This is a genomic window from Paenibacillus sp. Marseille-Q4541 (genome assembly GCF_018310695.1).
GTDB lineage: Bacteria > Bacillota > Bacilli > Paenibacillales > Paenibacillaceae > Paenibacillus.
Map to the genome: position 1 here is coordinate 57,672 of NZ_JAGXCY010000015.1, position 45,969 is coordinate 103,640.

Sequence of the window (45,969 nt, forward strand, 5' to 3'; positions counted from 1 at the left end):
ACTATTTTGACGAAATTGAATATATCGACATTCTGGATTGCAACGGCGGGGATCACGGCTATCCTTTCGCAACCAACTTCAACCCGGAAATCAATATCCGCGAAGTGTCCGCTAATGGACGCTACTGGGAAAACGGACAATGGATCGAAACGAAACCGATGGAAATCAAACGTGAGTATAACTTCGCTGAAGTCGGCCAAAAGGACATGTACCTTCTGTATCATGAAGAGCTTGAATCCCTTGCGCAAAACATGCCTGGACTGAAACGTATCCGTTTCTTCATGACTTTCGGTCAAAGCTACATCATGCACTTAAAAGCACTTGAAAACGTAGGAATGACCTCCATCGAACCGATCGAATTTGAAGGAAAACAAATCATTCCGCTTCAATTCCTAAAGGCTGTGCTCCCGGACCCTGCTTCCCTCGGACCACGTACGGTGGGCAAGACGAACATCGGCTGTATCTTCAAAGGGAAAAAAGACGGCCAAGATAAGACTTACTATGTCTACAATGTGTGCGACCATCAAGAGTGTTATAAAGAAGTGGGCTCCCAAGCCATCTCCTATACAACCGGCGTGCCTGCCATGATCGGCGCGGCAATGGTCATGACCGGCAAATGGAATAAACCGGGCGTATTCAATATCGAAGAGTTCGATCCGGATCCATTCATGGAAGAGCTAAACAAATGGGGACTTCCATGGGTAGAAGACTTCAATCCGGTGCTGGTTGACGCATTGCCTGAGGAAGCAAAACAGACGGAGGTCGTTCGCTAATATGCGGTTTGAGGAATTGCCGACACCTTGTTTTGTAGTCGATGAAGCGCTCATCGAAAAAAACCTGAAAATTCTGAATGGCGTCATGCAGCGTACGGGAGCCAAGATTGTACTGGCACAAAAAGCTTTTTCCATGACCGCCATGTATCCCCTTATCGGACAATACTTGAGCGGCACGACAGCGAGTGGTTTATTCGAAGCACGGCTGGGTCACGAAGAAATGGGTAAAGAAAATCACGTCTTTGCCCCTGCCTATCGTGAAGATGAAATCGACGAGATTGTTTCCATTTGCGACCATATCATCTTTAATTCCTTCTCCCAGCTGGAAAAGTTTAAAGGGAAAGCCATTAAAGCCGGCAATAAGATAGGCCTTCGCATCAACCCGGAATGTTCAACGCAAGTAGGACATGAAATCTATGATCCCTGCTCACCTGGGTCCAGATTCGGTGTGAAACGGGAGGATTTCGAGACGGAACTACTGGAAGGCGTTACGGGACTGCACTTCCATACCCTTTGTCAACAGAACTCGGACGATTTAGAGACCACGCTGAATGCAGTCGAAGAAAAGTTCGGCCCATGGTTGCCGCAGATGGAATGGATCAATTTCGGTGGCGGTCACCATATCACAAGAGACGACTATGATATTCCAAGACTCGAAGCTTGCATTTCGCGAATGCAGGATAAATACGGCTTGGAAGTCTACCTTGAACCCGGAGAAGCCATCGCGCTCAATGCGGGCTATATGGTCACCTCCGTACTGGATATCCATAAGAACGGCATCGAGATTGCGATTGTGGACACGTCGGCAACCTGTCATATGCCGGATGTTCTAGAAATGCCGTATCGTCCGCCACTTGTTGGTTCGGGCGAAGCCGGGGAGAAGTCATTCACCTATCGGCTTGGGGGTCCGACATGCCTTACTGGCGATGTCATCGGAGACTATTCCTTCGATCAGCCCCTGAAGATCGGTGACAGATTGGTGTTCGAAGACATGGCGATTTACTCCATGGTCAAAACTAACACCTTCAACGGAATGCCGCTGCCAGCGATCGCCGTTCAGGAGAAAGACGGTAATTGCCGAATCGTGCGCGAGTTTGGCTATCAGGATTTTAAGATGAGACTAGCTTAATAAATAAAAAGCCTTAACCCTATATATCAGGGTTAAGGCTTTTTATTTATTTTTGCCGTCACTTATGTATGGTTCAGCGTGTTTGATTTTCAGCCACCCTGCCGTTAGCTTAGATAGTTTAGGTTATCTGAATAATTTCGCCATTTATTCGATAGAAAAAGCAGTCGATCATGACTGATCGACTCCATTCAACTATCGTTTCTCTTATCCTTTATAACTTTCTCTCCTCTTGGATATAAGTACGTATGAAATTGAGTGGGCTCCATGTATTAATACTAGAATTCCCCATAAGAGAGTTACTCCATTCAATTGGTTGCTTTTGTGAATTAAGACGAAATCTAAAAATGAGTTTAGGTTAAATAAAATCCACTCACCCATAGGGTTAAGTTTAAAGGCATGCCATGTATCGTAATCATCAAAGACAAAAAATAATAGCTGTGCAAGTGCAAAAATACATAAATGCATATACCAAGCAATAAGAGTTCTGCTCAATAGACAGGATGGTTTTCCATTTCCTACTGGCATTTTATTCCCCCAATCCTTTTTAATTTTACTAGAAACTGTACATTGCCCTCAGAAACAAATAAGGCCTATAAATCCTTTCTGGTAAACAGGTATTTGGTTAAGTAATAAGAAGCCACAAATACCAAAAAAATACCCATTAAAACAAGAAATAAAGTTTGATCTCCGTTCACCTCTTTCTTGCTCATCATATCTAAGAAGATCGCTACAGGTTGTGCGAGAATTATAATGGAGATCATAAATACTGCATTAATAATACCGGCTCCTTTTTTACTAAACGCATAAAAAAGAGGCATGTAGATTGAAATTAATACAAGTAGTAGTCCTATTGAAATTAGGATATCCATGATCCCATATTCCGGCTTATTTAGCTGTGGGAACATAAGCTCAACAAGCCAGTGAATTCCGTAAGACGTAAGAACTCCGAAAAGGGTATATAAGATGGTGGTAATGTATTTGGCCAGCACAATATGTCCACGGCTAATCGGCAGCGTTACCAAAAAATTATGGTTATAGTTTTTAATATCGGTCATCGTTGCGAGGAGTATTGAGCCAAAAGCCGTATAGATACCTACAAAATAAATAGACATTTCACTTTTGGGGATAAAAGTGACACTGAATACAACGAGATAAAGTAGGATCGTCCTTAGGGAGCTTTTTAAAACGATGAAATCTTTCCTAAGCAAGTTAAGCATTCATTCGTCCTCCCTTTGTAGTAAAATACATGATGTCCTCTAGAGTTGGTTTTTCTAAAAGAGCATAATCCCCAAATAATTGAGTCACCTGGTCGCTTGTATCTACTAATCCCTCAAAACCAAGTGGTGTCTCTCGAATCCCGATAAATTCATTTCGTATATCCGAATCAAGTAGCTGTAAATCACCCTTTACGATTGTATATCGTTCAAATATATTTTCTCTTGTATCATTGAATACAATTTTTCCGCGATTGATGAAAGTAATGTAATCAGCAATACGATCCAGATCCGTCACGATATGCGTGGAGAAGATAATTGAATTTTGCTCATCCTGCATCATATCTGCAAGCAAATACAACAGTTCCCTCCTGAATACCGGATCCAGTCCAGAAGTCGGCTCATCCATAATAAGTAACTCCGCTTCATGTGATAAAGCTAAAGCAAGAGAAAATTTAATTTTCATACCCTTGGATAAGTCCTCAATCTTCTTCTTGGGAGACAATTCAAATTGATCAAGATAGCTGTTAAACTTTTGATCGTTCCATTTCTTATAGAATGGTGCGATCATCTTCTTCGTATCCCCAATCGTAAGATGCTCATAATAGAAGCAATCATCCGATACAATACCTACACGTTGCTTAATTTCAACTTCATGATTTGGCATTTCAAGACCGAATATCTTTACATTCCCGGAATCTGGTCGAATCATGCCAAGCATCATCTTAATCAAGGTGCTTTTCCCAACTCCATTTGGACCTATAATCCCGGTAATATACCCCCTTTTTACCTCTAAGGAAACATTATCGACAGTAAATTGAGGGTAAGTCTTTGAAAGATTACTTAATTCTATTACATTCACTGTGTTTGTTCCTCCTCAAATAGCAAAGTCAGATGATCTATTAAATCTTGATGACTCATGCTTAATTCCTTACTTTCTTGAATAATCTCAATCATTTTTCCTTCAAGTCGCTTCATGCGCTGCTCCCGAATGAAATCTTTATTTGCACCAGATACGAAACATCCCTTACCAACAACGGAGTCGATTAGCTTCTCCTTTTCAAGCTCTTCATAAGCTCGCTTGGTTGTTATTACACTAACCTGCAAGTCCTTAGCAAGCTGTCTAATTGAGGGAAGGCTATCTCCTGCACTCAGTTCTCCACTTAGGATGCTCTGTCTAATTTGGTTCATAATTTGCACGTAAATCGGATCGCTTGATGCATTGGTAATTATAATTTTGATGTTCGCTCACCTCTTAACATAATAGTGTATATATATACTATATACACCTTGGACGGTTATGTGTCAATTCTACACGTAATTATTTTCAATTACTCCTAGTTTTGAATAACGTAGCAAGCAAAGTTTTTCTGCGTTCGATAACAATGCTATATTGCATAGAACAGTATTTTTGAAGTAATGTCTGCATTCTAATTGGATAAGTATTGTACGACGCTGACCATCAACCATCAAACCAAAGTCCATTGCATTCAGACGGACCGGACGTTAAGATTCTAGTAAATACATTTACTAGGAGAGTCACTCATGACGATTAGCGTTCCTTTGCCTTGGAGAGAAGTTCTTACAGACGAGGCCACTCACACCATTACTGGCGATGTCTGGATTATCGACGCATTCCCGATCCCGAAGCTGCAGACGGAGCGTAGAGTTTGGATTTATTTGCCGAGGAGCTATAACAAAGGGGATCGGAGCTACCCGGTCTTCTATATGCATGATGGACAGAATGTATTCAATCAAGCGACGTCCTGGGGAACTGAGTGGGGCGTCGACGAAACGTTGGAGCAGATGACGCTAGAGGATCCCGCGCTTGAGGCAATTGTGGTCGCTATTGATCATGGAGGCGACGAACGCAACAATGAATATAACTTCACAATTAACGCAGAATATGGCTTCGGTGGCAAAGGAGAGGCGTACGCCGAGTTCCTGGCGGAGACGCTCAAACCTTATATCGACAGCCACTACCGGACGCTTCCTGAACCGGAGCATACGATAATTGCCGGAAGCTCGTTCGGCGCCTATGTTTCGCTGTTTACCGCCATTCGCTATCCGGATTGTTTTGGCCGTGTGGGTGGGATTTCCTTCGTTATGTGGCACGACAACGGTGCGATCATTCAATTGATCCAGCAGTCTGTTCTTTCCCCAGGGTTGCGCGTCTACCTAAGCATCGGAGAACTAGAAACCGACAATCCTGACTTTAATCAGACTGCCTACGAGCACGTTGCACTGGCCCGCGAGACGATAATAGCATCAGGGGTCCCGGAGAGCCGCATTCGATTTGATGTTGTTACCGGCGGAACGCACCACGAATCCACGTGGAGCCCACTGTTCCCCGAGGTACACCGGTGGCTGCTCCAGCCATAAAGCCTATTTACACTTACAAGATTAATAAGACCCGCGCGAGGTGCGGGTCTTCTATTTTAATGGAAAAGAACTAATATTTTTTAATGATGACTGAATCAGATGGGATGATAAAACGGTTAAAATACCCTCAAGTTCCCCAAAAAGTCGAATATAGTCTCACAGAGAAAGTAGAAACCTTATTGCCCGTTTTGGAAGGGTTATATGAGCGGGAGTAAAGAACTTTAAATCCATTTTTTATCTCCTTTACACAACTGCCTTTCATTTTCTAAGATTACAGGTCATTAGGATTTCCTTATAACGAAGCATATAAAAAGGGAGCGAAATTCGCTCCCTTCACCTAATAAAATCATCTAACCTGTATAATATTCGATAGCCTTATCCATTCCATCCCTAACTAGGTACAGCTTAAGATACAGAAAAATTAATTCCAAACCTCATCTGCAATTTCTTTAACAAAACGAAGTTTCCGCCATTGCTGTTCTTCGGTTAGAATATTGCCTTCCTCCGTAGATGAAAAGCCACATTGCGGACTTAAGCATAGCTGTTCAAGCGGTACATAGGGAGCTGCTTCTGCTATGCGGGCTTTAATCTTTTCTTTATCTTCCAATTCACCGGATTTCGATGTTATTAATCCTAATACAATTTTTAAATTTTTGCGATTTACATATTTTAAAGGCTCAAAACCTCCTGATCGTTCATCATCGAATTCCAGGAACAACCCATCTACATGTAAACCACCAAAAATCGTTTCAGAAGCGTAATCATATCCCCCGCTTGCGAAGAAATTAGATTTATAATTACCACGGCAAATGTGCATGGTTATGACTAAATCTTCTGGTTTATGGGCAATCGATTCATTAATCATGTACTGCATTACCTTCATTTCCTCGGCTGGATCCAAATCTTTGGCACGCAGCTTGTTATGACCTTCTTCCGAGAACAAATCCGCCCAAGCTGTATCATCTAATTGTAAGTACCTACAACCTGCATCATAGAATGCTTGAATTGCTTTTTGGTAAGCTGCAATTGTATCTTTAAGGAATGTTTCTCGATCCTGATAAATCTCTTCATTATGATCCACTCGATAGACGAGCATATTGGGACTTGGAATCGTTTGCTTCGCAACCGCATCACCTGCATGCTCTTTAAGAAAATGAAAATGCTCTATAAACGGATGGGAAGAAAAATCAATTTTGCCGGTAATCCGAATGCCTTCCTTACGAGTCTCCATTTTATGAAAATTAAGTCCGTTCTCTTTTTCATAATACGATACGCCATCAAGTCCACCTAAAAAATCAAAATGCCACCAGCTTCTGCGGAATTCACCGTCAGTAACGCCCAATACGCCATTTTTCTTTTGCTTGTCAATAATGCGGATAATCTCTTCATTTTCTACGGAGGTTAACTGTTCAAACGTGATTGCGCCGGATTTATATTGTTCACGTGCCTGTATTAGATTTGTAGGGCGCAATAAGCTGCCTACATGATCATGATGAAATGGTATCATAGATGTCTCTCCTTGAGCTTTAATGTACAGAAAAGTATAGCACAATAAAATAGGAAGCAAATAATGCATAAAATCTATCACTTGCTATAGCTTTTAACTATAGCCAATCTTGCTCTAGTTGAACTCTTTTTTCTTCTTTTCGGGCAAAAGCTTATACTCCTCTGCGTCCCCAGCCAAATACTTTGACATGCACAATGGCTTTGGTTACCCAGTGCGAGAGCAAATACAACACGATAAACAGGATTAACAACGGCCTAAACAATAGTACTGCCACAACCCAGGTGAGTAACAGCTGCCAAGTCTTCATTTTCCGCACAAATTTGCCTGGCCATAAAAATATTTTGAATAGCATTTCGTTATGCTGAAGCGCCTCTAAAAATTCATCCTGGTACTGTTTGCCGTCCGGATTTAAACGAACGGCATTCCTCATATAAGCCTCCTTCAGCTTGTACTCTCCTCGTTCACCAGTCGCCCAGCCGAGATACAAAAATACTTGAGAAGATTCCGTATTATATTTGAGGGCGAGTTTTTCCAGTCTCTCAGAATCCTCAAAGTTTTTGAGCAATGCTTCTGTATAGCTTAACAAAGCCAAATAAAGCGGAGATTCTGGACGCAGTTCAAGTGCATGCGAAAGTGCTGTCTTCGCTTTGTTATGCCTGCCCAGCTTGTTAAACAAATGTGCTTGTAAAAAATAATAATGAGGCTCGTAGGGATCTATTCGTAAGGCTTCCTGCAGAGCTTCTTCGCAAGCCCGATCCTTATTCGTCTCGTAGTAAACGCTGACCCGCACGAACCAAGCTAGATCCTGCTCCGGCTCCCGGCTAAGCGCCTGGTTCGACCAATGCAGTGCCTTATCATATTCGTCCATTAAGAGATGAATATGCGAGATCAGTGCAAAGACATCCGGGTCCTCCGGCTCTTGGCTTAGTAGCTGCTGCTCAGCTTCCTTCAATGCTTCTTTATACCGCCTCCATTCTATTAGCTGCTGCGCCTTCGCATAAGCGGCGTAATCATGTACGTTCTCCACCTGCTCTGCCCCCCTGATATCACTATGACTTTACGCCATGTTTCTTAATGTAATCCAACACGATTTGGTAATCACGGTTTACATCACTGAATGTCGCATAATTCTTTGCTGTAGCAAACCAATCCAGCGTCGTTGCCTTCCGGCCTTTTGCCGATCTCTTTAAATCATCCTGAGTAATGGGCTGGATCTCACCCTTCTCAAATGTTCGCTCCATCGCTGATTCCACGGCATCTTTGACTAGCTGCTCCAAATCGGCTCCGGAATAAAGCTTCGTCTCCGCGGCAATTTTGGACAGGTTTAGCGAACCCAGCGGTTTGCCGGAAAGCTTCAGTTCTAGGATTGTTTGTCGCTCAGCCTCTTCAGGCGGCGGTACAAAAACAAGATGATTAAATCGCCCAGGACGTCTCAAAGCGGAATCAAGATACCAAGGCGTATTGGTTGCACCGATGACAAACACGTTATCGTTCTCCGCCTGCAGACCGTCAAGCTCCAACAATAATTGGTTAACGAGCATGCGGTCATGATGCTGGCGCATTTGATGACGGCTTCCTCCCAGCGCGTCGATTTCATCAATGAAAATAACGCACGGCTTGCTTTCCCGCGCTTTTTCGAATATATCGTGTAAGTTATGCTCGCTCTGGCCAGCATACATGGAAAGAATGGACTGAAGCTCAATATGTAAAAAATTAGCATCAATCTCGCCTGCTACTGCACGCGCTAAAAACGTTTTGCCGCATCCGGGAGGCCCGAACATCAGCAAGCTTCCTCCAGCGTGTTTGCCGTATGCGGCAAACACTTCCGGCTGCATCAGCGGCAATATGAAATTCATTCTGATTTTTTTCTTAACCTCTTCCAGGCCACCGACGTCGGCAAACGTCTCTTTTGGTTTCTCCGACTCAACAAGCGATTGATCCTCATTGCTGAAATGAATGAGCTTTAAATTTTTGCGTCTTTGCTCCGCTAGTTCATCATGGTCCGACATCCTACTCTCTCCCCCTGTAATGTTTTACTATTAAGTCTATCACATTTCCATAAATTAGGGGATAACTAAGCAAAAAAGACTACTCACAAGAGTAGCCTTTACGAACTCGTCCCACCTACTGTTAAAACGCTATGCACATGTCGTTACTGTAGGACGGGCATCCTTCTTTTATGAAGCGATCATCCGCAGTTATCATTACGCCAATGTAAGCTTTGTTACACGTCCATCGATAATCCATTCAGAAACATAAACTGAACCCTTTGAATCGACACAAACTCCATGAGGTGAGCTAAATTTATTGTCATTGTAGTAGGACTTAGGTAAATTTGGCCAGCCGGTCTGTTTGTAAGCCTGTTGATCTTCACCTAAATGACAGATCAATCGATCATTTTTATCGAAAATCGTAACCCTACTATTTAAGTCTGGGAAGAAGAGATCCTCTCCATGGAAATAAAAGCTGCAAGGCTGATCCATGTCATCAACGATGACTCTTTTGAAATTTCCCTCTAAGGTAAAGACTTGAATTCGATGATTGCCGCGATCGGCTACATAAACCTCTTCTATACCACTACGTATATCTATGGAAATGCCATGTGGACAGTTTAATTGTCCCAATTCTGTACCTTTTCCACCCCAGGAACGGATATAATCCCCTGCAGCCGTATAGTGATGAATCCAGCTTTGTCCATAGCCATCGGATACATAAATATCACCATTTGCCGAAACGGCTACATCTGTTGGGATATATTTAAGCTCTTCGTTGTAAATATCCGGACGTTCCGGTGTTCCCAATGTCAACAAGTGCTTCCCGTTTAGATCCGTTTTTACAACTTTACCGCGAGCGGTGTCTGTAAGAAAGAGGTATTCATTATTTTGTTCCTTATGAAGATAACATCCGTGAGCGCCACCCTCGAACTCCTCGCCCCAAGCCGTTTTAAATTCCCCGGACTCATCAAATTTAAAAATTGAGGGCTTGCCTGTATGAAAAACATAGACGTTATCCAGTTGATCTACGACAATTCCATGTGTATAGCCAAACTCTAAGTGATCAGGGAGCTTTGCCCAGCCTGGAACAAGATCATATCTGCGTGTCGTGTTTCCTAATTGTGGGGGCTTGCTTATTGTCATATTATAATCCCTCTATTCCGTAGTTAAGTCTCTCACTGTTTATTGGAATACAGTAAAGGAAAGAACTCATTATCAAACTTCTGACCGAATTGCGGACGTGGCCCGAGCAATCGAACATTATCGTGCCGAGCATTGCCCTCTATGTAGGATGTATCTCCAGGCATTAAATGAGCGACAACTGATAACCGAGGCTGATCTGTGAAATTCGTTGACGAGCCATGGAATGTAAGGGCATGGTGGAAACTCGCTTGACCAGCTTTTAGAATACAAGGCTCCTCTACCCAATCACGCGTTGCAAAACGCTGCTTCAGCTTTTCCATATCCTGTTCGAAGAAAGTATCACTTCCCTCGACAGCGCCCCACTTATGTGATCCCAAGATGGTCATCATACCGCCGTTATTCAGATCCGTGTCCTGCAATGCAATCCAAACGGTTACCATATTCGATGTACTGCTTGCGCGCCAAAAAGCGTAATCCTGATGCCAGCCTACATTTCCTAGCTTAGTTTCTTGTCCTGAAGTACCCGGCTTGTAGATTACTTGATCATGCCAAAGACGAATTTCATCCTCATTCAGCAGATTCGCAGCCATTTGACCTAAATTCGGATCGGTGACGACACGATGAACTTCATCGTTAACCCACCAGCCATTATCGAATTTACGAAGAGCATATGGATTGTCAGAAAGCTTGAAATCATGAAGAGGCAGACCAGCCCCATCGTAATCTTTCTTCCAAATGCGCTCATGCGCGCCTCGAAGACGCTCAATTGTCTCGTCATCTAGCAATTTCGGACTGATCCAATAACCGTCTTGATTAAACTTCTCTTTATCTGCTGTTGTAATGTTATAAGGTATAACTCCCATTATCGACACCTCATCTTTTCTGGTCAAAGTTGCTTACTAGGATTATTCTAAATCACAAGATGAGCATTTACTTTCCTAAACCTATCAAATAGGATTGGAAACATAATGGCAGAATTAATGCAATTGATCTATCGTTAACTTGTCCGACTGATTCAAGCACTTAACACTTTCCTATCCTAATTCCCATACTGTAGACTGTGCATGATATTAACCTATTCTTTAATGAAGTTACCTGAGAATTTTTTGGAAAGTAGGAGGAGAACGTGTACGAACAATATGTAAAGCACTGTTGGTGTTATAAATACCCAGTTAGTTTTATGAAGCCAACCCTTCAAATGTATGCACCATATTCAGTATCCCCAGCATATACAGGCCCAGTAAACACTCCTATGTATGCACCATCTGCAATATCTCCAGTGTATGCTGCCCGAGAAAATGCTCCGATGTATACACCATCCGCCAAAAAGGAAATTGATACACAGCTGCCTCTTTCAACAACAAGTCAAAAGAGACTTCGTGTCATGGATTTTTTTTTCAAAGATAAATCATTTAATTTCGAAACGTTGCGTGCAGCTGGATTCGCTGTTGACAATGGCGCCGATCTCAACGAAGTGTTCTTGACCGCTGCTGCAATCCCGGAGGGTGATGAAGAAGCATGGATGAGGGAGTGGAAAGCTAGCGCAGACCGTATTTATCAACGCGGCAAATATTCTATCGAGTATGGAGACAAGATCAGTGCTCGGGAGGCGTTCTTGCGCGCTTCAGCCTACTATCGCAGCGCTGAATTTTATCGTCGTAAGGATCCCCTAAACGATCCGCACGTTCTCGAGCTGTTCGGTCTTTCTCGCGAGGCGTTTGTGAAAGCGGGCAAACTACTGGATGGCCCCTTCGAGGAGATCTCCATCCCATACGGCAAAGATAAGCTCCCCGGATACCTGCTTCTCGTGGACGATAGCGGCAAACCCCGGCCGACTCTTATTTACACCAATGGATTTGACTCGACGACAGAGGAAGGCTACTACGTCATTGGCGCATCCGCGTTGCGGCGCGGTTTCAACGTGATTTTGTATGACGGCCCCGGTACGGGTCGCATGATCCGCGAGAAAAAAGTTCCCTTCCGTCCGGACTGGGAAGCAGTGCTCGGGCCTGTCATGGATTACGCTGAGACACGTCCTGAGGTCGATATGTCCAAAATTGTGCTGTTTGGGTATAGTATGGGCGGATATCTCTGCGCTCGAACTGCGGCCTTTGATCATCGTCCGGCAGCTATCGTGCTCGACGACGGTATGACGAGCTTTTTCGCGACGTATCCTCCACTTCCGGAATTCCTAGTTGAGTGGATCAAAGCCGGATACGATGAGCAGGCGATACCCGTACTTGAATGGATCAAGAAACATGACACCTACGCACGCTGGGCGCTGCAGAATGGTGTGTGGGTATTTGGTACTTCGAACGAACCAGAATACATCCGTAAGAGCGAGCAATTTTCTCTCACCACCGAAGACATGCACAAAATCAAATCCCGCACTCTTATTCTTGAGGGAGAAAACGACCTTGTGTTCAAAGGGCAGGCAAGTAAGCTTGCGTCCGAGCTAAAAGCTCCGCACAAGCATGTCGTGATGCGGAACGCTGATGGTGCCGGCGAGCACTGCCATATGGGTGCAATGCGTCTGCTTCATCAGACCATTTTCGACTGGCTCCACACGAACCTGTGAATCATTGGTTGAGAAATATAAATATAATCAAAGTACAAAGGTGGTTACTTGTCTGAACAAACTGGTAACCACCTTTGTATTTTGGCTGGAGAAGCTGGAACAGTAGCAAATGCTGTACTCCTCTTAAATGGCTGGGAGAGCATTACCTTAACCGGTAAGAGCAAGATACAGTTTTTTTCGGTGGCTCTGAATCTTCAAAGTATTCTAGACTAACTTTTTCGAGGATAAAAGAAAAGAAAAGCCTATATTATTTATCTATTTTTAGAAGCGTGTGGTCTTAAACATTTCAATTTTTCACTAAAGTTTAAATAGTTCACTATACTGGATTTGATTGACCATGATATGAATAATATTGCATCCGGGTTAAAGACATCAAAATATAAAATACAAGATTGGAGGATGAATGACATGGGAAAGCAGTTGATTAAACGAAGATTTACTGCAATGGTAACTGTTTCTGCACTGATTTTTTCACTTTGTACACCATTTCTCCAAGGAACTGCAAACGCTTCTTCTTATACTGCCGTCGTAAATCCGGATAAGCAGTATCAAACCTGGGAAGGCTGGGGCACTTCATTAGCTTGGTTTGCGAACCGGATCGGAGGCGCCGAGGATGCAACACGCAACTGGTATGCAGATCAATTATTTGATGTGAACCAAGGTTTAGGTTTTAATATTGTTCGTTATAATATCGGTGGCGGTGAAAATCCGAAGCATCATTTTTTGGAACTTCGAGCAGCCGTGCCAGGATTTAAGGCAAGCCCTACTGCTGACTATGACTGGAGCAGCGATGCGAATCAACGTTGGGTACTGCAAGCCGCCAAAGAAAGAAATCAACCACAAGAATTTATTGCCGAAGCCTTTGCAAACTCGCCTCCTTGGTGGATGACGAATAGCGGCAGTGTAACAGGCCCATTAGTACCATTGACGGATAACCTGAAAAGCGATATGTTCGATGATTTCGCGGATTATTTGACTACAGTAGTTAAACATTTTAAGGACAATGAGGGGATTACATTCAGAACCCTTTCTCCGATCAACGAACCAGACGGGTTCTGGGTGTACAGCAATCGTCAAGAGGGAGCCTTCTACTCGCAGTACAGCAGAGGAACGATTATCCAACACGTGCATGATGCATTAGTACAAAAAGGGCTGCCAACAACCCAAAGCTCCGCGGATTCGAACGCCGTTTTTCTAGCTAGAGACACGATCAATGCCTATACAGATATAACGAAGTCTATGATAAGTCAGTATAATGTCCATACGTATTACGGGAATGATACAGAACGAAAACAAGTTTTCTATGCTGCGGGTAACAAACCGATTTGGATGTCCGAGCACGGCGATGGCGAAGCGAACGGGATCGAAATGTCAAGATCTATTGTGTCGGACATCAAATATATGAAAAACTCCGCTTGGGTTTATTGGCAAGCTGTAGAGGATAATGCTGCTCCCGGGTGGGGGATGATTGAAACCGATCTAAACGACGCAAATAACAACGCTTTTACACCAAATGTGAAACAAAAGTTTTGGTCTATGGCCCAATGGAGCAAGTTCATTCGACCAGGGTATAAAATCATCGATATCGAAGATGGCGATTCAATTGCGGCATATGATGCAGCTTCACAAAAACTAGTCATCGTCACGGTTAACGATCGCAGCGCTTCAAACGATGTTACTTATGATCTGTCTAAATTCGGTGATATTAACGGGTCAGTAACGGCGTATCGCACAGTAGCTCCATCCAATGGTGTAACGGCGGAAAATTTTGCAAATATCAATGTAGCATTGAACAACAAGTCGTTCCAGAATACAGTACCTGCTTATTCTGTAACGACTTATGTAGTCGATGGTGTAAACCTTAAAAATCATACGTCCAGTGCAGCAGTTGATACATCTGCATACTACAAAATTGTGAATAAAAATTCCGGGAAAGTAATGGATGTCAAAGGTGCATATCTTGACGATAGCGCGAGTGTCATTCAATACACAGATAACGGCGGAACCAATCAACAATGGCAATTTGTAGATATGGGCAGAGGCATTTATAAAATCAAAAACCATAATAGCGGTAAAATGCTAGAAATTCAAGGTGAATCTACGTCAGACTCAGCGCAGGCCATCCAGTACCACGATACGGAATGGCGGGGTGTCAATCAAGAATGGAAGCTCATTGACGCAGGTGGAGGTTACTACAACATTGTGAATATCAATAGCGATAAAGTACTTGATGTTAAAGGTGAATCTACTTCCAATTCAGCTTCGATTATCCAATACACTGGGCGCGGTTCGTCTAATCAGCTCTGGAAATTGGTGAAAGTGAATTAATAAGGTTAAAAAGAGACGCTATCCGAATTATCGGGATAGCGTCTCTGAGTTAACAAAAAATGTAATCTATTGGTGGAGAGTGAATCCCTAGGTCAAATTAACTCTTCATCAATTATCCATGGATGCCCATCAATCGGAGAGAAGCCGTTACATCATCTCTTATTTGCCTGTCCTTCTCTTCTCAGCTTCTGGATAGCGGTCACCAACAATTTGGATCTTGCCAATCTCATCATTGATTACCTTCATCTCCCTTTCGGTGAAGACGATTTCAGTTGCTGCAACATTTTCTGAGATTCGATTGAAATTTGTTGTCCCTGGAATGGGTACAATAGAGGGTTTCTGAGCAAGAATCCATGCTAGTGCGATTTGCGCTGTGGTTACATTTTTCAACTCGGCCAGTTTATTCAAATAATCGATAATCACCTGATTCGCTTCCATCGCTTCCTTAGTAAACCGCGGAAGCTCGCCCCTGTTGTCGTTCTCGGTGAATGAAGCATTCTTGTCTAATTTCCCGGTAAGAAATCCACGACCAAGGGGACTATAAGCTACCAAACCAATTCCCAATTCATCCAGTACAGGAAAAATGTCTTTTTCGATCTCCCGCCACCAAATCGAGTATTCACTCTCCACTGCCGTCAATGGTTCAACGTAATGCGCACGGCGAATCGTTTCAGCGCTAGCCTCTGACAACCCCCAATGGAGGATCTTTCCGTCTTTTTTCAACTGTTGCATGGTCAACGCCACTTCTTCAATTGGAACCTTTGGATCTACACGATGGATGTAGTATAAATCGATATAATCTGTTTGTAATCTTTTTAAAGACCCTTCAACCGAACGGATAATTGATTCTGGCCGGCTGTCAAGTTCATTTGTTAAGCCATTGATCTTAAAACCGCCTTTCGTTGCAATCTGTACCTTATTCCTATGCCCTGCGAGCGCCTCACCAACAAGCTCCTCATTTGTGTAAGGCCCATATACTTCCGCTGTATCAAACATCGTGATGCCAGAATCAATAGCGGAGTGTACAACTGAAATCATTTCACCACGGTCTTTTGCTGGTCCCCGGTGGTAGTTTAACCCCATACATCCAAATCCAAGTTCAGACGTTTCCAAACCGTTGATTCCTAAAATTCTTTTCTTCATAACTTTCTCCTTTCCTAACCGAGTTTTTTATTAAGCCAGAAATTTGTGTAATGTCATTCCATTCAAAAGCACACGATACAATGCGTTATGGATCTTCAACTATTAAATAATCCATGCACTGAGGTCTGTCGCCAACAGGCTACCTCGCTATATTCTTATGGTAGTTTTAAGTGCGAAAAATTTCTAATACCTATATTGAATTTTTTATCATGCCTAATATGTATCGTATAGGTTTTTAGACCTTAGCTTGGGATAAGAACTTGTACCGTTAAAACAAAAAAAGCCGCTAATTAGCGACTTTTCATAGGACAATGTTGATGTCTCCCAATATTTATTCTTACTTTTGTTCTTGTGAAATTAGGTTTACATTACATGCCTTTTGATTTACTCCCAAACACCAACTTTCTCCACACAAACTCAAATGGTCCATATTTATATTGCTTCATAAGAATTGTTGAAATACATACTTGAATAATAAAGAACACGATACAATAAATAAATGGCTTTAGTAGAGTAAAATCTTTTATAATTGTACATCCGAACCCGAACTTCTACGAAGTAGAGCTTCGACATGCTTATGAAGAACAACAATCGAAAATGGCTTGGTGATATAGTCATCCGCTTGCTGATCAAAGCTCATAATCTATGTATATTCATCACTCATCGCTGTCAGCCTCAGGACAGGGACCTGGCTTGTTTTTCTAGTCTCATTTCAAATTTACTCCCATATCGTTATTAATCTACTTATTTTTAGTATATCCATGAAATTAACATACTTATGTGAAACTAGTATGAAATCGAGAACATAGCATCGCGCCACTTATAACGAAATATCATTATCACGGTAATAAAAAAAGTCCCTATGTCTATTGTAGACATAGGGACGATTGAACAACCGCGTTACCACCCAGATTGTACAAATGGTGGCCTTCGCTTGATCACGGGGCTCTTTTAACGTATATTGCATTATTTTCAGTCATCGTAATATCTCAGCAAGAGTTCATCTTTCTTGAGTCTTACTCCACCATTTTACTAGCAACAAATCCAAGGTCTACGATATCAATCTTGCCATCGCCATTAAAGTCCAAGTGCTTGATTTGTTCCCAATCCATGCTCTCGGAAGTTTTGCCGTAATTGGCCGCGATAATAGCAAGATCTCCGATACTCACCTTATCGTCATTGTTAACATCTCCCGGGATTCCCGGAGGTGATGTCTCTGACGTAATCTCAATATTGATTGAAGACGGGGCAGCCGTGGTTTCTTCTCCTATATCATTCCCCATTGTTGTATCGGTCACGGATATAGTTGCCGTAATTGGTTTCTCCACAGTTGTTGCTTTAAATGTCAGATCCAGCAGTTGCACATCCGAAGTTATGGCATTGTCCGCTCCTATACTCGCCATAATAAACCGTAGCTTGCCTGGTGTATCCTTTACAATCTCTACAAGACTTACACCATCTTTCACCGGCTTAGCGTCTATGAATTCGAACAAGCTCGGGTCATATTCCATCCTGATGTCGACTGCGTAAACACTTTGTATCACACTGTTTAATCCCAATTGAACGGCAAACTCCTTACCGGATTGAACGCTTTTAACAGAAGATAGTGTCGTTGTTGGTGTATCTGGCTCTAGTGTGATTGTGTCTTTGGTTGTGACCACAATCGAGCTGAATCCAGATTTGATGCCATTACTGTTAACCGCTCTGACTTTAATAGTATAGCTGGTATTAGCCGTCAATCCACTTAGGTTATAGCTCTTGGAATTAATCGTATCAAGTAAGCTGTTGTTCAAATACACCTCATAGCCTGTAATGTCCACATTACTAGTGGATGCATCCCAAGTTATCATGGCCGTTGTATCTTTCACATCAGAAGCCTTAAGATTCATAGGTGCTGTTGGTAGAGTCTGATCTGTGATGTCAATACTTACTGAATCACTCTTCGCAGATTCATTCCCCGATTTATCGATCGCTGTGACAGTTACCGTATAAGAGGTGCCGGCCATAAGATCCTGAACCATTAAGAACGTTGTACCCGTGCCGTTAACATAGGTGATCTTGTCGCTGTTACCATCATTTACGTATACTTTATAGCCAAGAACATCATCATCTGCAGGAGCCGTCCAGCGTACGATTACTGAGTTCTGCGTAACACCATTTTCATCGATGGTAACTCCCGTAGGTGCAGCAGGAGGTGTGGTGTCGCTGTCTGCTCTCTCATAGCCCGTAAGACGAATTTCTGCAGCAGAGGCGAATAGTTTCCCACTTTCAGCGCTTAGGGTTTCAACCCCGTAAAGGCGGATTGCCTTCGCAGCAACAGGAGCGAATTGAACATCCTGCCAACCTGTCATACTCCAATTCCCTGTTCCACCTGGCACATCAACGAACTCGGTACCGTTTGTGCTGTACTGAATTTTATATTTTTGGATGATACCGTTAGCTCCGCCACCTGTACGCGGCATATAACGTAGTCCATCAACCATGTAAGGCTTATCAGATAATGTAAGAGTAATATAGAGGTTCTCGCGTACATCGCCCTTCCACAATGAATGCCATACCGTATTTGGATTGTTGTCCAGAACTAGTCTAGCAGGCCCTTCATTCGCACCACCGTTAGCCTCCACACTACCTGCTGTAGCGGTATACTGTGTAACTGAAATATCCCGATCGCTTGAGCCTGCATGATGTGGTCCTGTAATGATATAAACAGCGGTATAGTTACCCTTAGCAAGTTTAATCATATCCCCAACGACAACGGTGTCTGTACCTCTAATCTCTTGCGTCCCATGGAACACGCTAACCTTAACTCCAGGACTATAGATGAGATTATCAAGCAACTTATCTACCGTTATTGTCTGATCTTGCGGTACACCGATTGTTTTGCCAGCAATATTTACGGTATATACCTTTGAACTTATTGATAATAGCTCTGGATCATGAACGATCAAGAGGGTATAACTCTTTTCAGTCTCTTCTTTCTTAAGCTTTAAGATATCATTCGTATGGATTTCTTCCGTTCCAGTAATCTCTTCCGTTCCGCGGTATACTTTCAAGTTAACACCTTCGTCATAGACGAGATTCGAAATAATTGTATCCACGGTCAGTGACTCGCTGTCGAGAATCGAAATGGTCTTGAGGTCTTGATTTACAGTATACACGGGAGAATCTACATTAAAGGAGACTGTACCCGACTCAAAAGCACCAATATCAGGAATTCCTGTAACTGAATTGCCGAAATAGTCTCTGCCTCCGTTATCCTTGATCGGTTTTCCAGCGTTTACAGCTGGGGAACCAGATTGCAACTGGTACCCGGTCAAGCTTGAAGTATCAACTGGACGACCTTCTCCTGTGCCTCCCGTGCCGGGGTCAACGAACAATGGATCTGCTGTAATCACTGCTCTATCATTGGAAGGTGTGTTCTTGAAGTTATAAAACAGATTGTTTTGCCAATCAATATTATGTTCACTAAAGTTAGCTTCTTCATGCGGTGTATCCCCAGGATAGTAAAAAATATTATTATAGAATTTAGCATCAGAGTTACCACCACTGCCGTACATAAATTTCTTGTAGCCATCCGCCTTCATGTAAACTGTATTATTATAAGCCATGGCACCAAAGGTTCCTGTTCGCCAATCGATTACTCCGTGCTCGGTATCATCATTCTGACTGATATTGTAGCGGAATATGCCATTAAATCCGTACAATCCAGGCGTATTGCACCACATAAACGTACCGCCCGCGTTATCGTGCACATAATTGTACTGTACTAAAGTGCCATCATTCAGCGCATCGATTTCAATACCCTGCCCATCGCCTGCTCGTTTGGTATCGTATACCTCATTGAACTGGAAAGTCGTATTGTCCGAATTCCAGTTGAACAGGCCTACAGCATAGGAGCCGCTGGAAGCAGCACGATATACTAGGTTATTTTCTATGACAGCATCTTTATTGTTATCTATAATAGCGCCATCACCATCGATATCGTAAATGAGATTGTTAGCTAAATAGAAGTCTTCATATGGCTTCCATGCGTACCCTGCTCTTCCCGGAGCATGGTTGCTTGGATATGGCCCCCATTTCGTATCCGTAGTTTCCGCTCTGCGCGCCCACACCGATACAAAATTTACACCTGAACGCCCTAAATCGTAAAGCTCACTGTTCGTAATACGAATATCATTAATTGAAGTAGGAATATGCTCTGAAGCTGGAGTATTCGGCTTTGCCTGTACCTCCATCAGGATCCCTCCGGACGATTTACCCTGGTTCGTATCCGGCCCATGGAATCCATGAATAACGAGGTTGTCAAAGTAAAAATGATTCAGATCTCCTGCGTCCTCCCCCGTAATGTTGATCCCTCTATGATACACCTGAGAATCTGGCTTATGGTTTGGTCCAGACAGCTCCAGATCGCGTACTTCCCAATAGGACTGATTATAGAATGAGATAACATTGTTAACCGTAACGGTTGTGCTGAACTCAGCACTCATTAATGTAGCTGACCAGTTCTTGTCGCTTGGCTCAAGTATTGGCCGCTCACCATCCTCTTCACCGTAGCTTGCAACTATTATCGGATAACCATCTACACCTGAACCTTTAGGCTTAAAAGCCCCCTTAAATCGATCACCTTTCTTAAAGTAGATATGGTCGCCTGGCATAAAATCAATCGTATTCAGCTTGTCGATTGTCAGGAACGCTTTGTCAGGACTACGTCCATCGTTGTTGTCAGAGCCTGAATTCGCGACATAGTAACTCACGCCTTCCGCTACACCAATGGTAAAACTAGCTGGAGTCTTTTCCCCTTGATAGATTGCCTCAATCGTAATTGTCTGCTCTGATGAGTTCGAAGGCAGACGATTGAAGTTAAAGGTAGCTTGAAGATTATCACTGTCGTAGGCGAAGTCTTTCGTATTTAACGTTTTGAACTCACCTTCGTTTATTTTGTATTTAAAGGTAAAATCGGACGTCACAGGAGCAACGGATGGCTTCCGATCCAATAGGGCTGTAAGCGTACCGTTAGAAGCGGATAAGCTCTTTACCTTCGCCGTTATCACTTCCTCCCCTGAAGCAGCAATAGGGAAATCAAGTGTCAGGGTCGTATTCGTTTGATACGTCACATACATCGTAATTGTCTGGTCTACGGGCCCGGCCTCAATCGGATCAAAATTCATTGTAAAGGTTGTTTTATCGTCACTTACACTCGACCCGGTAATCAACAATGGTGAAGTCACATCCGGGTTAATTGAAGAAGAGTATGAGACTTCAAAATCTTTTGCAGAGGGGGCAGGAGCAGTTGCATTGAATACAGACGTTATGGTCCCATTCTGAGCGCTTACCTGCTTGAGATCACTCTTAACTGTCAATTTAGCATTGTCGATATAAAAGTTGTTTCCTGCCTGATTGGATTCAAGCCATGCGAATAGACGTGCACGATCAGTGCCAATAGGCGTGAACTCTATCGAATACTGGGTCCAGTCATTTTTTGTCGCCTTAACCGTAAGCTGTCCGCTACCGTGATTTTTAACACCTATCTGCATGGAACCTTTAGATGCATCATCGGCCTTCACCCATACGGTGTATTCGTAGGTTAGCCCTGGTTGCAATCCTTTCACATCCTGCTCCAGAGAACCGCCAGCGGTTGCACTTTTGACAGCATAATTTCCATCATGAGCATTCCCTGCACCTTCTACCTTTACTGGGCCACGGTATGCATACCAATTGTTAAATGCCTCTTTTACGGAGCCGTCATTGGGAATCAAGTCCGCATCTTCAAAGCTGGAATTCTTAAGCAAATTCATCTCTTCTAAGGTGACGCTAGATGCCGCATAAAGTGAGTTTTGTGGAAACAAAGAAACGAATAGTGTAAACACAAGAGACATAGCCAAACTTCGTTTGAAAAAGTCATATCTTCTTTTCATTTTCATCCACTTCAGACCCTTCTACTATAAAATCTAGCAATGATTGTAAACGCTATCCAAAATATTGAGAGTACGCCAACTTCATCTCAATTCTCCGCAAATGTAACAGGGTTATTGTCACTTAATTGCTGCAGCAATTGTTTATAGTAGCCACTTTTCAAGAAATCACTGGTGATTGCAATCTTTTGCTGTGTAAAATCTGTTTTCACATCGGTTCGAGAAATAATCTTTCCTGTTCTTTGCAAATTACCAAATGTATAAGAAAATTCCTGACCCGCTTCACCTGACCTCAGAATATCCGCTAGTTCCGCGTCCGCATTATCAAGCGACTTTAACTGACTCCAATCGATCGTATGCTCTTCCGCACTTCCATTGTCTGTAATTGAATAGACGATCTGATCTGCGTGATTGTACAGCGCGATGTTCTCTTCAAAATAAGCACGCGACTTTGTTAACAGAGGCTTATCCGCATTTGCAGCTAGATAGTCAATGATTTTCACTTCCAGATTACTAGCAACGTATTGATAATAACTATAAATATCGAATTGTTCTGGACCATATATCGCTTTACCATTCTTCTTATCCACTTTCCGCTGGGCGTTCTCAATCTTCATCTGTTCCTGCAAATGTGTCAAAGAATAAGGTCCGTACAACCCTAGTTTATTCCCTAAATAAAACTGTGCGCTGACGCTCTGGGCTATCGCTTTCGTTCTCTGGTCCAATAGGTCGCTATTATCGATATCATCTACTTCACGTTTCGCTAATTGGTGATAGAATTTAACTTCCTCCTGTTCGATTACACGGGTAAAACCAGAGTAAGAAAAGATCTGTTCTGTGATGCCAGGCTGCTGCCTTTCCTCATCAGATTGATTAAGAAAACCAACCAGCATAACGACCGCCGCTAAAGAAAGTATGAATCCCATAATAGTCAACAAAGGGGATTTCCGTGTGGAAAGAGAACGAGTCTTACGCGACATCATGAACACTCCATTCTAATGTTGAGTTGAACCATATGTACTGTGTCGACCTCCTTTATATAGTTAAATAGATTATTTATACCTAAGTATGTTATGGGCATAGGACTTTTCTGTAAATCAATAATAATGCAACAATCACATAAAAATGCAATCATTCACCCACGTCCAGCTCTCTGTATTTGTTGATATAGTGGAGATGAATCGACAGTTTTTGCATATAACCCGTGATATAGTATTCGCGAAAGTATGGGCTATAAGAACAAATCTATGAAAAAAACGAGAGGAGTAAATCTATGTATTTCGATTTTTATTCCGTGAATGACTGGATCGAAACCTATCCGATGAGTGTGAAAACCGTTTATAAACTTTACACATTGCCTGACTATGACATCAATCATCGAATCATTGAAAGCAATAAATACATATTGTTTTACACACTTGATGGTGAAGGTAGTATTCAGGTGGATGGACAAGAGTTTCTCGTTCAATCTAACAGCCTTATTTTTGCAAACGCCACCAAATCACTGGCCTACCAATGCTCAGGCGACCAATGGAACTTCTGGTTGTTTGAGTTTAAGACAGAGCCGTTCTTATTAACCCCCAACTATGTATACCACACACCGTTCAAAATGGACTATTTCGATCTGTGCGATCAAATCCTTCTAAGTCTAAAAGAAGATCGGCAGCAACTTGCCTCTGCTTACTTCTACCTCTTCTACTCTATTCTCGCGAGCACGCTGGAGAATGGCGTGAATTCTTTTAATATAACCGTCATTAATAAAAGCCTGGAATATATGAAGGAAAACATCATGAATTTCTCTGTTCAATCACTCTCCCGCTATTTGAATATCCCGATACGTACATTGTTCTATATATTCAATAAGGAAGTCGGAACTTCGCCTAATCGATATTTTCAGGGGGTAAAGACGGAGCTAGGGAAGGAATACTTAGAAATTACCAGTATGAACATTTCAGAGATTTCTCACGTCTTAGGTTATTGTAGCTCAAGTCATTTTTCCACGGTGTTCAAGCAGTTTGTTGGTGTTAGCCCCGCTCAATACAGACGTGAGTTCGAGCTCCGGAATTTGGGGTGAGATTTGGCAGAACAAACAAAAAAAGCCGCTAACTAAGCGACTTCTAATAGGACTATATTTTTGTCCCGCGACACCTATAGAGACCCTCGTACAACTAGACATGCCTTTGAAGCTTAATGCTGCATTCTGACGTTGTTGCAGTGATATACTCCATATAATTCACAGAGCCGTTAAAGTTTAAATAAGCTTCATAACGCATGCGGATTGCAGGTAAAGTAATCAAATCCAGAACATGTTCCTTTGGAACCCACCTGCACTCGCTCGTTTCATCCGAAGTAGCTAACTCTCCACCTACAGCTTTGCATACGAAATCAAACATGACCTTCGTAGGAACATCAGTCACACCGTCATACCATTTATGGATCGCTGTATTCGAAACAACACTAATTACATGGCTAACCGTGGCGTCTATTCCACTTTCCTCTTTAATTTCACGAATCACGCCATCAATCAGGTTTTCTCCGACTTCAGTTATCCCACCAGGATACACCCAACCATCGTCATGGGCTTTTACTAATAGAATATTTCCATTTCCATCTTCTACAATTCCGCCTGCCGATACAATATGTGTCGGAAACGCCATTTCACGACCTCCTAAAAAGGAAAGATTGCATATTTATTACACAAGGTTCCTGTACTTTCCTGCTTTCGTGAAAATTATTTGCTTGAAAGTACTCGCGAAACGATTGAAATATCAGCAGTAACAGGTTCAATATCCTCGAGGTTAACTATATCCCTGCAAGTATCCTCATGGCAAAATGACAAGTGAATTGAACCTTTCGAAGTTGCGGAGTAAACGATACAAGAACTTGTGCCGTTAAAACAAAGAAAAGCCGCTAATTTAGCGACTTTTAATGAAGTACTATGACTTTGTCCCGCAACATTATCGTATGAATCCCATCATTGCATTCATATGTATATTTACTAACAACAAATTACAATGAATCACAGATTAGGTCAATTCGCTTTTACACACAGGTTAAAATAGGGTATACCAGGATCTAAACAACCCGGCTATAATGAGTACGATTCCAGGATCTATATAACCCTTTAAGCGCCTACTTGAATGATGCTCCCATCTTGTTAAAGCGATGTCTATCTCGCTCATCCCTTCACGTTTTTTCTTGCTTCGTTTGAGATATCGTTTCATATCAACATAAAGGGAATGCAATAGCCAGATGATGCTCAGCAAATATAAAGCCAGAGCGACATAATCATTCCACATGATTTCACTCAGATCCCCGCTAAGGATCCTCCGGAGCGTTACAACATATCCTGTTCCTACTTCTTGTTCCATATCCATGCTTCCTTATCTGTCTGTACTAAGTTGAGTGTCAATCATCTGTTTCTTCTAAAGTAAGTACCAATCTCGAAATAATCGACCTAGATTACCAAAAAAACCAGATAAAATTAATAAAGCGAAAAACCGTACTATCCGAGAATCTTCTTCGTTCTCTTGTCCTAACATCCGAATCCCTTTTCCACTTAGGTAAGCTCGCTCTCTTCTCCATCTATGGATCAGCTTCACAATCGGAATGATGAGGATGTTAATGATGAGGAAGAGCACACTTATCAAGAAAAATCCGAGTCCTACATAATGGTTCCACTTAAGTTCTTGACTTTGTCCATGGAATATATAGTAGATGATCTCTTGGTATCCTAGGGTACCTGTATCAGTTACTTGGTACGCTAGATCTTCGAGTCCAGGAAACACATTTACAAAGAGAATAACAATAGACAGAATGAGAAAAGATATCAGCCCTATGCCTAGCAACACAAGATCTATCCAGTAACTTCCCATAACTTCTTCCCGCTGATCTCGATTTACATAGAACAGCGCTTGTCTGCCTTGCGTTACTCTTCGATATAATTTCATCGTGCCTCTAATCATCCATAAGCAAATGATGGCTACCACACAAACAAGTAATAAGATACCAGTGACTAATGTAGTACCATTCAATATTTCAATCAATATGAATCGACCTCTGCTGACTGTTCTAGATGTAAATTATTGAACTCTTCTTAATTCAAAATATAATGGGACAACACACTTTGTACTTCGTAAATATTCGTACTTTTATTAAAGTTTTTCTGAATCGGCACCGTGCTACTGGAGATATAAATTTTAAGTTCTGCTTCCATGTCGAGGTGTCCCGCTGTCTCAATAGAATAATGTGAGATACTTTTATAGGGAATAGAGTGATACTCTACTTTCTTGCCTGTTATTCCTTGTTTATCCACAATAATGAGTCGTTTGTTCGTGAAAATAAACATATCTCTTACAAGTTTGTATGCACGTTCGATCTGTTCACTTGGAGCAAGCAATGGAGCGAACTCCTTCTGTATCTCAACTAAATTAACCTGTGAAGCATTACCTAATAAACCATCAAAAAAGCCCATTCTTCATCCCTCTTCCTTATCGTTTTGTTCCCATATTATATCGGATTTTTTTTGAAATAGGCAGTGAAAATCAGGAAATATAATTTACAAATATAAACAGTCTGTCCTTTTGTCGCGAAAAAAGGTACACACTCACCGATCTACTAGGAGGCGTGTACCTTTCATTTTATTTATAAATTCGGTTCGTCTAGCACAATGGTTTTGTTCATCTCAGTCCAAGCAGCAGGTCCGATAATGCCTAATCGCCACAACGCGATTCCTTTAAGATCATAACGCTTAGCAAGACCTATCTTGCTGTTAATACTGGCTGCGTCTTCACTCCCTCTGGAAATACCAAGGAGTAACTTGTCTTTACTTGTCTCCTTAAGCGCAAGACGAATCGCTTCATCTACTTTAGCAATGGGCTCTGGGCCGTTTTCATCTTCAAAAGCATAGGCCATAATGACAAGTTCATCAGCAAGGTTACCCAAGGTTTTATAATCGTATCCTTTATAAGAGCTATTTATCGGATGTAAAACAACGGTTAGGGTTAGTCCTTCAGTATGAGCACGTGTAGCAATGGCTTTGATGAAAGCATTGTAATCACTTTTTACTTTGGAGAAATCTCCGGTAAGTCCAAGTCCTTCGAAATCTAGTGTAATTCCTTTAAATCCTTTCTCAACTGCGGTTGTGACAATACCATCGATTGTCTTTGCTTGAAGCTGTTTATCCTCTAAATTCTTCGTAAGCTCCCTCTGCCCATCAAGGGCATATACCATGAATGACGGAGACACTCCAAGGAGAGCTGCATCTTCTATAATTCGTTCTCCAGTTACTTCTCCTGCCGGAGCCGGCCATTTGTATTCATCCCCTGTTGTGGTGAAATTCCCTTGACGATCTATTCGTCCCCAGCCAAAAGCAGCGGAATCTAAACTTGGAAGGTACTTTATTTCATCATAGGAACGAAGCGCATAAAATCCAAGCGTATACATTTCTTCTCTTGGAGACGTGATGGATACCGTTTTGGATGCTTGATTCCAGCCCACTTGGGCTCCAAACTGCTGGCTAAAAAAGCTAAGTGGAATCATCGTCGTACTACTGATCGTTCGCGGCGCAAGGGTAAGCGCAATGTTTTGACCATTCACCTTCGCTGTTTTGTTTCCCATCGTTAGTTCAACGGTCTTACTCCCTTGATCCGTCTGTTTAGTCGCAGTAATTTTCTTCAACTTCTGATTCCACTGTACCTCAATACCGAGTGCCTCAGAAATGGCTCGAAAAGGAACCATCGTCGTTCCACTAACCACTACAGGCTCTACCGGAAAAGGAAGTGGATACCCATCCAGTACAATCTGTACTTGTTTGACTGCTGCATAAGTTGATGGAAGACTAGTACCTCCCACGGTTCCTCCTAATAATATGGCGCAGCTTAATAGCATTTTTCCCCATGGTTTCATCTGTTTTCCCCATTCTTCTATAATAGTTAGACGATAAACTACTAATCTAGCAGCTCTCACTATTTTACTATAAAAAAAGGGGGTTGGGTTATTTTAGATAAGTTGGATAATAAAAACAAAAAAACCGTAATATACGGTTTTTTAGAAGTACATCTATGAACGAGCAGATTATAGATACAAAGCGTCTACATACTGCTTGTCTTCTTTTTCAAGAGGAGTATATCCTTCTTTTATCATCGTTCTAACTGTCGTTTCTTTTAACACCCATATCAAATATTTGTTCAGCAATGCCCAGAGTGCAAATCCTACAAGGAACGCAGGCAAGAACGAAGTGGACACCAGGATGGAGAAGAACATAATGATAATCTGTGCAAAGATAAAGTACAGAATTATGAGCGTTGGTGCAATCATTCGTGTTGGTTTTACTTTGCGATACACCTTAAACAAGTGAAAAGAACCGACCCAATTTAACGACCCCGTTGCTTTAATCGGTACTTCAAGTTCATTGTTTTCTTTTTCAAAAGTGAGCACATTTTTTTTGTTTTTCGTTTGTTTCAAGGACAAATCCACCTCTAGTTACTTATATAATGACATGCTATCTACAGAGTAGCACATTTAATCTTCATAATCGAATCGACACAAATCCATATTAGGCAGGCCGGGATTAGGAACGACATCTTTATCCAGTTTACCCAGAATACCTCCATCAATTCGATGACTTTCAAAATTAGATATTTAATTCTTTAACTGCATCTCTAAATATTCGTAAGGATTCTTTTCTTTGATTCAGATCGTATATGAATGACAAAGCCATAATTTCGTCAAAATGAATCTTTTCACGTAGTTGATAAATTTGATTCTGAATGGTCTCTTTAGAACCTATAATATGGCTCCGTTTGATCTGATCTAACATTTCCTGCTCCTGTAAGGTGAGCAATTTCTCATCGATTACCTTAGGTGACTCCATACGTAGCACCCGCCCGCGTTGCAAGTAAAATGTAAATCCGATGGATGTCCCGGCGATTGCCCAGGCTTCTTCATCCGTTGCTGCCGCGATGACACGGTGAGCGATGAGCGCATATGGATTACGAATTACTTCTGACGAACGAAACTCTCCACGATACCGATGTATTGCCTCTGCAGCTTTCTCTTCCTGGCCTGGAGAGAAATAAGCAAAGGCATATTGCAATCCCATGCTTGCCGCAATATTTGCACTTGATAAACCTGTTCCAAGCATCCATAATTCCGGAGGATTACTAACTCTCGGTGTAGTCATTAGCCCTCGTAAGGGATGATTAGCAGGTAATGTTCTACTCATATATTCTTGGAGTTCCTTTAATTGATCTTGAAAAGTGTCTGGCTCTGACTTCCTCTTGCCCTGAAGCGCTTGAGTAGAAGCAGGCGTACCTCCAGTTGCCCTGCCTACACCCAGATCCACACGGCCAGGTGCTAATGCAGAGAGAACTTTGAAATTTTCAGCAACTTTATATGGACTATAGTTCGGAAGCATGACTCCCCCGGAACCAATGCGAATTTGATTCGTTATTGCCGCAAGATAACCAAGTAGCACTTCGGGAGAAGAGCCTCCCATGGCATCTGTACTGTGATGCTCTGACACCCAATATCGGTAGAGTCCAAGGTTATCTGCATATTTGGCAAGCTCTATCGTTTCCTGGAAAGCAAGTTCTGGAGTTCCTTTTCGCTTAAGAGGAGTTTGATCGAGTACACTAGCACGCATCAATCCATCCCTCCTTCATTTTATTCACCAAGGTACAATTCTTAAGTGACATACTACACAAATTCAATTAAGTATTCAAACTTTTGAATCTTAATAGAAGTGTGGCTATCTAGTGGGTAATCTAGATTTTTCTTCATTAATAGGTTCAAGAAATCAAACAAAGCCGTCTCAAAATGAGAAGGCTTTGTTTGATAAGTAATTTTATTTTTCAAGGTGATAAGTGACGGTTGAGATGACAACATCCTTATGGCGGAACAGATACGCACGAAGCAGTAGACTGGTCTGATTATGAAGTACATACTGCCACCAATGTTTGGTAATAAACTGAGGTATCAAGATCGTAATGTGATCCGTCTCTGTTTTTTTCCATTCCACCGTATCAATAAATTTAATGAGAGGTTTCACAATACTTCGGTAACTGGATTTTAAAGTAATCAACCTTACACCCGGATTCCAATCCTCCCATTTCTCCTCCATCTTACGAATGCTTTCATCATCAAATCCGACGTATACTGCTACCACATTATCTGTTAACGACTTGGCGTAACTTAACGAATTACGAACGACACTCGTAACTCCTCCAATCGGAACAACAACCGTGCTGCCTTTCACTTGAATTTTGTCTTCCTGAATATTAATTCGAAGCTGATCAGCTACTTGATTATAATGGCGATGAATGCGCATGAAGACCCAAATAACTAGCGGTAAGAAAATGAATATCGACCACACTTGACTGAACTTCGTGAAAATAAAGATAAGCGTAATGCTGAGTGTCGTCAGCATCCCAATGGTGTTAATCAGAAGCTTAAATTGCCAGCCCGATGGCTTCAGTTTGATCCAGCGAATCATCATGCCTAGTTGCGACAATGTAAAAGGGATAAATACCCCGACCGCATACAGTGGTATCAAACCTTCTGTATTGCCGTGAAATGCAATAACAAGAATGGCAGATAGAATACCTAGAAAGATAATTCCATTGGAATAGCCTAAGCGATCCCCTCGTACGAGAAACATATGCGGCATAAATTTATCTTTTGCTAGCATAAAGGCTAGAAGCGGGAATGCAGAATAAGCAGTATTTGCTGCAAGGAATAGAATCAGTGCTGTAACCCCTTGAATGATGTAATAGATCGTACCTCTGCCAAATACAGAATTGGCAATTTGGGAGACAACGGTTTCTTTTTCACTTGGTGTAATCCCATACCAATATGCAAGTAAACTGATCCCGAGAAACATAAATCCAAGAATAGAACCCATCATAATTAATGTTTTTGCAGCGTTTTTTTCTGCTGGAGCCCTGAAGTTTGGAATGGCGTTAGATACCGCCTCTACTCCTGTTAGTGCGGAACAACCAGAGCTGAATGCTTTTAGCAAAAGAAAAAGACTGACATTATTAGCTGCTGTCCCCCACTCTACGGGAACTACTGGCTGAGCGCCACCCATCGCGTATTTAATAAATCCAGTGACGATTAGTACAACAATAGCTATAACAAATAAATAAACCGGCAACGCAAGGACAGATGCAGACTCCGTAATCCCTCTTAGATTCAGAATCGTTAACAGTACAATCATGATAAGTGCAATAACAACCCGGTAATCATGCAATACTGGAAAAGCAGATGTGATGGCGTCCGTTCCTGCAGAAGAACTAACTGCAACGGTCAGGATATAATCCACGAGCAGGGATCCCCCTGCGAGAAGACCGCTCGATACTCCGATATTATCCTTGGCTACAATATACGCGCCACCACCTGTTGGATAAGCATAAATCGTTTGTCTGTATGAAAATATTAGAATGACCAATAACCCGAGTACAGCAAGCGAAATAGGAATGGAATACCATGCGGCTGCAACGCCAACTGCCATCAAGACGATCAAAATTTGTTCTGTACCATACGCTACTGACGATAACGCATCGGAAGAAAGTACAGCGAGTGCCTTAAGTTTACTTAGCTTCTCTCCTTCTAATTCGCTGTTTTTCATTGGACGCCCAATGAGTAATCGTTTAATTCTGCTAACCATAGTGATCTCCTCTTTACTCCGTATCTTCTTCATGTTGCGTAATTCAATGTCCCAAATCATCTGAATTTCGTTTAATATCCCCTTAGCAGAAGAATCATACTCCCTCAGCCTTCTCGTGGTAAAGTGGCTCGAAAGTGTAAAGAATATAACGGTAGTCGAATTTGTTCACAATTTGTGGATCGGAGTTGCAAAATCTCATCGTAGCTTTCTTTCTCTCGTTCGCTTGTGATTTTGACACTAAAAATGAAGAATTTAAAAAATAAAAATGAGTAAAAGGGAACTTTATTTACGATAAATTCGTCTATGTTGACGTTGCGAATTTTACATCATGAGAAATGAAAGGATTGTTGAAGAATGAAGAAAATGATTTTGATGTTGATGACATTTACTCTGGTCATCGCTGGATGTGGATCGAAGAAAGTGGAAACCGTTAACGTTCCCGTAAGTGAGTTAATGGATGGTGTTGTAAAGCAAGCGGAGTTTAATAGTCAACAATTTATCTCAGAAAACATTAAGGAGAACACAGAGATAGCAGAAAATTTGAACATTGACCCCGCATCTATTGAAGAAGGACAATATTTTAAAGCAATGATTAGTGTTCGTGCAGACGAAATTATTATACTCAAAGCAGCAGATGAATCAAAAGTTGAGGAATTGAAATCAGCCCTGGAAAAAGAAGTATCCAACCAAGAACAAATTTGGAGTACCTATCTTCCGGATCAATATGAGAAGGTGCAAAATCACATTATTAAGCAGCAAGGTAACTATCTGATCCTCATTATTGCAGATGAGCCTGAAAAACTAGAGCAAACATTCGTAAGTATGCTGACTCCAGAAAGCAAATAAATGAAGGGCACGAGGAATGACTGGAGGAGATAGCCATGGTTTTTAGCTCCGTTGCCTTTTTGTTTTACTTTTTACCCATAGCTTTACTGCTTTATTATGTAGCGCCGCAGCGTTGGAAGAATGCGGCGCTTCTTCTTATTAGTTTGTTCTTTTACGCTTGGGGAGAACCCATATATATCCTTCTCCTTCTGTTTTCTTCTGTAGTGGATTATCTCAATGGGCTCCTTATGGAACGTTATGATCACCGTGAAAAAATACGCCGATTGATTCTCGTTTTTTCGCTGATTGTGAACATCGGTGTACTGTGTTTTTTCAAGTATGCTGAATTTCTAATCAATTCCCTAAATGGGCTATTGGGCACATGCTTTGCGGTACTTGATCTCCCGCTGCCGATCGGCATTTCTTTTTATACATTCCAGACGATGTCATATATGATTGATGTCTATCGCAGAAGTGTTCGTGCTCAACGAAGTTTTGTAGGCTTTGCCGCGTTTGTATCGATGTTTCCGCAGCTCGTAGCAGGACCTATTGTTCGCTATGACGATATTGATAAGCAGCTGGTCAGCCGCAAAGTAACTATGGATCTTTTTGCAAGTGGAGTTCGTCGATTTATTATTGGCCTTGCAAAAAAAGTACTGCTGGCAAATAACATTGGCATGCTGTGGGATGTAACGTTAGCAGGCAGCAGTGAGCTGACAATAACCGGTGCTTGGATCGGGATTTTGGCTTTTGCCTTCCAGATTTATTTTGACTTCAGCGGTTATTCAGACATGGCCATTGGACTTGGTAGAATGCTTGGTTTTGATTTTCCTGAGAATTTCCACTATCCTTATATCTCGAAAAGCGCATCTGAATTCTGGCGAAGATGGCATATTACGCTGGGTTCCTGGTTTCGGGATTATGTATATTTTCCACTTGGGGGGAGCCGAGTTGGTCAACTCAGACTGCTCTTGAACCTGTTTATCGTTTGGTTTTTAACCGGATTATGGCATGGAGCAAGTTGGAATTTTGTACTGTGGGGTCTCTATTTTGGATTATTGATTGCCTTGGAGAAACTATGGTTTGGTAAGTGGCTGGAAAAGGTTTGGCGTCCCTTTCGACATCTGTACTTGATGTTTGCTTTGCTCATAGGTTGGACTCTCTTTGCAATAGAAGATATGAGTGCACTCCAGCATTATCTAGGTGTTATGTTCGGATTTATACAAACGGAAGGGATAAACGGAACAAACCTGTATTATTTGAAAACGTATGGAATGTTGCTGCTGCTCCTAGCGTTTGCTTCTACACCCGTGGCTGCGAGACTTGCTGCAAAATTATACTCCCGAATGAATTCCACAGTAATGGCCATTCTGGAAGTCATTGTGTTAACGATACTTCTTATTGCATCTACAGCTTACATTATTGATGATTCATATAACCCATTTCTGTATTTCCGTTTCTAGGAGGTGAATACTGTGAACAATAAAAGAGCAATCATCGTGACAAGCGGTTTTCTTCTGTTTATTAGCGGCTTTGGCATCTGGAGTACGTTGCAGCCGGACCGAACTTTATCCGAATTTGAGAATCGGGTTTTAGCTACGTTTCCCACCTTTTCCTGGGATAAAGTATGGAGTGGACGCTATGCGGATCAGCTAGACGACTATCTAGTTGATCAGTTCGTGAACCGGGATAACTGGGTTGGACTAAAATCAGACATGGAACGCTTCTCTGGCAAAGCCGAGAATAATAATGTTTTTTTTGGAAACTCAGACTATCTGTTTGAACGGTTTACATATAACGGGGAGCAACTAGAGAAGAATATACAACAGATTGCACGTTTTGCTAAACGCCATCAAAACACTATGGATTCATTCTCTCTTCTGCTCGTACCCAATTCGCAAACACTGAACGGTGAGTATTTACCGTCATATGCTGCGTCAACGGATGAACCACAGTCACCTCTGATGGATCGAATTTTCAGTGAGCTAAGTGAAGTTATATCTCCGGTGGATATTAGAAATGTACTGAATCAAAAGAAAACTGCTGAACAAATCTATTATCGTACCGATCATCACTGGACAACTCACGGAGCATATTATGGGTATAAGACATTTGCTGAATCAATCGGGCTCCCTCCTATTCCTGAAGAAAAGCTGAAGAAGAATGAGATAAGCGATTCATTCTATGGAACCTTTTATACTAAAGCGAATCAGCGTAGCATCACTCCTGATGCACTAGAACTGCTTGAGACACCCCTTCCTGAATATGAGGTATGTATACAAGGGCAAGAGAAGTGCGAGCGGTCTTTCTATGACATGAATGCGCTGAATGAGAGGGATAAGTATAAGGTTTTCTTCGGAGGGAATTTCCCGCTTGTTACGATAACCGTTCCTTATGAGGATGAGCGAAAGGACCGCAGTATTGTCGTGTTTAAAGACTCTTATGCCAATGCAATGGTCCCTTTCCTTGCCCAGCATTACTCCACCGTTCATATGATCGATATGAGATTCTTCCGAATGGACGTAGATCAATATCTTGCTGAACATCAGTTTGATGATATGCTTATGCTCTATAGTGTGGCGACTGTTGCCCAAGATGATATTTTTAAATGGCTTAATTAATCCGTATCTGCGTATAGGTACAGGTGATATGAAACTTTTTCCTATGCGCTGTTTTTTATGTAATTATGTTAATCCTATATAGTTAGTTAACGTATTTAATATTATGTAAACTAAATTAGTCCTATCATTTTCAGTATCCTATGAAAAAGGGCTGCCTATTAGGCAGCCCTTTTCTTCACATTTATCATAATAAAAGAATATTAACCATCTATGAGTCCCTTTTCCACGAGGTAATTCCGTGCTACATCCTCTTCTAGGAGAGCATCAACATCAACTTGTGCGTTTAATTTCTGCATATCTTCTTCCTTCAAAACCCCACTGAGCTGATTTAGTACCTCTTCAAGCTCAGGATACTGTTCTAGTGTATCTTGGCGAATAAGGGTGGAAGCATCATATGGAGGGAAAAATTCTTTGTCATCTTGCAAAATAACAAGATCATGAACTTGAATCTGTGCATCTGTCGCATAAGCATTCGTTACATCCGTTTCTCCTGCTTCAATAGAGCGGTACATGATTCCATGATCCATCCCTTTTTTCTCCTTAAAGTCCATTCCATATAGGTTTTGGATACCTGGGTAACCATCATCTCGATCTAGAAATTCAAACTCAACACCTAGTACCATATCTTTTGATACTTTTGCCAGATCACTAAAGGTTTTGAGATTATGTTTATCTGCTGTCTCCTTCGTTACGGCAAGAGTGTACGTGTTGTTGATTCCGTATGGCTCAAGGAATTTCAGCTGATCTCCTTCAACCAGCTCGCGACTCTTAGCCAGAGTGTCTTCTGATGATCCTGTTTCCTGTTGATAGTAGTTCGCTACAATTGTTCCGGTATACTCCGGGTAGAGCTGAATTTCGTTATTTTTAAGAGCAGACCATACAACGTTAGAGCCCCCTAGATTTATCTGACGATTCACTTTGATATCTGTTTTATCCTCTATCAGCAGCGCGAGCATATGAGCAAGAACTACATTTTCTGTGAAGTTCTTAGAACCCACCGTTATCGTGTCTCCGTCTTTAGCTTGATTATTCGAACTCATGCAAGCCCCAAGAAGTAATGTTGTAGCTAGTACCATGGCTAATCCTGCACCTAATTTTAATTTCTTCAATAGTCAAGTCCTCCTATTAGTTAACTAGTTTCTTTCCGACCTAAGTAGACTGCATCAGACGAATCGTTTCGTTATACTTTCAATCCTTTGGGTGTAGTTGCTTTCTCAAGCAGACCAAGCAAGTAGTCAATAAGTAGTGCGAGAAGTGCTGCTGGGATGGCTCCGAGCAAGGTCAGTGCATCGAGGTTCCGCTGAATTCCGAGGAAAATAAACTCTCCTAAACCGCCAGCACCTACAAAAGCGGCAAGTGTTGCTGTACCTACATTAATGACCGCCGCCGTGCGAATGCCCGCCATCATCACACTAAGTGCTAAGGGAAGTTGAACACGGAACAGAATTTGACGATCGGTCATCCCCATACCTCTCGCAGCTTCAATAATTGCAGGATCAACGTCCGTAATCCCGGTGTACGTATTTCGAATAATAGGCAATAAAGAATATAAAAATAAGGCAACAATGGCTGTATTCATTCCAATTCCGAAAAAAGGAATCATAAAGCCCAGCATTGCGAGACTCGGAATCGTTTGTAATATTCCAGCTGTTCCAAGCGTGATCCCTTTTAGAACTTTAAATCGAGATATGATAATCCCAAGTGTAATCCCTACCGCTACAGCAATAAGCATAGAGATGACTACCAACTCAATATGAACAAAGAGCGAGTTCACAAAATCATCTTTTCTCATATTGAATTGGTAAATGAACTGCTGGAAAATAGATTGATCTCTCATGACAACTCCTCCTTCTCGTTACTCCACTGAGAAGCAAAAGCGGTCAGTAGACTGCTTCGAGTAACAACTCCTGTGATAACCCCGTTTTGCGTTACAACAGGAATGATTCCATAGGGCGCTTCATTGATTAAAGCCAGTGCATCTCTCGCCGTAGCCGAATCTTCAAGCACAAACGATACGGGGTGCATAATTTCTCCGATATTTGATGCTGTTGTCTGGCTAGACAAATCATAAGCGGATACAATTCCGAGTAATTTACCTTCCCTATCACTTACCAACAAAGTGTCGGTCTTGCGTTGTCTCATGAAAGTCATGGCTTTTGCTGGACTTCGTTCTGCTATGGAAGTGGAAGGATTCTCACGCATAACATCGGTAATTGGGATATATTCTGGATTTTGATAAATACGGTTTTTACCAATAAATCCTTCTACAAATTCATTTGCCGGGTTACTTAGAATCTGATCCGGGGTATCAATTTGTACCAGTTCACCGTCTTTTAGAATGGCTATCTTATCACCGAGTTTAAGTGCTTCTTCCATGTCATGAGTAACGAATACGATCGTCTTTTTAAGATTCTGCTGTAGTCGAAGTAATTCATCTTGTAGTTGTTCACGTGTGATGGGGTCGAGCGCACCAAAAGGTTCGTCCATTAAAATAATCTCTGGATCGGCTGCAAGTGCCCTAGCTACACCTACACGTTGCTGCTGTCCGCCTGACAATTGTTTTGGATAGCGTTTTGCAAATGCCTCTGGAGCAAGACCAACGAGACGAAGCATTTCAGTCACGCGCGATCTCTTCTTTTCAGGATCCCATTTCTTTAGTTCAGGGATGAGACCTACATTATCTTCAATTGTATAATGCGGGAACAAACCTGCTTGTTGTATGACATACCCCATATTTTTCCGTAATGTGACTGGATTCTCTTTCGAAATATCCTTCCCACCTACATAGATCTTTCCACCGGTATGAGGAACCAGACGGTTGATCATTTTCATAGTAGTGGTTTTCCCGCATCCACTTGGGCCAATGAGGACAAGGATCTCTCCTTCACCAATTTCAAAACTGATGTTTTTCACTGCTTCATAGCCGTTCGGATACTTCTTGCTGACATTCTCAAATTTAAGCATGTGTTTCTCCTACCCCCTGCCACTGTGCATGATGAAATTTAGTTGTGAGTAAATATAGAAAAGAAAGTACATTCGTCACTTCATTACGATAACATAGTTATTCAGCACTAACAACCTATATAACTAAATAAAGTTGTATGTATTATTTTTCCTGATTTGTTTTTACTCCGAATTGTATACAAAAAAAGCTGATCAGATAATGATCTGATCAGCTTGCGTTTTCCGAACGATTTTACACTTTTTGATTAATAAAACGATCCGTTCTTTCGTACATTTTTTCATCACCCACTGCGATTAACACGTCATTCTCACGCAGCACAACATGAGGACCTGGAGAGATAGATACGTCTGTCCCCCTGCGAAGGGCGATGATCGTTGCGCCTGTATTTTGCCAAAATAAAAGGTTCCCAATCGTATTCCCTACAATATGTGAATCTTCTTTTATCTTAATTTCCACCGGACGATAAGGCTTTAAATTCTGCAGCCGATCGGAGGCTTCGATAATCTCATGAAGAAGCGTTTCAAATCGCGTGTCAATCTTCTTTTTCTCTTCTAAAAGGGTTTGCAGATCCTGTTGAAGCGTATAAGCAGATTTTAGGTAATTATACTTTGTAATATACTCATGTGCTTTCTCTTCGGATAGAACAATAATCTCTTTCCCTTGGGATACAGACACAATATTTTCTTCCTTTAATAAGCCAATTGCCTTTCGTATCGTTTCCGGAGAAACATGATATTGACCTGCGAGCAAAGAACGTCCTGATAGCTTACTTTGCGCTTTAAATTCCCCACTCACGATCCTCTGGGCTATATCTAAAGCAATAGATTTATAACCGGCCTTTTCCTTTTCCTGCATTGTTACAGTCGTCCCCTTAAAGTTAGTGAAAAATACAATACAATCAATTTCTATATTCTAAATGATTCAAGTATGGATATCAATCAAACAAAAAGCCTAGAAATCTTCTATCGATCAATTATTACATAATAAATATTATGTTAACTATATTCATGTTTAACAACAGAAGTCCGCTACTTACATTTTTTACGATATATCAATCTCAAGCATAGCCATCGCTTGTTCCTTCTCCCGATTGGTTACGTGAGTGTATACGGTTGTCGTTTCAATCGATGAATGCCCTAAGAGCTCTTGTACCGTCCGCAGGTCGGCTCCTTTACGCAGCATCATCGTTGCAAAGGAATGCCGCAGTTTGTGACTCGAGTATGCCTTTTTGCGGGAAACAGCTTCATTATCCTGAAAACGATCAAACGTCTCTGCCGCGATGAGCTGGATTGTACGAATGGATAATCGTCTTCCTTGCTGAGAGATGAAGAAAGCTTCCTCTTTGGATTTACGCGGTTCAATTCTTTCCAAAAGCACTTCATCAAGCACTTCCTTTACTGCAATGGGTACAGGTAATGTACGCCACTTTCTCCCCTTACCGAATACATCGATCGTACTTCGCTGCGCATTATAGTCTCCTAAATTCAGAGAATGTACTTCTCCCACCCGAAGTCCCATATACCCCATGAGCAGGAAAATGGCCAAGTTACGTTGACGGTACTTTCCTTCTACTGATTTCATGAATTTTGGAAGATCTGCTTCGTCTAGAAATACAGGAGCTTTGTTTTTCTCTGTTCTCGATTTCTTAATGCCTGCTGCAGGATTCACTTCAAGCAGTTCAAGCTCGATCAGCGCTTTAAAAAAACAATGAACGGAAGCGTGTTTACGATTCCGGGTTGCATCACTAATCCCCCGATCCCGAGCTCGCGATAGAAAAGAAAGGATATGTAGCTTCTTCACTTTATCGAGCGACTTCCCACTTAGGGAAGATAAAAATTCAAACACATCACTTTTATATGATTTAATGGTGTACCCTGTGTATCCAGCATCTTTCAACCAGATATCAAAAGCTTCCAATTCTTCAGCATAGGTTTCTAGAATTTCATCATTCAACATCCTCACCCACGATTCTTCAAGATTAGATAGATTAAGCGAAAATTAGTGTCGATCTCCGTCAACGAACTCGAGTAAGTACTCGACTCTCGAAAACAAATCGGATTTAAATAGATACTGCGTATAATTTATATTATACGCAGTTTTTAAGAGATAAGAAAGATGTATTTTTACACGAAATGTCGTTGTTAAGCGCAGTTTTATAAAGTCGCTGAATTATAGAGAAAATGAACACGTTTCTTGTAGGTTTTCGACTCATTTCATTCTAAAAACAGACTAATCAACGAACATAATTAGACATAACAAAATAAATGACGAAAGGTACCACCCATGCCCTTTGTTGATTCTTCTTTTTAAATATAAAAAAAGAGAGGTCCGAAACCTAAGTTTCGATCCCCTCTCTTCCTATTTTATCTCTAAGTTTACAGTCGTATCGAAATACGCTTATTGCCCCATCATACCACCATCAACGGTATAGAGTGATCCAGTTACAAAAGAGGCTTCGTCAGAAAGCAAGAAGTTCATAACCGCTGCTACCTCTTCTGGTTTACCGTATCGTCCGAGCGGAGTCGCTGCTTCATTCGCTGCTTTGTATTCTTCTGCTTGACCCGAATTCGCTTCAATTTGTTCCATCATACGTGTTGCAATTGTTCCTGGCAGAACGGCATTCACACGAATTCCGAAGGAAGCCAGTTCATTGGCAGCTACTCTAGTAAGACCGATAACCGCATGCTTGGACATAATGTATGGAGCCATTCCTGGTCCACCCATGAGTCCTGCAAGCGAAGACGTATTCAGAATTGCTCCAGAGTTCTGTTTCTTCATCACAGGGATCACATAGTGCAATCCAAGGAAGACGCCACGAACGTTAACGTTATACACCATATCAAGTGCTTTTACACTTTGCTCTTCGATGGGTGCCATCGGACCTTCAATCCCTGCATTGTTAGCAAAATAATCGATTGTACCGAATTTCTCGATTGCTTTATTGACATAGTTTTGTACATCTTCTTCTTTCGAGACATCAGCTGCTACGGCAAGCGAATTGGTTTCATTAAGTCCCAGATCTTGAATCACTGATTGAATTTGTTCTTCTTTTAGATCGACTAACACAAGATTCACTTTACGCTCTGCGAAACGACGTGCAAGTTCTTTACCGATTCCTCCAGCTGCACCTGTGATGATCGCTGTTTTCGTTTGAGATTGAGTCATTATATATCGCTCCCTTTTTCAATTATTATAACTAAAATATAGTAACTAACTTATATTTCTACTTCATCATACACCCACTTCTTGTCTAGAACAATAATCACTATTCATTGAAATGTCATCTATTGAACAGACATTATAAGAATGTTGAATTTGTAACTGATCTTGGACATTAACAACAATAATGTTAACTCATATAGGACCCCTTTTTTGGAACAATAAGATTCGGATGTTATAATGACAAGAACATCATTGAGGAGAGGCAGGAGCATTCATATCATGCTAGATCAGAATGACAGAAGAACAAAAAGAACAAGGCAAGCCTTACAGACAGCATTCATAGAACTCGTTCTTGAGAAAGGTTACGAAGCAGTTACCATTATGGATATCGCGACAAGGGCAGATTACAATCGGGGAACTTTTTATAATCATTATGTAGGAAAAGAGGAGCTACTTAAGGAAATTGAGGAACAATTTTTACTTGGCGTTTCACAAGCTTTATTAGAACCTTATCAAGGAATGGAACGGGTACAAGCGAATCAAATCTATCCATCCACTTTACGATTATTCGAACATATCGAGCAAAATAAAAATAAATTCCTTGCCCTTCTTTCAGTGAATAACCAGCTTGGTAACGCTATCTATAATCTGCTTAGAAATTCGATGCGAAAAGAAATGCACATTGAGATGGACGTCGCCGGAATTTCTATGGATTATGAAATTATGCTAAGCTACCGCATGTCAGCCTGTGTAGGTGTGATTATGTACTGGGCAGAGACTGGTTTTAAATATTCAGCAAGCTATATGGCAGAACAAATGTTAATCCAAGTAAACAGTAGTTTAAATGTTATTGAATTTATAAATAAGTGAATTCCACGGGTTTTGTATACACGTATAGAGTCTTATACACGGAAGAAAATAACCACAGAATCGATATTCTCTTCCGTAAGCCCCTTTAAGGTAAAGATTGGTCATCTGTTATCAACTTTACTCCAGAATTGCTCCTAGCGTGTCCTCGATGGTCGGATAATGAAAATCAAAGCCTTCTTGCAGTAACCTTTCGGGTTCAACCCACCTACTTTTTAATATCAGTTCCGTTTCTGTTCGAATCAACATGGCGCCCATCTCCAGCATCCACTTCGGAGCAGGAATCCCTGCCGGAACGTGCATGTTTCTACGCATTTCTTTCATTAGCTTTTCATTGGATACAGGATACGGTGCGGAAGCATTAAACACGCCGCTCAGGTCCTCTCGCTGCTGTATAAACAGTACAATCCGGAATAAGTCTTCCACATGAATAAAGCTGAATTTCTGCGTTCCCAGTCCTTGCTTGCCTCCGAGCCCGAAGCGAGTTAAATAGAGATAAGGGGTCATCACACCACCCTCTTTTCCAAGTACGATTGCAATTCGTAGTGCAACTTGGCGAGTCCTTTCTGGGGAAAAGGAGAAAAAAACTTCTTCCCATGCTTTTGCTACATCCACAGAAAATCCTGTTCCGATCTCTCCTGTTACTTCGGTCATTGGCCGATCTTCTGCATGTCTGTAGATCGTCGCAGTACTTGAATTAATCCATAGCTTAGGCGGTTCAGTACAAGCCTGCAGAGCCTCTCCCAAGATGGTCGTTGTCCGTTTGCGGGACTCCATAATTTCTCGCCTATTGCTCTCGTTATAACGACAATTAACTGACTTACCTGCAAGATTAATGAGCAGCTCTGCTCCCTCTAGTGCTTCTCTAATCCCTTTATGATCTTCCCAGGAGATATGACCTGCTCGCCTGGATATAATATATACTGTATCTCCCCGTTTCTTAAACTCCTTCTCAAAGAACTGTCCAATAAAACCAGTCCCCCCTGCAAGCACAACCTTTCCCATGAAGCCCACCTGTCTTTCTATAATTTTATGCGAACTGAATAATACCTCATTGCTTTTGGTATTCCGCAGATTTCGAGTTTCCCCTCATAGATTAAGCTGCGTAATCTGTACTCAAAAAAGGAATCACCGATATACTCATCAAAATAACCTATTGCTTCCCCGATGATCCGAGCTGCTTTCAGAAATGCTTCTGGATTGGAACGACTCTGTAATTTATAAACGGTGTGAAGAAGATATTCATCTAAATGATTTTGTTCTACCGTATTTATTTCCCCATCCATCCATAATCTAAGCACCTGCTTTGTCCCCGCATAGATCATCCATTCTTGTTCATAATTATCTCTTTCTACGTTTGTTAGTGGTGGGATTCGTTTGATTTCAAGAAACACTTCAATAAGTTTATCGATTGCAATTTCTCCAGTATGAAAGTACTTTTGGTCATCCGCTATATTGTACTTTCTTTCACATATATCAACAGCATTTATTTCGATCATTTGATTTCTATACTCTCTTAATAAATATTGAACGTACCGAGAACCTATTCTTTCATGAGCAGAATTGCCACCCCAGATTACAATTTGAGCTTGTTCTGGTATCTGCTGTACCATTTCAATAGGATTTAATTCTCCTGTAAAAGCGTAATTATCATCCGTATATTCGGGATCGAGGTGATTTCTAATCCATTCTTTACGATATAGTCTTCCCTCTGGTTCATGAAGTTTCCATATAGGTCCCACCGAAAATAAATCAGGGAAACAGATAATCCCATCAGACTCCTGTAATCCTAACTGTTTAATAACCTGCCTTACACTTCCTGCTGTAGACTCACCAAACACGATATGAACCGTATCGGTATTCTGATTCGGAACCAATCTTCGTTTCGCTGTTTCCTCTGGAGTGATGGTTAGTTCTTTATACAATTGAACGATCTCCGTCATAAAAGAATCCGAATGTTTTCCCTCTTCTTTATACTCCTTAACAGTATACAAGAATGCCAATAGCCCCTGTCTGACATCCTGGTCATCCATTTCTTGCACTAACTTTTTAAGTTGATACAACCACAATCCCTCACCTTCTAATATCTGTATAACAGTACCTTATAATATAAACATCAATAGAAAATTATGGATATTTGTTTCATTATACTTCATACAACGGGAAGTAATCAAAAAAAAATAGCCCCTACCATAAGTAGAGGCTATCCATATTAAGGTTTCAATTTGGGTGAATTCTCCCAGCCTTCCACATCTTCAATTCCTGGAATGGAATCTTTGTAGAATACCGGATCTTTCCCTTCTTTTCTTTGCTTAGAATAATCCTTCAGTGCAGCAAAGGCTGTCTTCGACAAAAGTCCAATGGCAACCAAGTTGACGATGACCATGAAGCCCATAAACAAGTCGGCCATATCCCATACTAGCTGTACACTTGCTATGGACCCAAACATGATCATGGCAAGAACGGCAATACGGTAAATCACAAGCATTGTCTTGTTTGACTTAATGAATTCAATGTTTGTTTCGCCATAGTAGTAGTTACCAATTAGAGTACTAAATGCAAACAAGAAAATCATAAGAGCAAGTAGTCCTGAAGCCCAGTCACCAAAGTGTATGCTCAGTGCCGTTTGCGTAAGCACAATGCCTTCTGTATTGACGGAAGGATCTGTGTACGCACCTGAAAGTAATACGAGGAATGCTGTACTTGTACAAATAATAAGGGTGTCAATTAAAACGGCTAATGCTTGAATTAATCCTTGTTTAGCAGGGTGTGTTGTCGTTGCCGTCGCAGCCGCATTCGGTGCACTACCCATACCTGCTTCATTGGAGAACAATCCACGTTTAACCCCTTGCATCAGAGCGGCGCCCAGAGTACCTCCAGCAAATTGTTCAATTCCAAATGCGTGTTTAATGATGGTTGCAAACATCGCAGGAACTTCTGTAATGTTCATAAGTACCACAATCAGAGCAATACCAATATAGATAACGGCCATAAATACTACGATATATTCTGAAATTTTAGCAATTCTTTTGATACCACCGAAAATAATAATCCCAAAAGCCACAACCATGGCGATACCGAGCCATAACGGCTCTACACCAAAGGAGTTTTTAAATGCAGTTGCTACTGTGTTCGCTTGTACTGCATTAAATACGAGTCCAAAGGAGATGGTAATCAAGACAGCAAACAATATTCCCATCCAGCGTTTCTTTAGCCCTTGCTCCATATAATAAGCAGGTCCGCCACGGAATCCTTGTTTGTCCTTGATTTTATAAATTTGAGCGAGCGTACTTTCTACAAAACTGGAAGCAGATCCGATAATAGCGATAACCCACATCCAGAAAACGGCGCCCGGTCCCCCTATACCAATCGCTAAGGCAATCCCTGTAATGTTACCCGTTCCTACACGGGCAGCCATACTGATACAGAAAGCTTGGAAGGCAGTAATTTCGCCTTTCTTTTTCTTGTTCGAGCCTTTAAGCTCGCGGAACATGTCCTTTAAATAAGTAAACTGCATAAAGCCTGATTTCCAAGTAAAATAGAGCCCGATCCCAACCAATAAGATGATTAAAACGTAAGACCAGAGCACATCGTTAATCAGACTGATTCCTTTTTGTAAAATGTCTTGCATCTCAAACCTCCATCATGATGTTTATTCGTTAAATAGAATTGCCCCTTTTAACGATCTCTTGTAAGTATTATTAACATTCATTATTAATAACGCATTTTTGTATTATACTTATTTTTATTAATTTACGC

General features: G+C 41.6%; 40 protein-coding genes and 2 pseudogenes (1 of these 42 cut by a window edge). 12 read left to right on the forward strand and 30 right to left on the reverse strand.

The annotated features are described in order from the left end of the window. Both KFT32_RS15815 and nspC read left to right on the forward strand, forming a co-directional pair. Window positions 1-773 carry the 3' portion of a saccharopine dehydrogenase family protein gene (locus KFT32_RS15815; protein ID WP_211748196.1) on the forward strand. The gene continues 466 nt to the left of window position 1, outside the view, so 773 of the gene's 1,239 nt are visible here — the last part of the coding sequence; the start codon falls outside the window, past its left edge; it ends in the stop codon at window positions 771-773. 1 nt (window position 774) lies between these two features. Then, window positions 775-1,902 carry a carboxynorspermidine decarboxylase gene (gene nspC, locus KFT32_RS15820; protein ID WP_211748197.1) on the forward strand — a complete coding sequence of 376 codons (1,128 nt, stop codon included), beginning with the start codon at window positions 775-777 and terminating at the stop codon, window positions 1,900-1,902. A gap of 204 nt (window positions 1,903-2,106) precedes the next feature. Here nspC and KFT32_RS15825 read toward each other — a convergent pair whose 3' ends face one another. The 4 genes from KFT32_RS15825 to KFT32_RS15840 form a co-directional block, all read right to left on the reverse strand. Then, window positions 2,107-2,427: a hypothetical protein gene (locus tag KFT32_RS15825; RefSeq protein WP_211748198.1), complete on the reverse strand. Its 321-nt coding sequence runs from the start codon at window positions 2,425-2,427 to the stop codon at window positions 2,107-2,109. A 65-nt stretch (window positions 2,428-2,492) separates the two neighbouring features. After that, window positions 2,493-3,119, reverse strand: a complete 627-nt coding sequence (locus KFT32_RS15830; RefSeq protein ID WP_211748199.1) for an ABC-2 transporter permease — start codon at window positions 3,117-3,119, stop codon at window positions 2,493-2,495. Next, window positions 3,112-3,978, reverse strand: coding sequence for an ABC transporter ATP-binding protein (locus tag KFT32_RS15835; protein WP_211748200.1), 867 nt, complete (start codon window positions 3,976-3,978; stop codon window positions 3,112-3,114). Before KFT32_RS15835 ends, KFT32_RS15830 begins: the two co-directional genes overlap by 8 nt. Next, entirely contained in the window at window positions 3,975-4,307 is a 333-nt protein-coding gene (locus tag KFT32_RS15840; protein WP_249435919.1) for a GntR family transcriptional regulator, read from the reverse strand. The genes KFT32_RS15835 and KFT32_RS15840 overlap by 4 nt, the downstream gene beginning before the upstream one ends. 354 nt (window positions 4,308-4,661) lie before the next feature. Here KFT32_RS15840 and KFT32_RS15845 point away from each other — a divergent pair, with 354 nt between their 5' ends. Both KFT32_RS15845 and KFT32_RS15850 read left to right on the forward strand, forming a co-directional pair. Further along, complete coding sequence (locus KFT32_RS15845; RefSeq protein WP_211748201.1) at window positions 4,662-5,498, forward strand: alpha/beta hydrolase; 837 nt, start codon at window positions 4,662-4,664, stop codon at window positions 5,496-5,498. 92 nt (window positions 5,499-5,590) lie between these two features. Next, window positions 5,591-5,713: pseudogene (locus KFT32_RS15850) on the forward strand (winged helix-turn-helix transcriptional regulator); the annotation flags it as partial. Window positions 5,714-5,919: 206 nt separating this feature from the next. Here KFT32_RS15850 and KFT32_RS15855 read toward each other — a convergent pair. The 5 genes from KFT32_RS15855 to KFT32_RS15875 all read right to left on the reverse strand — a co-directional run bounded on the left by KFT32_RS15855 (window position 5,920) and on the right by KFT32_RS15875 (window position 11,005). Then, complete coding sequence (locus tag KFT32_RS15855) at window positions 5,920-7,005, reverse strand: 5-methyltetrahydropteroyltriglutamate--homocysteine S-methyltransferase (RefSeq protein ID WP_211748202.1); 1,086 nt, start codon at window positions 7,003-7,005, stop codon at window positions 5,920-5,922. Window positions 7,006-7,156: 151 nt separating this feature from the next. Beyond that, entirely contained in the window at window positions 7,157-8,032 is an 876-nt protein-coding gene (locus KFT32_RS15860; protein ID WP_211748203.1) for a tetratricopeptide repeat protein, read from the reverse strand. A 22-nt stretch (window positions 8,033-8,054) separates the two neighbouring features. After that, window positions 8,055-9,014, reverse strand: coding sequence for an ATP-binding protein (locus KFT32_RS15865; protein ID WP_211748204.1), 960 nt, complete (start codon window positions 9,012-9,014; stop codon window positions 8,055-8,057). A 195-nt stretch (window positions 9,015-9,209) separates the two neighbouring features. After that, window positions 9,210-10,142 carry an NHL repeat-containing protein gene (locus tag KFT32_RS15870; RefSeq protein ID WP_211748205.1) on the reverse strand — a complete coding sequence of 311 codons (933 nt, stop codon included), beginning with the start codon at window positions 10,140-10,142 and terminating at the stop codon, window positions 9,210-9,212. Between the two features lie 32 nt (window positions 10,143-10,174). Further along, window positions 10,175-11,005 carry a phytanoyl-CoA dioxygenase family protein gene (locus KFT32_RS15875; RefSeq protein WP_211748206.1) on the reverse strand — a complete coding sequence of 277 codons (831 nt, stop codon included), beginning with the start codon at window positions 11,003-11,005 and terminating at the stop codon, window positions 10,175-10,177. A gap of 263 nt (window positions 11,006-11,268) precedes the next feature. On the opposite strand from KFT32_RS15875, the gene KFT32_RS15880 reads away from it, so the two are divergent. From KFT32_RS15880 to KFT32_RS15890, 3 genes are all read left to right on the forward strand, one after another. Next, the gene (locus KFT32_RS15880) at window positions 11,269-12,720 is read left to right on the forward strand and encodes an alpha/beta fold hydrolase (RefSeq protein ID WP_211748207.1); all 1,452 of its coding nucleotides are present in this window, start codon (window positions 11,269-11,271) and stop codon (window positions 12,718-12,720) included. A 48-nt stretch (window positions 12,721-12,768) separates the two neighbouring features. Then, window positions 12,769-12,933, forward strand: coding sequence for a hypothetical protein (locus tag KFT32_RS15885; RefSeq protein WP_211748208.1), 165 nt, complete (start codon window positions 12,769-12,771; stop codon window positions 12,931-12,933). Between the two features lie 195 nt (window positions 12,934-13,128). After that, window positions 13,129-15,048 (forward strand): RICIN domain-containing protein, encoded by a 1,920-nt coding sequence (locus KFT32_RS15890; protein ID WP_211748209.1) that lies wholly within the window; start codon window positions 13,129-13,131, stop codon window positions 15,046-15,048. 159 nt (window positions 15,049-15,207) lie between these two features. On the opposite strand, the gene KFT32_RS15895 is transcribed toward KFT32_RS15890, so the two are convergent. The 4 genes and pseudogenes from KFT32_RS15895 to KFT32_RS15910 all read right to left on the reverse strand — a co-directional run bounded on the left by KFT32_RS15895 (window position 15,208) and on the right by KFT32_RS15910 (window position 23,086). Beyond that, complete coding sequence (locus tag KFT32_RS15895; RefSeq protein WP_211748210.1) at window positions 15,208-16,191, reverse strand: aldo/keto reductase; 984 nt, start codon at window positions 16,189-16,191, stop codon at window positions 15,208-15,210. A gap of 368 nt (window positions 16,192-16,559) precedes the next feature. Then, window positions 16,560-16,724 (reverse strand): annotated as a pseudogene (locus KFT32_RS27700) (DUF418 domain-containing protein); the annotation flags it as partial. A 483-nt stretch (window positions 16,725-17,207) separates the two neighbouring features. After that, window positions 17,208-22,112, reverse strand: a complete 4,905-nt coding sequence (locus KFT32_RS15905) for a fibronectin type III domain-containing protein (protein WP_211748211.1) — start codon at window positions 22,110-22,112, stop codon at window positions 17,208-17,210. A gap of 80 nt (window positions 22,113-22,192) precedes the next feature. Then, a complete protein-coding gene (locus KFT32_RS15910; RefSeq protein ID WP_211748212.1) occupies window positions 22,193-23,086 on the reverse strand; it encodes a hypothetical protein in 894 nt (297 codons plus the stop codon). Window positions 23,087-23,376: 290 nt separating this feature from the next. Here KFT32_RS15910 and KFT32_RS15915 point away from each other — a divergent pair, with 290 nt between their 5' ends. Beyond that, a complete protein-coding gene (locus tag KFT32_RS15915; RefSeq protein ID WP_211748213.1) occupies window positions 23,377-24,177 on the forward strand; it encodes a helix-turn-helix domain-containing protein in 801 nt (266 codons plus the stop codon). Between the two features lie 94 nt (window positions 24,178-24,271). Here KFT32_RS15915 and KFT32_RS15920 read toward each other — a convergent pair whose 3' ends face one another. The 8 genes from KFT32_RS15920 to KFT32_RS15955 all read right to left on the reverse strand — a co-directional run bounded on the left by KFT32_RS15920 (window position 24,272) and on the right by KFT32_RS15955 (window position 31,770). Continuing rightward, on the reverse strand, window positions 24,272-24,760 hold the full coding sequence (locus tag KFT32_RS15920) for an NUDIX hydrolase (RefSeq protein ID WP_211748214.1): 489 nt from the start codon (window positions 24,758-24,760) through the stop codon (window positions 24,272-24,274). 396 nt (window positions 24,761-25,156) lie between these two features. Then, window positions 25,157-25,474 (reverse strand): hypothetical protein, encoded by a 318-nt coding sequence (locus KFT32_RS15925; RefSeq protein WP_211748215.1) that lies wholly within the window; start codon window positions 25,472-25,474, stop codon window positions 25,157-25,159. A gap of 54 nt (window positions 25,475-25,528) precedes the next feature. Further along, entirely contained in the window at window positions 25,529-26,149 is a 621-nt protein-coding gene (locus tag KFT32_RS15930) for a hypothetical protein (RefSeq protein ID WP_211748216.1), read from the reverse strand. 50 nt (window positions 26,150-26,199) lie between these two features. After that, a complete protein-coding gene (locus KFT32_RS15935) occupies window positions 26,200-26,577 on the reverse strand; it encodes a PH domain-containing protein (RefSeq protein ID WP_211748217.1) in 378 nt (125 codons plus the stop codon). A 170-nt stretch (window positions 26,578-26,747) separates the two neighbouring features. Continuing rightward, window positions 26,748-28,010 carry a stalk domain-containing protein gene (locus KFT32_RS15940; protein WP_211748218.1) on the reverse strand — a complete coding sequence of 421 codons (1,263 nt, stop codon included), beginning with the start codon at window positions 28,008-28,010 and terminating at the stop codon, window positions 26,748-26,750. Window positions 28,011-28,178: 168 nt separating this feature from the next. Then, a complete protein-coding gene (locus KFT32_RS15945) occupies window positions 28,179-28,568 on the reverse strand; it encodes a hypothetical protein (protein WP_211748219.1) in 390 nt (129 codons plus the stop codon). A gap of 169 nt (window positions 28,569-28,737) precedes the next feature. Beyond that, entirely contained in the window at window positions 28,738-29,748 is a 1,011-nt protein-coding gene (locus tag KFT32_RS15950; RefSeq protein ID WP_249435924.1) for an LLM class flavin-dependent oxidoreductase, read from the reverse strand. 201 nt (window positions 29,749-29,949) lie between these two features. Beyond that, window positions 29,950-31,770, reverse strand: a complete 1,821-nt coding sequence (locus KFT32_RS15955) for an APC family permease (RefSeq protein ID WP_211748221.1) — start codon at window positions 31,768-31,770, stop codon at window positions 29,950-29,952. A 354-nt stretch (window positions 31,771-32,124) separates the two neighbouring features. Here KFT32_RS15955 and KFT32_RS15960 point away from each other — a divergent pair, with 354 nt between their 5' ends. The 3 genes from KFT32_RS15960 to KFT32_RS15970 are packed head-to-tail and all read left to right on the forward strand — an operon-like array spanning window position 32,125 to window position 35,216. Further along, on the forward strand, window positions 32,125-32,616 hold the full coding sequence (locus KFT32_RS15960) for a DUF4358 domain-containing protein (RefSeq protein ID WP_211748222.1): 492 nt from the start codon (window positions 32,125-32,127) through the stop codon (window positions 32,614-32,616). 35 nt (window positions 32,617-32,651) lie between these two features. Beyond that, on the forward strand, window positions 32,652-34,058 hold the full coding sequence (locus KFT32_RS15965) for an MBOAT family O-acyltransferase (protein WP_211748223.1): 1,407 nt from the start codon (window positions 32,652-32,654) through the stop codon (window positions 34,056-34,058). A 12-nt stretch (window positions 34,059-34,070) separates the two neighbouring features. Beyond that, window positions 34,071-35,216 carry a DHHW family protein gene (locus KFT32_RS15970; RefSeq protein ID WP_211748224.1) on the forward strand — a complete coding sequence of 382 codons (1,146 nt, stop codon included), beginning with the start codon at window positions 34,071-34,073 and terminating at the stop codon, window positions 35,214-35,216. 200 nt (window positions 35,217-35,416) lie between these two features. Here KFT32_RS15970 and KFT32_RS15975 read toward each other — a convergent pair whose 3' ends face one another. The 6 genes from KFT32_RS15975 to KFT32_RS16000 form a co-directional block, all read right to left on the reverse strand. Next, window positions 35,417-36,325, reverse strand: coding sequence for a glycine betaine ABC transporter substrate-binding protein (locus KFT32_RS15975; RefSeq protein ID WP_249435920.1), 909 nt, complete (start codon window positions 36,323-36,325; stop codon window positions 35,417-35,419). A 71-nt stretch (window positions 36,326-36,396) separates the two neighbouring features. Next, the gene (locus KFT32_RS15980; protein ID WP_211748225.1) at window positions 36,397-37,053 is read right to left on the reverse strand and encodes an ABC transporter permease; all 657 of its coding nucleotides are present in this window, start codon (window positions 37,051-37,053) and stop codon (window positions 36,397-36,399) included. After that, complete coding sequence (locus tag KFT32_RS15985) at window positions 37,050-38,180, reverse strand: ABC transporter ATP-binding protein (protein WP_211748226.1); 1,131 nt, start codon at window positions 38,178-38,180, stop codon at window positions 37,050-37,052. The genes KFT32_RS15980 and KFT32_RS15985 overlap by 4 nt, the downstream gene beginning before the upstream one ends. A 232-nt stretch (window positions 38,181-38,412) precedes the next feature. After that, entirely contained in the window at window positions 38,413-39,036 is a 624-nt protein-coding gene (locus KFT32_RS15990) for a GntR family transcriptional regulator (RefSeq protein WP_211748227.1), read from the reverse strand. Window positions 39,037-39,222: 186 nt separating this feature from the next. After that, complete coding sequence (locus KFT32_RS15995; RefSeq protein WP_211748228.1) at window positions 39,223-40,137, reverse strand: tyrosine-type recombinase/integrase; 915 nt, start codon at window positions 40,135-40,137, stop codon at window positions 39,223-39,225. A gap of 441 nt (window positions 40,138-40,578) precedes the next feature. Beyond that, entirely contained in the window at window positions 40,579-41,346 is a 768-nt protein-coding gene (locus KFT32_RS16000; protein WP_211748229.1) for an SDR family NAD(P)-dependent oxidoreductase, read from the reverse strand. Between the two features lie 276 nt (window positions 41,347-41,622). Here KFT32_RS16000 and KFT32_RS16005 point away from each other — a divergent pair, with 276 nt between their 5' ends. Then, window positions 41,623-42,213: a TetR/AcrR family transcriptional regulator gene (locus tag KFT32_RS16005; protein WP_211748230.1), complete on the forward strand. Its 591-nt coding sequence runs from the start codon at window positions 41,623-41,625 to the stop codon at window positions 42,211-42,213. 117 nt (window positions 42,214-42,330) lie between these two features. Here the strand turns inward: KFT32_RS16005 and KFT32_RS16010 are convergent, their stop codons facing one another. From KFT32_RS16010 to KFT32_RS16020, 3 genes are all read right to left on the reverse strand, one after another. After that, the gene (locus KFT32_RS16010; protein ID WP_211748231.1) at window positions 42,331-43,215 is read right to left on the reverse strand and encodes a TIGR01777 family oxidoreductase; all 885 of its coding nucleotides are present in this window, start codon (window positions 43,213-43,215) and stop codon (window positions 42,331-42,333) included. A 17-nt stretch (window positions 43,216-43,232) separates the two neighbouring features. Then, on the reverse strand, window positions 43,233-44,273 hold the full coding sequence (locus tag KFT32_RS16015) for a DUF1835 domain-containing protein (protein WP_211748232.1): 1,041 nt from the start codon (window positions 44,271-44,273) through the stop codon (window positions 43,233-43,235). Between the two features lie 149 nt (window positions 44,274-44,422). After that, on the reverse strand, window positions 44,423-45,841 hold the full coding sequence (locus tag KFT32_RS16020) for an alanine/glycine:cation symporter family protein (RefSeq protein WP_211748233.1): 1,419 nt from the start codon (window positions 45,839-45,841) through the stop codon (window positions 44,423-44,425). Window positions 45,842-45,969 lie beyond the last annotated feature (128 nt).

Coding starts and splice junctions, on each gene's coding strand:
- KFT32_RS15915 (WP_211748213.1), top strand. CDS start 23,377: ATGTATTTCGATTTTTATTCCGTGAATGACTGGATCGAAACCTATCCG.
- KFT32_RS15845 (WP_211748201.1), top strand. CDS start 4,662: ATGACGATTAGCGTTCCTTTGCCTTGGAGAGAAGTTCTTACAGACGAG.
- KFT32_RS15875 (WP_211748206.1), bottom strand. CDS start 11,005: ATGGGAGTTATACCTTATAACATTACAACAGCAGATAAAGAGAAGTTT.
- KFT32_RS15920 (WP_211748214.1), bottom strand. CDS start 24,760: ATGGCGTTTCCGACACATATTGTATCGGCAGGCGGAATTGTAGAAGAT.
- KFT32_RS15865 (WP_211748204.1), bottom strand. CDS start 9,014: ATGTCGGACCATGATGAACTAGCGGAGCAAAGACGCAAAAATTTAAAG.
- KFT32_RS16005 (WP_211748230.1), top strand. CDS start 41,623: ATGCTAGATCAGAATGACAGAAGAACAAAAAGAACAAGGCAAGCCTTA.
- KFT32_RS15935 (WP_211748217.1), bottom strand. CDS start 26,577: ATGGGCTTTTTTGATGGTTTATTAGGTAATGCTTCACAGGTTAATTTA.
- nspC (WP_211748197.1), top strand. CDS start 775: ATGCGGTTTGAGGAATTGCCGACACCTTGTTTTGTAGTCGATGAAGCG.
- KFT32_RS15890 (WP_211748209.1), top strand. CDS start 13,129: ATGGGAAAGCAGTTGATTAAACGAAGATTTACTGCAATGGTAACTGTT.
- KFT32_RS15985 (WP_211748226.1), bottom strand. CDS start 38,180: ATGCTTAAATTTGAGAATGTCAGCAAGAAGTATCCGAACGGCTATGAA.
- KFT32_RS15950 (WP_249435924.1), bottom strand. CDS start 29,748: ATGCGTGCTAGTGTACTCGATCAAACTCCTCTTAAGCGAAAAGGAACT.
- KFT32_RS15825 (WP_211748198.1), bottom strand. CDS start 2,427: ATGCCAGTAGGAAATGGAAAACCATCCTGTCTATTGAGCAGAACTCTT.
- KFT32_RS15855 (WP_211748202.1), bottom strand. CDS start 7,005: ATGATACCATTTCATCATGATCATGTAGGCAGCTTATTGCGCCCTACA.
- KFT32_RS16010 (WP_211748231.1), bottom strand. CDS start 43,215: ATGGGAAAGGTTGTGCTTGCAGGGGGGACTGGTTTTATTGGACAGTTC.
- KFT32_RS15910 (WP_211748212.1), bottom strand. CDS start 23,086: ATGATGTCGCGTAAGACTCGTTCTCTTTCCACACGGAAATCCCCTTTG.
- KFT32_RS15840 (WP_249435919.1), bottom strand. CDS start 4,307: ATGAACCAAATTAGACAGAGCATCCTAAGTGGAGAACTGAGTGCAGGA.
- KFT32_RS15995 (WP_211748228.1), bottom strand. CDS start 40,137: ATGTTGAATGATGAAATTCTAGAAACCTATGCTGAAGAATTGGAAGCT.
- KFT32_RS15940 (WP_211748218.1), bottom strand. CDS start 28,010: ATGAAACCATGGGGAAAAATGCTATTAAGCTGCGCCATATTATTAGGA.
- KFT32_RS15955 (WP_211748221.1), bottom strand. CDS start 31,770: ATGGTTAGCAGAATTAAACGATTACTCATTGGGCGTCCAATGAAAAAC.
- KFT32_RS15905 (WP_211748211.1), bottom strand. CDS start 22,112: ATGAAAATGAAAAGAAGATATGACTTTTTCAAACGAAGTTTGGCTATG.
- KFT32_RS15980 (WP_211748225.1), bottom strand. CDS start 37,053: ATGAGAGATCAATCTATTTTCCAGCAGTTCATTTACCAATTCAATATG.
- KFT32_RS15990 (WP_211748227.1), bottom strand. CDS start 39,036: ATGCAGGAAAAGGAAAAGGCCGGTTATAAATCTATTGCTTTAGATATA.
- KFT32_RS15830 (WP_211748199.1), bottom strand. CDS start 3,119: ATGCTTAACTTGCTTAGGAAAGATTTCATCGTTTTAAAAAGCTCCCTA.
- KFT32_RS15960 (WP_211748222.1), top strand. CDS start 32,125: ATGAAGAAAATGATTTTGATGTTGATGACATTTACTCTGGTCATCGCT.
- KFT32_RS15895 (WP_211748210.1), bottom strand. CDS start 16,191: ATGAAGAAAAGAATTTTAGGAATCAACGGTTTGGAAACGTCTGAACTT.
- KFT32_RS15925 (WP_211748215.1), bottom strand. CDS start 25,474: ATGGAACAAGAAGTAGGAACAGGATATGTTGTAACGCTCCGGAGGATC.
- KFT32_RS16020 (WP_211748233.1), bottom strand. CDS start 45,841: ATGCAAGACATTTTACAAAAAGGAATCAGTCTGATTAACGATGTGCTC.
- KFT32_RS15870 (WP_211748205.1), bottom strand. CDS start 10,142: ATGACAATAAGCAAGCCCCCACAATTAGGAAACACGACACGCAGATAT.
- KFT32_RS16000 (WP_211748229.1), bottom strand. CDS start 41,346: ATGACTCAATCTCAAACGAAAACAGCGATCATCACAGGTGCAGCTGGA.
- KFT32_RS15965 (WP_211748223.1), top strand. CDS start 32,652: ATGGTTTTTAGCTCCGTTGCCTTTTTGTTTTACTTTTTACCCATAGCT.